This window comes from Algoriphagus litoralis, from assembly GCF_003259255.1.
Taxonomy (GTDB): Bacteria; Bacteroidota; Bacteroidia; order Cytophagales; family Cyclobacteriaceae; genus Algoriphagus; species Algoriphagus litoralis.
Genome location: NZ_QGOL01000007.1, coordinates 288,357 through 346,027, shown reverse-complemented (window position 1 = coordinate 346,027; position 57,671 = coordinate 288,357). Strand labels below are relative to the sequence as shown.

48 protein-coding genes and 1 other RNA gene (2 of these 49 cut by a window edge) are annotated in these 57,671 nt (G+C 43.9%); 16 read left to right on the top strand and 33 right to left on the bottom strand.

Annotation, left to right across the window (positions count from 1 at the left end; translation table 11 throughout):
- On the top strand, positions 1-309 hold the end of the coding sequence (locus DK188_RS09180; RefSeq protein ID WP_111670511.1) for a hypothetical protein. It extends 1,089 nt beyond the left edge of the window; only the last 309 of its 1,398 coding nucleotides appear in the window; its start codon lies beyond the left edge, outside the window; its stop codon occupies positions 307-309.
- Positions 310-463: 154 nt separating this feature from the next.
- Here the strand turns inward: DK188_RS09180 and DK188_RS09175 are convergent, their stop codons facing one another.
- The 16 genes from DK188_RS09175 to DK188_RS09100 form a co-directional block, all read right to left on the bottom strand.
- Positions 464-1,132, bottom strand: a complete 669-nt coding sequence (locus DK188_RS09175) for an energy transducer TonB (RefSeq protein ID WP_111670510.1) — start codon at positions 1,130-1,132, stop codon at positions 464-466.
- 130 nt (positions 1,133-1,262) lie between these two features.
- Positions 1,263-1,943 carry an energy transducer TonB gene (locus tag DK188_RS09170; RefSeq protein ID WP_111670509.1) on the bottom strand — a complete coding sequence of 227 codons (681 nt, stop codon included), beginning with the start codon at positions 1,941-1,943 and terminating at the stop codon, positions 1,263-1,265.
- 66 nt (positions 1,944-2,009) lie between these two features.
- A complete protein-coding gene (locus DK188_RS09165) occupies positions 2,010-2,381 on the bottom strand; it encodes a VanZ family protein (protein WP_157963202.1) in 372 nt (123 codons plus the stop codon).
- Positions 2,382-2,392: 11 nt separating this feature from the next.
- Entirely contained in the window at positions 2,393-2,770 is a 378-nt protein-coding gene (gene gcvH / locus DK188_RS09160) for a glycine cleavage system protein GcvH (protein ID WP_111670507.1), read from the bottom strand.
- 51 nt (positions 2,771-2,821) lie between these two features.
- A complete protein-coding gene (gene sov / locus DK188_RS09155; protein ID WP_449353839.1) occupies positions 2,822-9,955 on the bottom strand; it encodes a T9SS outer membrane translocon Sov/SprA in 7,134 nt (2,377 codons plus the stop codon).
- A 12-nt stretch (positions 9,956-9,967) separates the two neighbouring features.
- Positions 9,968-10,564 carry a Holliday junction branch migration protein RuvA gene (ruvA, locus tag DK188_RS09150; protein WP_111670506.1) on the bottom strand — a complete coding sequence of 199 codons (597 nt, stop codon included), beginning with the start codon at positions 10,562-10,564 and terminating at the stop codon, positions 9,968-9,970.
- Positions 10,561-12,834 carry an NADP-dependent malic enzyme gene (locus tag DK188_RS09145; protein WP_111670505.1) on the bottom strand — a complete coding sequence of 758 codons (2,274 nt, stop codon included), beginning with the start codon at positions 12,832-12,834 and terminating at the stop codon, positions 10,561-10,563. The genes ruvA and DK188_RS09145 overlap by 4 nt, the downstream gene beginning before the upstream one ends.
- A 20-nt stretch (positions 12,835-12,854) precedes the next feature.
- On the bottom strand, positions 12,855-13,952 hold the full coding sequence (locus tag DK188_RS09140) for a DUF4837 family protein (protein ID WP_111670625.1): 1,098 nt from the start codon (positions 13,950-13,952) through the stop codon (positions 12,855-12,857).
- A 109-nt stretch (positions 13,953-14,061) separates the two neighbouring features.
- Positions 14,062-15,450, bottom strand: coding sequence for a LysM peptidoglycan-binding domain-containing protein (locus DK188_RS09135; protein ID WP_111670504.1), 1,389 nt, complete (start codon positions 15,448-15,450; stop codon positions 14,062-14,064).
- Positions 15,451-15,461: 11 nt separating this feature from the next.
- Entirely contained in the window at positions 15,462-16,889 is a 1,428-nt protein-coding gene (gatA, locus tag DK188_RS09130) for an Asp-tRNA(Asn)/Glu-tRNA(Gln) amidotransferase subunit GatA (protein WP_111670503.1), read from the bottom strand.
- Between the two features lie 18 nt (positions 16,890-16,907).
- Positions 16,908-17,105, bottom strand: a complete 198-nt coding sequence (gene tatA / locus DK188_RS09125; protein ID WP_111670502.1) for a twin-arginine translocase TatA/TatE family subunit — start codon at positions 17,103-17,105, stop codon at positions 16,908-16,910.
- 114 nt (positions 17,106-17,219) lie between these two features.
- Positions 17,220-18,461: a murein hydrolase activator EnvC family protein gene (locus tag DK188_RS09120; protein ID WP_111670501.1), complete on the bottom strand. Its 1,242-nt coding sequence runs from the start codon at positions 18,459-18,461 to the stop codon at positions 17,220-17,222.
- A gap of 5 nt (positions 18,462-18,466) precedes the next feature.
- Positions 18,467-19,204, bottom strand: a complete 738-nt coding sequence (locus DK188_RS09115) for a DUF4292 domain-containing protein (RefSeq protein ID WP_111670500.1) — start codon at positions 19,202-19,204, stop codon at positions 18,467-18,469.
- Complete coding sequence (locus tag DK188_RS09110) at positions 19,197-20,945, bottom strand: tetratricopeptide repeat protein (RefSeq protein ID WP_111670499.1); 1,749 nt, start codon at positions 20,943-20,945, stop codon at positions 19,197-19,199. Before DK188_RS09110 ends, DK188_RS09115 begins: the two co-directional genes overlap by 8 nt.
- 74 nt (positions 20,946-21,019) lie before the next feature.
- Positions 21,020-22,525, bottom strand: a complete 1,506-nt coding sequence (locus DK188_RS09105; protein WP_111670498.1) for a polysaccharide biosynthesis C-terminal domain-containing protein — start codon at positions 22,523-22,525, stop codon at positions 21,020-21,022.
- 15 nt (positions 22,526-22,540) lie between these two features.
- Positions 22,541-23,326, bottom strand: coding sequence for an enoyl-CoA hydratase/isomerase family protein (locus tag DK188_RS09100; RefSeq protein WP_111670497.1), 786 nt, complete (start codon positions 23,324-23,326; stop codon positions 22,541-22,543).
- Positions 23,327-23,538: 212 nt separating this feature from the next.
- On the opposite strand from DK188_RS09100, the gene DK188_RS09095 reads away from it, so the two are divergent.
- The 4 genes from DK188_RS09095 to DK188_RS09080 all read left to right on the top strand — a co-directional run bounded on the left by DK188_RS09095 (position 23,539) and on the right by DK188_RS09080 (position 28,739).
- Positions 23,539-24,993 (top strand): NADP-dependent isocitrate dehydrogenase, encoded by a 1,455-nt coding sequence (locus tag DK188_RS09095; protein ID WP_111670496.1) that lies wholly within the window; start codon positions 23,539-23,541, stop codon positions 24,991-24,993.
- Between the two features lie 207 nt (positions 24,994-25,200).
- Positions 25,201-26,490 carry a glycosyltransferase family 4 protein gene (locus DK188_RS09090; RefSeq protein ID WP_111670495.1) on the top strand — a complete coding sequence of 430 codons (1,290 nt, stop codon included), beginning with the start codon at positions 25,201-25,203 and terminating at the stop codon, positions 26,488-26,490.
- A complete protein-coding gene (locus DK188_RS09085) occupies positions 26,471-27,562 on the top strand; it encodes a DegT/DnrJ/EryC1/StrS family aminotransferase (RefSeq protein WP_111670494.1) in 1,092 nt (363 codons plus the stop codon). The genes DK188_RS09090 and DK188_RS09085 overlap by 20 nt, the downstream gene beginning before the upstream one ends.
- Positions 27,563-27,605: 43 nt before the next feature.
- Positions 27,606-28,739 carry a DUF819 family protein gene (locus DK188_RS09080; RefSeq protein ID WP_111670624.1) on the top strand — a complete coding sequence of 378 codons (1,134 nt, stop codon included), beginning with the start codon at positions 27,606-27,608 and terminating at the stop codon, positions 28,737-28,739.
- Between the two features lie 38 nt (positions 28,740-28,777).
- Here DK188_RS09080 and DK188_RS09075 read toward each other — a convergent pair whose 3' ends face one another.
- From DK188_RS09075 to DK188_RS09060, 4 genes are read right to left on the bottom strand one after another with little or no spacing between them, the layout of a single operon-like run.
- Positions 28,778-29,479, bottom strand: a complete 702-nt coding sequence (locus DK188_RS09075) for a hypothetical protein (RefSeq protein WP_111670493.1) — start codon at positions 29,477-29,479, stop codon at positions 28,778-28,780.
- Positions 29,476-30,102 carry a hypothetical protein gene (locus DK188_RS09070; protein WP_111670492.1) on the bottom strand — a complete coding sequence of 209 codons (627 nt, stop codon included), beginning with the start codon at positions 30,100-30,102 and terminating at the stop codon, positions 29,476-29,478. Before DK188_RS09070 ends, DK188_RS09075 begins: the two co-directional genes overlap by 4 nt.
- Positions 30,099-30,785: a hypothetical protein gene (locus DK188_RS09065; protein WP_111670491.1), complete on the bottom strand. Its 687-nt coding sequence runs from the start codon at positions 30,783-30,785 to the stop codon at positions 30,099-30,101. The genes DK188_RS09070 and DK188_RS09065 overlap by 4 nt, the downstream gene beginning before the upstream one ends.
- Positions 30,786-30,795: 10 nt before the next feature.
- Positions 30,796-31,143 carry a PadR family transcriptional regulator gene (locus DK188_RS09060; RefSeq protein WP_092728425.1) on the bottom strand — a complete coding sequence of 116 codons (348 nt, stop codon included), beginning with the start codon at positions 31,141-31,143 and terminating at the stop codon, positions 30,796-30,798.
- A 94-nt stretch (positions 31,144-31,237) separates the two neighbouring features.
- On the opposite strand from DK188_RS09060, the gene DK188_RS09055 reads away from it, so the two are divergent.
- From DK188_RS09055 to DK188_RS09045, 3 genes are all read left to right on the top strand, one after another.
- Positions 31,238-31,837: a hypothetical protein gene (locus DK188_RS09055; protein WP_111670490.1), complete on the top strand. Its 600-nt coding sequence runs from the start codon at positions 31,238-31,240 to the stop codon at positions 31,835-31,837.
- Positions 31,834-32,364 (top strand): GNAT family N-acetyltransferase, encoded by a 531-nt coding sequence (locus DK188_RS09050; RefSeq protein ID WP_111670489.1) that lies wholly within the window; start codon positions 31,834-31,836, stop codon positions 32,362-32,364. Before DK188_RS09055 ends, DK188_RS09050 begins: the two co-directional genes overlap by 4 nt.
- Before the next feature lie 67 nt (positions 32,365-32,431).
- The gene (locus DK188_RS09045) at positions 32,432-34,807 is read left to right on the top strand and encodes a tetratricopeptide repeat protein (RefSeq protein WP_111670488.1); all 2,376 of its coding nucleotides are present in this window, start codon (positions 32,432-32,434) and stop codon (positions 34,805-34,807) included.
- On the opposite strand, the gene DK188_RS09040 is transcribed toward DK188_RS09045, so the two are convergent.
- A complete protein-coding gene (locus DK188_RS09040) occupies positions 34,808-36,553 on the bottom strand; it encodes a purple acid phosphatase family protein (protein ID WP_111670487.1) in 1,746 nt (581 codons plus the stop codon).
- Positions 36,554-36,723: 170 nt separating this feature from the next.
- The gene (locus tag DK188_RS09035) at positions 36,724-37,395 is read right to left on the bottom strand and encodes an OmpA family protein (RefSeq protein WP_111670486.1); all 672 of its coding nucleotides are present in this window, start codon (positions 37,393-37,395) and stop codon (positions 36,724-36,726) included.
- Positions 37,396-37,619: 224 nt separating this feature from the next.
- Here DK188_RS09035 and DK188_RS09030 point away from each other — a divergent pair, with 224 nt between their 5' ends.
- The 3 genes from DK188_RS09030 (at position 37,620) to DK188_RS09020 (ending at position 40,384) form a co-directional block, all read left to right on the top strand.
- Positions 37,620-38,861 carry an alkaline phosphatase family protein gene (locus DK188_RS09030; RefSeq protein ID WP_111670485.1) on the top strand — a complete coding sequence of 414 codons (1,242 nt, stop codon included), beginning with the start codon at positions 37,620-37,622 and terminating at the stop codon, positions 38,859-38,861.
- A 1-nt stretch (position 38,862) separates the two neighbouring features.
- A complete protein-coding gene (locus DK188_RS09025; RefSeq protein WP_111670484.1) occupies positions 38,863-39,261 on the top strand; it encodes a group III truncated hemoglobin in 399 nt (132 codons plus the stop codon).
- Positions 39,262-39,343: 82 nt separating this feature from the next.
- Positions 39,344-40,384 carry a hypothetical protein gene (locus DK188_RS09020; protein ID WP_111670483.1) on the top strand — a complete coding sequence of 347 codons (1,041 nt, stop codon included), beginning with the start codon at positions 39,344-39,346 and terminating at the stop codon, positions 40,382-40,384.
- 628 nt (positions 40,385-41,012) lie between these two features.
- On the opposite strand, the gene DK188_RS09015 is transcribed toward DK188_RS09020, so the two are convergent.
- The 5 genes from DK188_RS09015 to DK188_RS21450 all read right to left on the bottom strand — a co-directional run bounded on the left by DK188_RS09015 (position 41,013) and on the right by DK188_RS21450 (position 46,584).
- Positions 41,013-41,969, bottom strand: a complete 957-nt coding sequence (locus DK188_RS09015) for a DUF1295 domain-containing protein (RefSeq protein WP_198672991.1) — start codon at positions 41,967-41,969, stop codon at positions 41,013-41,015.
- Positions 41,970-42,106: 137 nt separating this feature from the next.
- A complete protein-coding gene (locus tag DK188_RS09010; RefSeq protein WP_111670482.1) occupies positions 42,107-42,562 on the bottom strand; it encodes an RES family NAD+ phosphorylase in 456 nt (151 codons plus the stop codon).
- Between the two features lie 5 nt (positions 42,563-42,567).
- A complete protein-coding gene (parS, locus tag DK188_RS09005; protein WP_111670481.1) occupies positions 42,568-43,029 on the bottom strand; it encodes a type II RES/Xre toxin-antitoxin system antitoxin in 462 nt (153 codons plus the stop codon).
- Between the two features lie 352 nt (positions 43,030-43,381).
- The gene (locus DK188_RS09000) at positions 43,382-46,345 is read right to left on the bottom strand and encodes a DNA polymerase III subunit alpha (protein WP_111670480.1); all 2,964 of its coding nucleotides are present in this window, start codon (positions 46,343-46,345) and stop codon (positions 43,382-43,384) included.
- Positions 46,282-46,584: a hypothetical protein gene (locus DK188_RS21450; protein WP_157963201.1), complete on the bottom strand. Its 303-nt coding sequence runs from the start codon at positions 46,582-46,584 to the stop codon at positions 46,282-46,284. The genes DK188_RS09000 and DK188_RS21450 overlap by 64 nt, the downstream gene beginning before the upstream one ends.
- Positions 46,585-46,805: 221 nt before the next feature.
- On the opposite strand from DK188_RS21450, the gene DK188_RS08990 reads away from it, so the two are divergent.
- The 4 genes from DK188_RS08990 (at position 46,806) to DK188_RS08975 (ending at position 51,026) form a co-directional block, all read left to right on the top strand.
- On the top strand, positions 46,806-47,300 hold the full coding sequence (locus DK188_RS08990) for a hypothetical protein (RefSeq protein WP_232825700.1): 495 nt from the start codon (positions 46,806-46,808) through the stop codon (positions 47,298-47,300).
- Complete coding sequence (locus tag DK188_RS08985) at positions 47,297-48,745, top strand: CCA tRNA nucleotidyltransferase (protein WP_111670477.1); 1,449 nt, start codon at positions 47,297-47,299, stop codon at positions 48,743-48,745. Before DK188_RS08990 ends, DK188_RS08985 begins: the two co-directional genes overlap by 4 nt.
- Before the next feature lie 2 nt (positions 48,746-48,747).
- Positions 48,748-49,455 (top strand): tetratricopeptide repeat protein, encoded by a 708-nt coding sequence (locus tag DK188_RS08980; protein ID WP_111670476.1) that lies wholly within the window; start codon positions 48,748-48,750, stop codon positions 49,453-49,455.
- Between the two features lie 179 nt (positions 49,456-49,634).
- Positions 49,635-51,026 carry a purple acid phosphatase family protein gene (locus DK188_RS08975; protein WP_111670475.1) on the top strand — a complete coding sequence of 464 codons (1,392 nt, stop codon included), beginning with the start codon at positions 49,635-49,637 and terminating at the stop codon, positions 51,024-51,026.
- A 353-nt stretch (positions 51,027-51,379) separates the two neighbouring features.
- Here DK188_RS08975 and DK188_RS08965 read toward each other — a convergent pair whose 3' ends face one another.
- From DK188_RS08965 to ffs, 6 genes are all read right to left on the bottom strand, one after another.
- A complete protein-coding gene (locus DK188_RS08965) occupies positions 51,380-52,588 on the bottom strand; it encodes a S8 family serine peptidase (RefSeq protein ID WP_198672990.1) in 1,209 nt (402 codons plus the stop codon).
- Between the two features lie 133 nt (positions 52,589-52,721).
- Positions 52,722-54,095 (bottom strand): S41 family peptidase, encoded by a 1,374-nt coding sequence (locus DK188_RS08960; RefSeq protein WP_111670473.1) that lies wholly within the window; start codon positions 54,093-54,095, stop codon positions 52,722-52,724.
- A 247-nt stretch (positions 54,096-54,342) separates the two neighbouring features.
- On the bottom strand, positions 54,343-55,053 hold the full coding sequence (locus DK188_RS08955; RefSeq protein WP_111670472.1) for a cell division ATP-binding protein FtsE: 711 nt from the start codon (positions 55,051-55,053) through the stop codon (positions 54,343-54,345).
- Positions 55,054-55,056: 3 nt separating this feature from the next.
- Positions 55,057-55,260, bottom strand: coding sequence for a fructose-6-phosphate aldolase (locus DK188_RS08950; protein ID WP_111670471.1), 204 nt, complete (start codon positions 55,258-55,260; stop codon positions 55,057-55,059).
- 54 nt (positions 55,261-55,314) lie between these two features.
- Positions 55,315-55,974, bottom strand: coding sequence for a fructose-6-phosphate aldolase (gene fsa / locus DK188_RS08945; RefSeq protein WP_111670470.1), 660 nt, complete (start codon positions 55,972-55,974; stop codon positions 55,315-55,317).
- A gap of 230 nt (positions 55,975-56,204) precedes the next feature.
- An RNA gene (gene ffs, locus DK188_RS08940) (signal recognition particle sRNA small type) lies at positions 56,205-56,291 on the bottom strand.
- A gap of 136 nt (positions 56,292-56,427) precedes the next feature.
- Here ffs and DK188_RS08935 point away from each other — a divergent pair.
- A protein-coding gene (locus tag DK188_RS08935; protein WP_111670469.1) for a M28 family metallopeptidase crosses the window boundary here: on the top strand, positions 56,428-57,671 show its 5' portion. Its footprint extends 397 nt past the window's final position; the window shows 1,244 of its 1,641 coding nt (coding positions 1-1,244); the start codon lies at positions 56,428-56,430; the stop codon falls past the right edge of the window.

Below are 57,671 nucleotides of genomic sequence, written 5' to 3'. Positions count from 1 at the left end.
GGACAATCTGTAAGAGGGGGCGTTGGAAATGTCGGAGGCAATACCTATAGCTTAACCTACACTCCGATAAATGAAAGTTCTCAGGGGAAAGTATTCTTTAATGCAGGAGTTTTTGCTGAGGTGTCAATTTTCAATTCAAGTATGTTGACCTTCAATTTCTCCAGAAATTTTGGCAGTCCTGAAGTTGGCAAAGTGAATGTCACGGGAACTATCAATGGTGAACCTGTCAACTACGTTACCTCTGGAAGCTTAGATGGGTGGATAATGGAAGTAGGGTATAAACTACCCTTGAACGTTCTGTTTAAATAAAATGCATTAGTGTCTGAAGAATTTGAAGGTGCTTTTTATTTCAGCTTCCATAATCTTGAAAGATTAGGTTATCAATTTAATTCAAATTCAACTCGAAGGAATAAAAAAAACCTGCATGACACCATGCAGGTTTTTTAGATTTTATGGTGTTGGTTTAGTTGAGTTTAAATTTTATTGGGATTGTCATTCTAGAGCGGACAGGCTTGCCATGATGCCGAGCTGATTTCCATTTTGGAGAGTTTTGGATCACCTCTACAGCAGCTTTGTCGAGGTAAGGATCTACCGAACGTACCACTTGTACATCCTGTATACTTCCGTCTGTATTAATGACAAATCTGAGAAATACAGTACCCTCTATGCCTAATCGTTGAGGCTGTTTTGGATAGGATAGGTTTGATTTCAAATAAGCATACCATCCATCCATCCCACCTTGGAATTCAGCCTGTACCTCAGTGAAATCAAGGATCTCATCTGCCTTTTCAATAACAGGTGCCGACTCGAGCTTGATTTCAGGTATTTCATCATTCACTGGATAGTTAATATCGATATTGGCGATATCATCTATTTTGACTGAGTTATCTATTACCTTGATTTCCGGAGCAATCAACGGGGGAGGGGCTTGAGGTGGTTCCTGGATCGTAATCGGAATGATATCAATATCCCAATTCGAATCACCATCGGGGATAGTTATAAGTGGTTTGTCTTCATATGCTTTCCATTCGAAAGCCACCAAAACTGTGCTGACTGATAGAATCAGTCCCAAATTGAAGATAGGACCATACCATCTACGGAGGTCCGATCCTGGGTTCTTTTTTAGTTCCATGGTTGTAGTTTTTGATTGTGTATAAAAAATTACAACTATTAGAATAAAAAAACTATTTCAATAACATTTATTAACTATTTAAAAAGTAATAATACGCAAAAAAAAGACCCGACTAATCGGGTCTTATATTTTAGCTTAGTTTGAATCGAATCGGAAGTCTCATTCGAGTACGAACCGGACGGCCTCTTTGCTTACCTGGTTCCCACTTAGGAGCTTCTTGTACTACTTTTACCGCTTCTTCGTCACAACCTCCTCCGATACCTCTGAGGACTTCCACATCTTGAATTGATCCGTCAGTGTTGATTACGAATACTACAATTACGGTACCTTCGATACCCATTCTTCTCGCTTGAGTAGGGTATTTCAGATTTTTGGAAAGGTACTGATTCCAGCCTGACATACCTCCAGGAGGATTTGGCTGAGTTTCCACTACGTCAAAAATCTGATCTGCTTTCTCTTCCACTGGAGCTTCAGCAATTACCACTTCTTTGATTTCAGTGGTTTCTTTCACATCCACGTCAAAGTTTACATCGATCTTTTCTTCGATTTCCACTTCATCTGGAATCTCCTCAATGATAGGCTGCTCCATTGGTGGTGGTGGCGGTGGCGGTGGTGGCTGTTCTGTGATAGGCACATCAAGCAACTCTTCGAAGTTGTCAGTCACTCCACCCAAGTCCTTAAGGCCTGAGTCATCAAATGACTTGTATTCGAAAGCAGCAAGAGTAAGCCCTACAGCTACTGCTAGACCAAGATTGGTAAACATACCTACCTTCTTGGTGATATCAGCGCTAGGAGACTTTTTTGCTTCCATGGTGAAATTGGTTTATACAGGTTAATCTTTTGAAATCTGAGTAACAAGTGTAAGAATTATTAGAGATTAATCCAAAATGTATTTAATGAACGGCCATTTTAAATATCCTACTAATCCTAAACATGCTCCCAGAGCATTGGTAATCATATCTACTAGATCAAACGATCGATATGGAATATATTGTTGAAGAAATTCAAATACAATACCACATCCGAGTCCAAAAAGGATAAAGTTTCGCCAGATAGTGGTGTTTTTGAGGGAAATTTCCCCCTTTTTTACTCCTACACCACTCCATAGATATCCTTGCAAGAAAAAACAGATGAGGTGGACTACTTTATCCTGGAAATTAAATAAATCGATATCCGGGAATTTGGTGCCTGGACTAAGCATGGCCAATGCCAATACGATCATCCAAGAAATAGCCAGTCCTACTCTCAATAATTTATGAATTAAGCTCCAACCAATTCAGCATATTCTGCTGAATCCAACAGGTCTAATGCCGAAGAATCAGATATTTTCACTTTGATCATCCAGCCGGACTCATATGGAGAATCGTTGACCAGTTCTGGGGAAGAATCCAATTCTTCATTGAATTCGATAATTTCCCCTGTGATAGGCATGAAAAGATCCGAAACCGTCTTCACAGCTTCCACAGATCCAAATACCTCACCAGCTTCGATCGTTTCGCCTACTGTCTCTACTTCTACGTATACGATATCTCCAAGTTCTTTCTGAGCAAATTCAGTGATGCCAATGGTAGCAATATCTCCTTCGATTTTTACCCACTCGTGGTCTTTGGTGTACTTTAATTCTTGCGGAAAATTCATGATTAGTTTTTTAGATTGTCAAAAATAAAAGGATTCGGACGAGATTGAAATCTATTGTGACAAATTAAATCGCAATTGTCCACCGAAGGCAGTGGAGGTTCTCCTAAATGCTGTAGTCACTCGAGGTTCATTAATCGTCCTTTCAAAGTAAATCGTCAAATTCAAGTTTTGATTGATGACATATCCTATAGTTGGTCTGATTTGAATATTCAGATTCCCGTTGGTGACCGTACTCCCTTCCTCAATTTTTCGCTGTACTTGCCTTACATCTACCACTTTTGTGTCCAGTCTCAGCTGGAGATCGTTTTTAAGGACTTTTTGTCCTCCCTGAATGTTGAACGGCACTTTTACTCCGGCCTTGGTATATGCTAAAGTCAATCCAAAGTCGCTGCTTTTTTGCTCCGTTATCTGGGAGTTGGAGAAGTTCAAACCCAGATTTCTTTCTCTATTGTAATTGATAGCTACATTCAATCTATCTTTAGTCAAGACATCTATTCCAATAAATGGTGCAAATCGTTCTGAAAGTACGACTTGATTCAGGACATATATTGGAATAAACTGTCCATCGTCATTAGTGATATCTGGGCGTTGGACATTCTGCAGCGTGTTGAATAATTCCAGTCCCTGCTGGTATTGAAGGGAGTTGGAGAAATTGCTCACGTCATAGGTGGATGAATACGCGTGAGTAATATTGATGCTGCTGAATTTATCACTCAATCCTTTCAGTCGGGACAATCCCCGATAATCTAGCCTCCAGTTCGGTAGTGGTGTTTTTGGAAAAGGGTTCAACTTTACCTCGTTTGGATCTTTACCGAGGTAAGCTGCCAAGAAAGACGGGATCAGGACATCCTGTCCATTTATTCCGTATTCTCCAGTTCCACCGGATTCTCCATCTAGTCTTGATTTGATCCTGGAGCGGTAGTTTTCAAAGTCGGTAAATAAAGGAGAATTATTTTCTGAGTCATCTTTTTTAAATGTCGTTCCGATCATAATGGTAGTGATCGAATAAGAGCCGAGTCGATTTGGGCTGATGCTTTGGTAATCGCCAGGATTATCCAAAGAATTGCGGAAAATCTCCTGATAATCTCCGATTTCCCGCTTTCTTGCTTCTAGTGTCACTCTGAAATCCTGAAAAGGCTCAAGAAGGCCGGTTAACCTCAGGTTCATCGCCCGGTTTTGTTTAAACGTTTGGGTTAATTCGGTACTCGGAGCGATTTGGCCATTTTCGGCTAGATCATATCGGATATTTGCATTTTGGCTTCCAAATAAGAATGCCCATCCTGGATTGTCCCATGCCCGATCCATTCCCAATAGTCCAGTATTTGGCATGTAGCCAGGTAAAAATGTGCCTTCGATCACACCATAATTGAAGGTAAATTCTTTGGCCATCATCAGGAACTTCAGAAGTCTATTGCTAAATGGTGTCCCAATCGTGTCCTCCGCAGCTACGGTATTCCTACCGGGTACACTTGGGCGTTTTGGTGCGTTCAAAGCAGCCAATTTCTTATTCTTATTGTAGAGCTTCAGCAGGTCAAGCTTTCCGGTAAGACTTTGGTCTCTGGTATTCTGAATGACGTTTCCAAGTGTATCTTTTTGACCTATGGCGCCAGTCTGCCAGGTGTAGGATGTGACATAGCGGTAGTCGGTTTGGATCCAGTCAGTGGCTGGTAGCTTATTCAGCGGAATGCTGTAATTCAAGGTTGCCGAATGATTGTAATTGGTTGTTCTGCCAAACCGCCAAGCATTGTATTTTACAGAATCCCGCTTGGCTTCCGTGTCCAAATCGCCTTCTGGTTCATCTACTACAGCACTGGCTCGGGATTGAAAATCCACACGAAGACTCTGCGAAAGATCCCAATTGATCGCAAAGGACCGATTCATGAAAAATGATTTCTGAAAAAGTGGATCAACACCGCTGGTGCTGAGTTGGTCATTTCGATATTGTGATCTTAAGAATCTCCGATCCACATCCAACCGAGCCAAAAGTGAAGTTGGGGAAAGGTTGAGGTTGAAATCTTTGATCAGCTTTAAGAAAGGAGAATTTAGCCCTTCAGAATTTCTAAACGGCTCAATTCTCCATTCCTTAGGTTGAAAACTGTAGGTCACATTGCCCCGGTTTGTTTTGAAATTATAGCTTTGGATTTGAGCATTGGTCTGGGTGACTGATCCCATAGCATAGGAAAATGCAAAATTGGAAAGGTCATAGATCCGGTTTGGCGAATCCTGATTTCGTTTGATTTTTCGGACGTTGTTGAAACTGATATTTCGCCGCTTAAGTTGATCAAGTGCAATGTCTCGATAGGCTTCCCGTTGTGCATCTGTTTCGAATTTCCCCAAAGCCACTTCAAAAGGAACATCCGGATTGAGAGGGTCATACTCTGGTCTAGAATTTGAATTTTCGATAGAAAAATACATCGGAATACTTACGCCAAGCGCTTCAGGCAGGAGTTTGTTTATTTCTACGTTGGTAGAGATATCGTATTGGGTGACTGCTTGTCTGGCCCGCTGGGAAAGCTTGGTTTCCAATCCTCCAAAGCCTATAGAATTATGCCTTACGGATGCCGAGACTACAGCAACATCCGCAATTTTTGCATTGAGAAATGCGTTGGCTGCCCAGCCATTGTTTTTGGTGAATCCTGTCACCCGGAGTTCATTTGCCCAAAAGCAGAAAGACTTGGAAGAGCCAATACCTGTACCTGGATTTCTTGCACCCAGCATCATCGCCTGTACTAAACTCAATTCCGGTCGACCTACTACGGTGACTTTGTATTGCCTGATATTCTGCGAAAATGGCAAATTTAGTGGTGCCTGGGCATTGTCCCTATCTACTTTTACGCCGACAATTTCTTGAATGGCGATATCAATCTCATTTTCCAATGGCCATACTGCCCGTGGGTCATTTGTCCCCAAAGGAGAAATCAATAGCGGAACTTCGATTTCATAGTAGTTATCAGTGTAATCCGTGCCCAGCCTGATGAAAGCTGTGATCTCTCCATCCCGAGCATCGTCACTATTGGCATGAAAAAACATCTTGATTCGCTCGTATTGTACAAGATCGATGGTGAGATTTTTAAATACAGCCCGGGCATCTTTTGGAGCGAGATCTTCTACACAGACGCGGAGTGACTGTTCGTTGAGCCGTCTCTCCACGGTAGAGGTATTATCCCGGTCACGATTGATTCCAGGAGGAAGGACGTATGGGCTTGATTTGTCGCTTCCCTGAGCATTTTGCTCGATATTCACGACATCCACGGTCACATTGGATACGTCTGGTTCCGGGATTTCAAAAAAGCCTTTTTCGAAGAGCGATTCCTGAAAAACCCGCCACTGGCTGCCAACCATTCTGAATTCCGCCATTCTCAAGACCACAGGCTGCTCAAAATCCGTCAGGTAGGTCCGCATCCAGCGGATGGATTTGAAGCCCACGATGTCGCCTTCGACCCGATCTGGCTGCCGAACAGGAATACGGAAAAGATACCAGTTGACCTCTTCTCCGGCTTCATTGTGGGTGACTTGGTCTACGATGTAGTTTTCACCGACAGTTAATTGTCCTGGTCTCAGGTCAATTTCGTACTCGTAATAGTTCTCCAGTTCATTGATGGTGTTGTCAGTATTGAGATCCTCATTATCCGGCGTGTTTCCTCCAGATTCCGTATAGGGAAGACTCGGGTCAGCTGACACAGGCGTATTACCCTCCATTCCATTAAACTTCTTGTACCGCTCCAGAATTTTAACGTTCTCCTGATCAAATCTATCATTGAGATAGTACTGGAACGCGTCTGCAGAAACGTCCTGTTCTATGGCATTTCTTGCCTCTTGCGATACATTGATCCTATCGAGAAATCTGCTTCTGAAGAATGCAGGCTCATCCTCATTTTTTAGCCCATCCAATCCTACATCCTGATTGACTCTCGAGCTTTCTGAATTGTCAAAAGCCGGGATCAAAAACTGTTCTCGTGTGATGCGTCCCCATTCGTTTTGGCCCGTTTCGCTTGGATCTCCATCGGCGGGCAGACCATTTTCAAAAGCATGACTTCCATCTTTCATCACATCTTCTGAGATATCCCCGAGATTGATGAACAGCTTCCCGCCTGTGGTGTTGTTTTCGTTGAAAATACCGTCTAGGACTTTCCCGTTTTCACCAGGAAGAAAGGGATCCATCAGCCAGAATTCGATGTATTCAATATTAGTCCGGTCAAAGTCAACTTCGGTAGTAATAGCCCGAGTCACTCCACCATAATTTAGTTTTGGATTAGGCAATAGTCCATTGATGTCCAGGTTCGGGTTGTAATTGAACATCCCACGCTCACTGGGGAAATAAGCCATTTCAAATAAAGGTTGCGGGACTACAATGACATCCCTGTCCTGATTTTTGAAAATTTCCTGTGGAATTACGCGACGTACATAATGATTTCGTCTGTCCTGTGGAGTCAGATTGGTAGGAACTCCTGGTCCACTTTCCCGATAGAAAATATTATCAATGTTGTACCAAGCCAATTTTGCACGGCGATAGGTATTGCCCAGATTGTCCTCGGTTTGGTTGCTGAGATCAAAGCGATTCGTTTGGGTTTTTGGCGTAGAGGCCAGTTTCCAGTTTTGATTGGCAGCTGCTCCGAGATAAAATGGAGTAACTGCCGCCTCAAAATCGTCGATATAAGATGCAGCATCCCCGTCTACTGTATTCGAAGTGCCTGGAATGAGGTGGGCAAATTCGGCATTGAATTGAACGAGGGATTTTTCTTTTGTATCTGTAAAAGGTAATGCATCAGCCAATTTGGTTAGCCAGCGGGATTCATCGTTGAAATTGACATCTAGGCCCCAGAGACTGTTTCGAAGTGTTTCATTGCCAGTGGCAATTCGGGTTACATTGGGTCTTTCGTTGAGGTACATGAATGTACCCCCAATATTTAGCTTTTGGCTTGCCAAATAGTCCAATCGTGTGCCGATGAGACTTCGGGTTTGGAAGGAAACCAGATCGGCTTTTTCGAAACTTACGTTGATTTGTTTGCCGGATTGCAAAATGGCGTCATTGATGATCACCAGTCGTCCTACGTTGTAATCAATCGTGAAATCAACCCCTTCAGTCAAGGGAATATTACCCGCCTGGACGATTACAGAACCGGGAGCGATATTTAACCCTGGCAGCTGGATTTCACTCGCCGAACCAGCCGTCAGTCTACCTTTGATGAAGTATTTGTTTAATCTGGTGACCAATTCGGCATCAGCTTGCGTGGTGCGATAGAGGGTATCGTAGACGTATTTGTCTTTGAGTACCAGTTCACCCGGGAGGAAGTTTTTCTCAAGATTGGATCCAAAAGGCTCCAAAACCGGGAAAATCAACAAGCCCCGATCTGAAATCATCGTAAGCCCCTCTACAAAGTCAAAGTTTCCATCTGGTGCAGGATCATTCTGTGGATTGAGATTGTCCAGTCCAGTCAACCGGATTAATGGCTTATCTTTGACATTTGCTCCTTCTAAAAGCGAGGGATTATCCAGACCGGTACGGTCATCCCTGTAGATAATCTGAAGCTGAAAGCCTTCCCGAGCGATCTGGCTAGCGTTTAAGCTGTAGACATTTTTCATCATCAAATCCCATGTAGGGACCCTGGGATTGATTCTTGCGGGTCGGAGAAGTTTAAGGAAAATCAGTTCATCCTCTTGTCTGGTTTGGTAATCTTCTGTTAGTTCTCCGACTTTGTAGACTTGCCCATTGTAGGTGTATTCAAAGGATACCCCCAGCACTTCATCATTTTGAAGCCTTCTAAAAAGAGAGAGATAGCCGAGTTGGGGATTAAAAAAGAATTCATTGGGGTCAAGTTTTCTTGCACCGTTGATTTGCTCAAAATCTACCCCTTTTCGAAGTCCCAAAGCTGACTCCATGGCTCTTGATCCGGTATCAAATGGCCGGAAGGAAGCATTATTTGAAATATTGGAATACAATAAATTAGCCCCGTTGCCAGCAGGAGCTCCAGGTGTGCCTGACCCTATTGCGGGATTGGACGGATTTAGCAGTACCTGGCCTTCACCCAAATCCATAAATGCAGCAAAATTCCGTAAGGTCTCCGTATTGGTAGCACGGTTCATGACATACACTTCGATTCGGGTTACATTCACCCCGGAGAGTACCTGAGGGAGTCCTCTCAACCATCGTTCGTAATTGTCCCGAAAAAAATGGGCAAGAAAAAAATGTCGGTTTTCATCATATTTTGAGGCTTGGATATCAAAAGAGCGTCCCTGACCATTGGCATCGATCACCAGATTATCCCGTCTTCCTCGCTGGGTAGAGGCCACAGCAGTGACATTGAGTTTCCCAAAACGCATCTGGGTTTTTACTCCGAATAGATTCTGAGCTCCTTGGATCAGGCGGTTTTGAATTGGCATGGAAACATTGCCTATCTCTACAGATTGAAGAATGTCTTCATCAAATCCGTCATATTCCAGCTTCAGTTGATTCTGAAAGTCAAAAGAATTGTTGGAGTCAAAATTCGCAGCGATTTTCATTTTTTCGCCTAAGGATCCATTGACTGCCATTTGGATTTGTTGCTGAAAATTGAATCCACCGTTCTGCTGCTGGCGGATAGGCAGTGTCGGATTGTCTATCCTTCGAAAAATCGCTCCAAAATCCAGATTGACGTACCCTGTAGGTGTGATGTTGATTTCACTTCCGCCAAAAATCCGGTCAAAACTCGGGCTGACGGTGAGCGGCGGTATCAGACTCCTACCTTCCACGGCACTTTCTCCGTCCATGCCTCTGGCTCTAGACCGCCAATATTCCTGTCTTACCCGGTACTGCTGAATCTCAGAGAATCGCTCAAAATCATATTCCTGCTCATTCCCAAACCGAGTAGTGTCCAGTTGATCGACAATATTGTACCGGAGGGTGGAATCCACGATGACTTCCACTTCCTGATTGAGAGGAGGGGTAGGGATAAATGGCGATCTGGGAAGCAGAAAAGGGTTCCGCTGTGGGTATAGCGGATTGGTCCTCATGTTTTGCCAAAGCAAAAATGAAGGTGACAATCGTCGGATGTTCAGGGAATCAATACGGGATTGGGTACTGTCTGCAGTGGCCTGTTGGGCTTTAAGCGGTGATATAGCTAAAACAAATCCCAATAGGATTAAGAAAACAGGCCCGTGACTTTTGATTTTCCCCCTGCAAAAAGTCAGTAACTCCTGAAAGTTCAATCCAGCTTCAAATTAAGGTGTCTTTAAAGATGCTTTAATTAAATCTTCTAAGGAAATTTCGCCTTCGGTTTTTTTAAGAACGAGCGCAATATTCTTCTCAGCGACAGCTTTTGGGAATCCCAAAGTGACTAAGGCTTGTAACGCCTCTTCGCGTACTTTATTGCTGGATTTCAAGAATCCGAGCGGCGTGGTAGAGTCAGTACTGCCAGACTTTCCTACTTTGTCTTTCAATTCCAAAATAATCCGTTGGGCAGTTTTGATTCCGATTCCTTTGACCGCCTGGATTTTGCCTACGTCGCCAGAAAGAATCGCCTGCTCGATTTCAATTGTATCCAAGGAAGAAAGAATCATCAAACCTGTATTTGGCCCTACTCCATTGATGGAGATCAAAAGGAGAAATAGCTTTTTTTCGGTTTCTTCCTTGAATCCATACAGGGTGTGGGCATCTTCTTTGATGTGAAGAAAAGTAAGCAAACGGATCTGTTCTTCATCCTTAATCTTACTGTAGGTTTGAAGCGAGATTTTCACATGGTATCCGATGCCGTTCACGTCAATGACGACAAAAGTTGGATCTTTGTAGACCAGTTTGCCACTCAGGTAAGCGATCATAGATTTCCTTCTGAAGATTGGGCATCTACCACTGCTATAGCTACCATATTTACGATTTCGCGGATAGAACTTCCGAGCTGAAGGATATGGACAGGTTTGGACATTCCCAAGAGAATTGGTCCGATTGCCTCGGCATTTCCTAGTTCGGCAAGCAATTTATAAGCAATGTTGCTGGAAGCAAGGTCAGGGAAAATCAGGGTATTCACTTGGTTGTCTGCAAGGGCAGAGAATGGATAGATTTCCCGCTGAAGCTCTTGATTGAACGCAACATTTGCCTGCATTTCACCTTCGATAATCAGTTCCGGATATTTTGCCTTTGCCAGCGCGGTGGCTTTGGCCATTTTCGCTGGAATTTCTCCCTGAGCCGAGCCAAAGTTGGAGTAGGAAAGCAATGCAATTCTAGGTTCCATGTTGAAGAATTTCACTGCATTTGCGGTGAGTCCGATGATTTCCACCAGTTCTTCTGCCGTAGGGTTTAGATTCACCGTGGCATCTGCAAAGAAATAAGGGCCTTTGGGCGTATTCATGATATACATCCCCGCTACCCGATTTACCCCTTTTTTCACCCCGATGGTCTGAAGTGAAGGTAGAATGGTCTTTGGATAATCTCTGGTCAAACCGGAGATAAAAGCGTCTGCCGATCCGGTCTCCACCATCATTGCACCGAAATAGTTCCGCTCGCGAACCAGACGGTTGGCATCAAAAAGCGTCATTCCTTTACGTTGTCTTTTTTTATAAAGGAATTCCCCGAATTTTTCGATCATTGCCGATTCCTCCAAAGGATCGACAATAGTCACATGGGCCAAATCCAAAGCATTGGTTTCAATCAATGCCAAGATTTTTTCCCTGTTTCCGAGTAGAATCGGGACAGCAATTTTTTCATCCCGTAGGATCTGGGCAGCTTTGAGGATTTTCAGATTGTCAGCCTCCCCAAAAACAACACGCTTCGGATCTTTTTTGGCTCTACCGATGACGATAGACATTAGCCTTTGGTCTATTCCGATCCGCTTTTGCAGCTCAAGTTCATAAGCCTCCCAGTCATGGATCATTTTTTTTGCCACACCTGATTCGATAGCAGCTTTGGCCACTGCAGGAGCAATGGTGGTGATCAGCCTTGGATCTACAGGTTTTGGAATCAGGTATAATCTTCCAAAAGCCATGTTTAAATCACCATAGGCCTTATTGACGATCTCTGGCACTGGTTCTTTTGCCAGTTTGGCGATGGCTTTTGCCGCTGCCATTTTCATTTCTTCGTTGATCACAGTCGCCCGGACGTCTAGTGCGCCGCGGAAGATGTAAGGGAAACCAAGTACATTATTCACTTGATTAGGATGATCAGATCTACCAGTCGCCATGATCACATCCTTTCTAGCGGCAATGGCTAAGTCATAGGAAATTTCTGGGTCGGGATTAGCCAGGGCAAAAACTATTGGATCTGGTGCCATAGACTTGATCATTTCCTGGGTGATAATATTTCCTGCGGAAAGTCCCAAAAACACATCAGCACCTGGCAATGCATCTTTGATATGATGAATGTCTAGATCAGTGGCAAAATCGGCATGGATATCTGTCAGTCCTGGTCGGTCTCGTCGGATGACTCCATCTTTATCACATACGATGATGTTTTCTTTCTTTACTCCCAAGCTTACATAGAAGCGAACGCATGAGATGGCTGCTGCTCCGGCTCCACTTACTACCAATTTTATTTCATCGATTTTCTTTTCGACGATTTCAAGTCCATTCATCAGAGCCGCTCCAGAAATAATCGCCGTGCCATGCTGATCATCGTGCATGACAGGAATATTCATTTGCTGCTTGAGGGTTTGCTCGATTTCAAAACACTCCGGTGCTTTGATGTCTTCCAGATTTATTCCACCAAAAGTAGGTTCCAGCGATTTGATGATTTGGATGAGTTTTTTCGGATCTTTTTCATCGATTTCCAGATCAAAGACATCGATTCCCGCAAACTTCTTAAAAAGTACTGCCTTGCCTTCCATGACGGGCTTTGATGCTTCCGGTCCGATGTCCCCCAATCCCAATACAGCAGTTCCATTGGAAATTACCGCTACCAGGTTCCCTTTTGCGGTATACTTGTAGATGTTTTCTCTATCTGCTTCAATTTCCTTGCAAGGCTCTGCCACACCGGGCGAGTAGGCAAGGGCTAGATCGATCTGACTGGATACAGGCTTGGTAGGAATGACTTCGATTTTTCCCGGGGAGCCTTGACTATGGTAATTGAGGGCGTCTTGTTTTCTTATTTTGATGGTCATAGATGGTGGTTTGACAAAAGTCAGGCACCTTGGTCTTTTTTACCAGAAATATCGGTGTTGAGCAGAACCGTCTGAATCTCACGAAGTGCGTCACGGTGGACTTCATTTGGATAATAAACGAATCCTTCCATGTAGTAAAGCTTGCCTTTTGCCTGATCTACCATCACATACCCAAGGTAGGTGCCTCCCATACTGATATTATTGGTCTTCCAGGTACCCCTGATTTCCACGGTAAAATTATCATTTATCACCATGTTTCTGAAAGCAGGTGGAATTTGTTTTTCACTGACCACATAAGAGGTGGGATCTTCCGGATCTCCGAAAATATGCTGTTTGGTAATCGAATCTCTGAGAGTCAGAATGTTTACTGGAAAAGTTTGCTCTTCAGAGGTATACTCCGTTTCGTAAAAAAATATGCTGATATCAGGACGTTTCTCCGTTGGGGAAGGTGATCTCATCCATAGAAAATCATCTGTTGATTTTGCGATTTGATAGGAGGCAGGGGCATTGATTTCGATTCCTAGGTTGGTTCTGGCTTCATGTTCTGCCGCTGAATTTTTTCTGGCAAAGAGTGGCTTTTCCAATCGGCCACGCTCTCTCACTTCAAATAGATTCTGCAATCGATCTCTGTTTTTTCGAAGGTTCGCTATTAACTCTTCCTCATTGTTGCCAAAGAGATAAAGTACCTCCTGACCTTTGGCATATTCATCTTCCATTCGAAGGGAATAGAGACTTGGATCTGCAAGTGCTTTTTCTTTTGATTCTTTAGAAAACTGTGCATTGATCACTTGGCTTCCGCCTTTTTTGTCATCAAAAGTCGTGACATAGATCAAATTGGTGTACATCTTGAGCATTTTGGTCATCGCTCGGGGATCTACACGATGGACTTTAAACATACTTTCGGATCTGATCATGCCGGGTAGGTCAGCTTCGAAGATTGCCCTCAATTCCTCACCTACAGGCCCTGCCCATTTGGTAGAATCTATTGCCAAAATGATTTCGCCAATTGATCCTTTAGCCTTCGGTTTTGCCCCGCCAAATGCGTCTTTTCCCTCCTGATCGCAGGAAAATAGAACTAGTGAACTAAACAGGAGAAAGATATACGATAATGCTTTCATGATTTTTCTTTTTGTCAATGGTCCCAATATAAGTACTTAAAACAATCCAAGCTTGTTTTAAATAATTAAAATTTGAGTTAAATTACTTTAAAAAAATAAGAACTAAAATCTATCCGATGATTAGGCGTTGTCCCGGCTTGATATTGTTAGAATTCAGATTATTGAGCCGCTTGATTTGTTCTACCGAAAGGGAATGTTTTTGGGAAATAATCCAAAGAGAATCTCCTGGCCTTACGGTGTAGGTTTTTTGTCCGGAATTATCTGCTAGGGACGTGGAAGTGGAGGAAGGAGGATTGTCGGAATAGATGTATAAGGTCTGGCCCACTCGGATTAGATTGGAGTTTAGGTTATTCCAGCTTTTCACCTGAGTGACACTGACACCATGGCGGGAAGCGATGGTACCCAAGACATCACCTGATCGTACTTTGTAGGCTATTCTTCCAGAGGAAGATTCGACTGCTTTTTCTACAGGAACTATCGCCCCAGGCGTAGAAGAGGCTAGTAAAACTGTAGGCTGATTGCCCAATGAATCCTTTATCCAAGCCAGATTTTCTTTAAGAAATGATGCCCTTGATTTTGGGATTTTCACTTCCATGGTTCGATTGCTGAGGGGAATTGTGCCTTTTTTTACAGATGGATTGATCTCTTCCAGATCTTTCAGACAGATGTTAGTGAGCTCAGATAGTTTTTGGAGCGAAAGCGCCTGATCGAATCTGAATTTTTCATATTCGATGGGGTAGGTAGGTTCCTCGAGGCTGAAGTTGTGCTCTTCGAGGTGATTGAGAATGTAAAGAAACGCTTGTACCTGGGGTACATAGCTTCGGGTTTCCCTTGGTAGGTAGTTGTAAATTCCCCAAAAAGTAGTTTTACCTCCTGATCTTCTTATTGCTTTTCTGACATTTCCCGGACCGCAATTGTAAGCAGCCATGGCTACTTCCCAATTTCCAAACATCCGGTAAAGTGACTTGAGGTACTTTGCTGCCGCATCGGTAGACATTTCCGGATCCATGCGGTCATCTACATCGTTATTGACGAGCATGCCGTACATTTTGCCCGTAGCTGGCATAAATTGCCAAAGACCCATAGCCCCAACTCTACTTCTGATCTGGGGATCCAATCCTGACTCGACGATTGCCAAGTACTGGATTTCGGTGGGCATTTCATGTTTTAGTAGCGTTTCTTCGAAAAGCGGAAAAAATTTCTCCTTTCGGGCCAAGACCATTTTGGTGTAATCTCTATTCCTTACCGTAAAATATTGAATGAATGAAAATATCCGATCATTCAACTCAAAAGGCATGTCTGATTTCATGGCCTTGATTCGCTCTTCTACTTGTTCATAGGTGAAATCAGGGATGTATTCGTAATGATAATTGGGCTGAATCTCCTCGTTCAAGAGTGCCAATTCATCCTGTGGAAATTCCTGTGAAAAACCTTTCGTCAGCGTGATCATGGAAGTAAAAAGTACTAGAATGAGCGATCTGAAGGAGGTCTTTTTCATGGATTTATTTATTATGAGTTTAATTCAGTCAGGTAATTGCTGAATGCATACAATTCAGCTTCTTTGAAGGAGTTGGCAATGACCTGAAGTCCAATAGGCATGCCAGATTTATCTTTTCCGTTGGGAATCGAAATAGCCGGAACTCCTGATACTGAAGCCTGTACGGTAAATAGATCCTCGAGATACATGGCTACAGGATCACCGCTATGCTCACCAAACTTAAACGCTGTAGTTGGTGTAGTCGGCATAATAATATAGTCAAAATCATTCAAAAGATTTTCAGTAAAGTCTTTTATTAATCTTCTGACCTTTTGAGCCTTAGTGAAATACGCGTCATAATAGCTTGCTGAGAGGACAAAAGTGCCCAGCATGATTCGTCGTTTTACCTCTTCGCTGAATCCCTCACTACGCGTGAGTTTATACATGCTCTCTAGATTGTGTGCATTAGGGGAACGGTAGCCATATTTTACTCCATCGAATCGTGAAAGATTGGAGCTTGCCTCCGCAGTAGTCAGGATGTAATAGGTCGGAAGGAGGTATTTCAAGAGCGGAAATTCTACCTCTTGGACTTCATGACCTTCTGATTTTAATTTCTCTAAAACTGAAAGGGTATTTTCTTTGATCTCGAGCTGCAGCGATGGAGACTCAAGGGTCTCTTTGAGGTAAGCGATCTTCGCTTTTTTATCAAAATGCAACAGCTCACTGTAATGGAGTACCGGTTTGCGGGAGGATGTGCTGTCATATTCATCATGACCGGCCATAATCTCCATGACCAAGGCGTTGTCTTTGATAGTTTTGGAGAAAACTCCTATCGAATCAAAAGACGAGGCATAAGCAATCAATCCCCAGCGGGAAACCCGGGAATAGGTAGGCTTCATACCGATCACTCCTGTAAATGCAGCGGGCTGGCGCACAGATCCACCTGTGTCAGTTCCCAAAGAAACAGTACAAAGATTGGCCTGAACAGCAACTGCAGAACCTCCGGATGAACCACCTGGTACTCGTGTGGGATCGGCAGCATTGAGAACTTTTCCATGACAGGAGTTTTCATTGGAGCTGCCCATTCCAAATTCATCACAGTTTAATCGGCCGATAATGATCGCATCTTCGTCGATCAGCCGTTGGATAGCAGTGGTGGTGAATTGGGATTGAAACCCTTTCAGGATACGGGAAGAGGCGTTGGATTCGTGATCGGCATAGCATAAGACGTCTTTGATTCCGATGACCATACCGGCAAGTTTGCCGGCTTTACCTTTGGCTATTTTCTCATCGATGAGATCTGCCTGATCCAATGCGGATTGGGTATAAACTTCAACGAAGGCGTTGAGGTGCGCCTTCGTTGTAATGTTTTGTAAGTAATGGGTGACTATTGTACGGCAATCAGTCTCCTTCTTTTCAAGCGCTTTTTTAATTTCGCCGAATGAACTAAATTTTTCCAAGGGTATTGGCTTAAAGGATTACTTCTTTTTGTCTTTCAGCCCTTCTTCGAGATCGTTCTGAATTTCTTTAGTGGCGTCTTTGAATTCTCTGATGCCACGGCCAAGTCCTCGAGCCAATTCAGGGATCCTTTTAGCACCAAACAGCAGAAGGATAACAACGATGATCAGTACGATCGAACCTCCGCCCATGTTTTGAATAAAACCTAATGTAGTCATGATGGTGTATTTGTTTAAGGATATATAGGATTACAAAGATACAATTGTCACTCGCTTAGGCAAAGTAATGCAGCAAGACAATGGTTCTTTTTTATGAACATACGATATTAATTTCTATTTGGACGTAATCCATGTTGCAGGGTCCATAATCTGTAGACCTTTCCAAGTTTGGAAGTGAACCTCGGACTGCCCGTCGGCATTTGCTGCTACTTGTCCGATGGTTTCTTTGGCCTTCACTGTCTGTCCCACTTTGACAGAAATATTTTTTAATCGGCTATACATGGTGAAGTATTCGCCATGCTTGATAATCACCGTGAGACCATAACCTGGGATAGTAGAAATCTTACTTACCGTGCCATCAAAGACTGACCGCACTGCTGCATTGGGCTGGGTGCGAATTTCCAGACCGTCACTGTCCAGTACGATCCCTTTTAGGGTAGGATGGGGATACGTTCCGTAGCCTTGTGAAACAAATCCCGCTTCCACAGGCCAAGGCAGTTTTCCTTTGTTTCCGGCAAAAGAGCTTGATAGCGCTGCAGCTTCGGGTGTCATCGGCATACTCGTTCCGGCTTTTTTGGTCGTTGTCGAGTTTGCTTTGTTAGCTTCAGCTTCAGCTCTGCGGATTTCATCCTCGATCACTTGCTTGATCATTCGGTTCAATTGCTCCTGCTGCTTTTTGGTTGCAGTTATTTGGCGTTGGATATCTTTTTCCTTCTTGGATAGTGTGTTGACTACACCTTGTTGGCTTTTGCGAAGCCGCTCTAGTTCTGCACGTTCTTTTTGTTCCTCGGAAAGCACAGCTATTTTATCGGCTTTTTTCTGATCGAGTTGGGCGCGCTGATCCACCAGCTCTAGCGATAGTTTTTCGATCTGTTCCGCTTGTTGCTTTCGACTGTCACTGTATTGCTTCAGGTATTTCAGTCGCATGTAGAGTTGATTGAAATTGCCAGAACTAAAGACAAATGCTACTATAGACAAGCCTCTGTTTAACTTGGAGGAATTGTAGATCATTCTGGAGTATTCTGCCTTTAAGTCTTTGAGCTGATTTTCTAAGCTTTCGATTTTATTTTCAGTCTCGGATATTTCCTGATTAATCAGACGTACTTCCCGATCCAGTGTGTTGACCAGCCTGTTTTGGGTCTGAAATTGTCGTGTCAATGCGTTGAGCTCACCTAATGATGTTTTTTTGGTCGCTGTGGTTTGCTTGAGAATAGCATCAAATTCTCTGAGTCGGGCTTGAACCTCCGCTTTTTCTCGCTCGAGTTCTTCTCTCGTTTTTTTTGTTTGGGAAAAAGAGTCGACACTCCCTAGGAAAAGGAAAAAAATCAGAAAAGGAATTAATCTATAAATCAGCATGGTAATTAGAATCTGAAAGGAAAGCTCAAAGATTCAGCATTGGGATTAACGGAAGTCCATTCGAGATGAATAATCGTGTTTTGGCCTCCCTCTGGTAGTTGATAGGCTAGTTTGAACAATACCTCTGCCGGAAAGGGTTGGGAGTCTGCATCCTGGAATTTGGGGAAACTTGCCAAAACTGATCCTCTGTCATCGAGAGAATTGCTGACTAGTTCAGATACTTTGCCATGGCTTGTTTCCACTTTGGAAAAGTAGCGCACATTGTTTCGGACTTGGGTCAGCTCAAATTTTTTGCCCACCCGGAGGAGTCTGTCCTGGTAGTCAAAATCAAATGGGATATTGGCCCATAGGACATTTTGAAAAAGCTCAAGTGAAAGCTTTAATCCATAAAACTGCTCAAACTCGGCATAGGTGAGATTGATGTCTTCATTGCCTATCCGGTCGCGAATTTGAATTTTCTCCTGGGTAAAGAAGCCACGAATCGCTTCCATACCCATTCCGGGTGACATGGTAAACCAGAGTACACTGTCTTTTTTGGCACGTAGACTTAGTGTCCCCCGGGTGATTTTTCCGGATTCCTCTTCGATCACAATTTTGGCTTTTGCCTCCAAGTAGTCATATTGAGCCTCTACCGGCTGGAATTCCTCCATTTGACCATCACCCTCATAGAGAATTACTTTTTTGGCACATCCTGCGAGTGCGATAAGGGAGCATGTCACTAAAACAACAAGTAGTCTATTCATGGTATTTCCCGTCTTTGATCTTTTGAGAGAGTTTTTCTGAGCCTTCCGGGCTATTTGCTGCTTTTTTCCACCAGGAAATTGCCTCGGATTTTTTGCCTAAATGGTAAAGAATATCTCCATAGTGCTCCAGCATCACCCCGCTAGGTTCCGGGTCATTTTTGATCGCCTCATCCATGGTTTGGAAGGCCTCCTCATAGCTTCCCAACTGGAAAAGTACCCATGCATAGGTGTCGAGGTAAGTGGCATTTTTTGGATATTTTTTGACCACTTTCTCAGCCATAGTTCGAGCCTTTTCCAAGTTCTTTTTTTCCAACGATAGAAAATAAGCGTAATTGTTCAGTACTTGATCATCTGAGGGATTCAGTTCCAGCGCTTTGTCAAAATATACAAATGCAGAATCCTTTTCGCCTAGATTGTAGAGTGAATTGGCCAATGAACCAAAGGCGACTTGGTCGAGCTGAGGATTTTTGTCCGAATTCAATTCGATCGCTTTTCTAAGCGACATCACGGCTACCGAATCTTTCTTTCTTGCAGACTTTACCACTCCGTCATAAAACCAAAACTCAGGCGCTTCGGGGAATTCATCTACCCCCATGATCGTGTAGGTTTCAACTTCAGCAAAATCCGGATTATCTCCGAAAGAATTTAAAATCACCTGTTCGAGAAGTGCTGGGTTTTTGGCCTGGATTTGAAGGGCTTTTTTGTAGAAATCCATGGCAGCGTCCATTTTTCCTGCCATTTTTTTTCGGTCTCCGATGACTTCCAGCACCAGTGCATCGCTGGTATTCAGCTCCAGCATCAAGGCTTCCATCTGGTCCAACAGCGCATCACGCTGTGCTGTTTGCATTTCCGTGAGCATTGATTTGAAGGTCTTTGCTTTCACTTCTCCATCCAGATCGGGACTTTCAAAAGCTGAAATCAAATACGCATTTGCCTTGTCCAATTCGCCCTTTTCTTTGAGTAGGGTGTAGGCAGCCATTTGGAGTTCGGGCTGATTGGGGTATTTTTCGATCTCTCCTGATACCAAGGTCAAGGCCTCGTTTAGCCGGGCGTTGTTGTAGAGGATTTCAACAAGATTGAGCACATAGTTCGGATTGCCGGGAAAAGCTTCAATCAACTTATTTCCCTCTCGGATCGCATTGGGCAAATCATTTTTGCGCAGGTAAATCCGCTGCTTCTGTACGGTGAAAGGCTCTCTGATTCCAAAATACTCCTCTGCTCGATCCAAGACCACCAAGGCCTTGTCAAATTCTGAAGCATTCAGGTAAATCGAGGCCAGATCCAGATTGTATTGCTGATTGTTTTCCCCGTCTGAGGTCAAGCGGTCCAGAATCTCGGCAGCTTTGAGCGGCTGATTGAGGTTGGTGTAGATCTCTGCTACCATCAGCGCATAATATTTATTTTCCGGATCTGCCAAAGTGGCTTTTTCCGCATACGGAAGGGCTTTTTGGGCCTGCTCAGACCGGACCAGTACTTCTGCAATTTTATAGTTGATGGCAGGCTCTTCTGGCGAAAACTCAAGGGAACGCTGGAGGTAGAAAAAAGCTTTTTCCAAATCCCCTAGCACGAGCGCCTTTTCTCCTTCGATGAAATAGCGGCTGGTTTTGGTCTTGTTTTCCTGGATTTTTGATTCTTTTTTAGAAAGGGTCTGCTGCGCAAAACCTGCATGGCTCAAGAATAAAAGTGCGGCAAATAGGAAAAGAGAGTGGGTAATTTTCACAGTAACTTGGTAAAGCAGCATCAGTTTACAAACATAATGCCTTTTAAGTAAAATGGTTGGAAAATTCGAGGATAGACAGAAAGAGATACGATGATTTAGCGAAGCGGTTTTCTTTTAAGAAATCCTGAAATCTGATCTTTCTCGAGGAAAAAGACAAGGGAAATGAAAAGAAGTACAAGGCTGTTTTTCGCCAGAAAACTCAGAATCTGAGAATCAAGTTCCAAGTAAAATCCAGCGTAGCTAAGGCCGAATGCAAAAAGCAGATACAAAACCCCTTTGCCTGTCTGATAGGGAATAGGATAATATTTTTGACCAAAATAATAACATAAACCCGACATAAGTAAGTAACAAATTAAGGTGCTCAACGCTCCCCCGAGATAGCCCATAACTGGTACAAGTGAAAAAACCACTATCAAACTTGCAATCGCGCCAATAAGGGTTATCCAAAAGCTGTATCTGGTTTGATCAGTTATTTTAAACCAGATAGAAAGGTTGAAGTAAATCCCTAAAAGTAAATAGCCCATAAGCAGGGTAGGAACTATAAAAAATGCAGTTTCATACCCATCCTTTTTTGGGAAAAGATAAGCCACCAAGTCAAGATTGACTGAAATGACAATCATCAATGTAGAACAAAAAATAATAAAGGCGTGCATCACCATCGCATAAAGCTGAGGAGAATTTTTGTCGGCAGCCTTTCCAAAAAAAAACGGCTCAGCTGCATACTTAAATGCTTGTATGACCAAATTCATCAGAATCGCCAATTTGATACTTGTTCCAAAGATCCCGGCCGCTTCACGAGTATTAAGTCCTGGATAGAAATCTTCAGGAAGTAAGTATTCGAAAGAAAGTCTGGATACAAGTTCGTTGGTGACTCCAGCTAAACCCATAAACAACAAAGGGATAGCATATTTCCACATTGGTTGAAGGATTTCTTTATCCAGAGAAAAGCTAAAAAACCCAGCCTTCCACCACACGTACGGAATGATCAAGCCGTTGGCAATCAGGTTGGCTAAAAGAATGTACTCAACGCCCCAATCCAATTGGTAGCCGAGGAAATAATCAGGAAGAATGCCTTTTCCGATCATCACCGGAATCCAGACGATAAGAAGGAGGTTGAAAAAAACGTTGAGTAGAACATTGATTATTTTTGCTCCCGCAAAGGCAAAGGCACGATTGGTCAGTCTAAGCTTGGCAAATGGGATCGCTAAAATTGCATCAAAAGATAAAATCAAAGCCGTCCATCTAAACAAGTAGGATTTGCCTGGATAATCCAAAATCTCAGCTAGCCATGGAGCAGCAAGAAATACACATGTTCCTAGAATCACTGTTGTTGTGATTAGAAGGGATTGTGTATTGTTGTAAACTTTTTCTGGATCAAGATTTTTTCCAGTGGAAAATCGGAAAAACGAAGTTTCCATTCCATAGGTAAATATGATGTTTAAAAATCCTATCAATGCATATATACCAGTAAATGAACCTACCACTTCCTTGTTCAGGAAGGAGGTATATACGAAAATCATTAAAAAATTAATCGACCTACCGAGAATGCTGCTCAGCCCGTAAATGGCTGTCTGACCGGCTAGTTTTTTGAGGTTACTCATGCGAGAGCAGGGAGCTTACTCTCCTTTGAAAACGGGTTTTCTTTTTTCCAGAAAAGCCGAAGTGCCTTCTTTGTAATCTCCGGATTTGACACAGCGGGCAAAGCTGTTAGCCTCAGTTTGGAAGCCATTTTCGTCAGGAAGAAAAGCTGCATTGACGCAGTCTACAATCATACCGATGGCAAGCGGAGCTTTGCTCATGATCTTGGAAATGACTTCCTCAGCTTTTTCCATCGCCTCTGCCTTAGTTGGCAAAACATGGTTGACCAGTCCGAGGGATTTGGCCTCTTCAGCACCGATCATGTCTCCAGTCATCATCAGTTCATTGGCTTTGCCTCTTCCGATGAGCAGGGTAAGCCGTTGTGTTCCTCCATAGCCAGGGATGATTCCAAGGTTGACTTCAGGTTGCCCAAACTTCGCATTTGCCGTAGCTATACGCATGTGACAGGCCATTGCCAATTCGCAGCCGCCACCTAGCGTGAAGCCATTGGTTACGGCGATGACAGGCTTGTGGCAATTCTCGATCATCGCAAAAATCTCCTGCCCATTTTCTGCAAACTTTCTGGCGTTAACCTCATTGAGAGAGGCAATTTCGCTAATATCTGCACCGGCAACGAAAGCCTTTTCCCCTGAACCGGTTATGATGACCGCTTTGATCGCTTTGTTGTCTACTACTTCCTCAAAAATCTCCTTCAATTCTTCCAAGGTAGCATAGTTGAGGGCGTTCATTTTGTCCTCCCGATTGATCGTAAGGTAGAGGAGGCCATTCTTTTCTTCGGTCAGGATATTCAGACTTTCTGCCATAGGGTAGGTTGGATGTCGAAAAACAAATATACGCCTAGGGGTGTCAAAGGCAAATTAGCAGGCTTAGAAAAATCCAAGGATGAATTCAGTTTTGAATTTTCCAAAGAAATTTTAATCCATATCCCAAGGTAAAATATGGGGGATAGCGGTCGGGATCAGGCATTTTTGATTACTTTTGCAGCATCAAAATTTCAACTAAATCCGCTATAAATATGTCTTCAAAAAGAAAAATCACAGTAGCCTATGGTGACGGAATCGGTCCGGAAATCATGAAAGCTACCATCAATATATTGGATGCAGCAGGAGCTCAACTCGAGTATAATGTGGTCGAAATCGGGGAGCAAGTCTACCTGAAGGGGATCAGTTCGGGAATGGAGCCTAGCACATTTGAGTCGCTCCGCGAGACCAAGGTTTTTCTTAAGTCGCCTATTACCACCCCACAGGGTGGAGGATTTAAGTCACTCAATGTGACCACGCGAAAGTCCTTTGGTCTGTATGCAAACGTCAGACCTTGTAAAGCTTTTTCACCTTTTGTCAAAACCCACTTTCCGAAAACCGATCTGGTAATTATCCGAGAAAATGAGGAAGATCTCTATGCAGGTATCGAGCACAGACAAACCGACGAAGTGTATCAGTGTCTCAAAATTATTTCTCAGCCTGGATCGGAGAAGATCATTCGTTATGCCTTCGAATACGCCAAAAAATATGGCCGAAAGAAGGTAACCTGTATGACCAAGGATAACATCATGAAGTTGGCGGATGGACTTTTTCACAAGACTTTTGATGAGATAGCCAAAGAATATCCTAACATCCAAACTGATCATAAAATCATTGACATCGGGACGGCGTTGATCGCTGATCGCCCTGAAGTTTTTGACGTGATTGTGACCTTGAATCTCTATGGAGACATTATTTCCGACGTGGCAGCTCAGGTGACGGGCTCGGTAGGACTAGGTGGCTCTGCCAATGTGGGTGAGGAAGTGGCCATGTTTGAGGCCATTCACGGTTCGGCGCCGGATATCGCAGGGATGGACATCGCCAATCCTTCAGGATTGCTGAATGGTGCCATAATGATGTTGGTGCATATCGGACAGCCGGAGATTGCAGAGAAAATCTCCAATGCTTGGATGAAAACCCTCGAGGATGGAATTCACACAGGAGATATTTATCAGGAAGGGCTTTCTTCCAAAAAAGTAGGAACACAGGAATTTGCTCAGGCGGTGATCGAGCGATTAGGTCAACTGCCTGCTACGATGATCCCTGCAAGCTTTGACAAAGACGAGGTTACACCAATGGATGTGAAGCTGCGTCCTCGTACCAAAGCCAAAAAAGAACTGACCGGAATTGATGTCTTCATCGATTGGGATCAGGATGGAAGAGATCCAAATGTAATCGGAGAGAGACTTCGCCAAGCCAACGCCAAAGGACTTCAGCTGCATCTGATCACCAACCGTGGTGTAAAGGTGTTTCCGGAAGGCATGCGAGAGACCTTCTGTACCGATCACTGGAGATGCCGATTCAAGACCGATGACGGCAGCACTGTGACTCATTCTCAGGTTCTCGATTTGCTTCAGCAGATTGAAGGATTGGGCTTCGATTTTATCAAAACTGAGCATCTCTACACGTTTGACGGTGTGAGAGGCTATTCGCTAGCACAAGGAGAATAAGGGGATTTACGATTTTTGATTTACGAATTACGAGGCTTGATAGAACCTTTGATGTTTTCAAATCTTCTGAGGTTTAATGAATATCGAATTCTGAACATCGAAAAATGAATATTGAATTAAAGGGGAGAGGAAACTTTCCCCTTTCTTTTTGGTCTGTTTCCCCTAATTTCAAATCTCAAATTTCAAATCTCAAATTTCAAATCATCCATGTCTCGACGTGTCCTTATCATCACTTACTACTGGCCACCAAGTGGAGGTTCGGGCGTGCAGCGTTGGTTGAAGTTTGCCAAGTATTTGCCGGAGGCAGGTTGGGAACCGGTTATTTTTACTCCAGAAAACCCCGATTTTGATCTCCAGGATGAGAGCTTGGTAAAAGAAATTCCTTCGACTTTGGAAGTGTTGAAGTTTCCGATTTGGGAGCCGTATCAGCTTTTTTCCAAGGTAAAAGGTAAAAGCAAATCGCATCCAGGAAGGCTAATGGAGCAGAAGGAACGAGGGATTTTGGAGAAGCTAGCGATCTGGATGCGAGCAAATCTGATCGTGCCTGATCCCCGGGTTTTTTGGGTTAAACCTTCGGTGAAATTTTTGACTGATCTGGTGAAAAGCGGGCAATTTCAGGCGGTGATTACTACGGGACCACCACACAGCATGCACCTGATCGGGCGAGATCTGAAGCGCCAAACCGGAATTACCTGGATTGCTGATTTCCGTGATCCTTGGTCCCAATGGGAGTTTTTGGATACCCTTCCGATGACTTCCTTTATTCGAAAAAAGCATCAAGAACTCGAGCAAAGTGTGCTCAAGGAAGCAAATGCAGTCATGACCATTTCCCCGACTTTTCAGCAGGATCTGGAAAAGCTCGCGAAGCGAAAAATCAAGCTTTTGACAAACGGTTACGATCCGGCAGATATCCCTTTGGGCTTTTCCCCAAAGAAAAAAGAGTCTGGAAAACTCCATCTGGTCTATTCGGGAATCATCGACGCAATCCGAAATCCGATTCCGCTGATGGAGGCCATGAAGGCCGAATTCGAAGCGTCAGCCGATCAAATCGAATGGACTTTCGTAGGGAAAGTCAGTGAGCAAGTTCAAAACTACGTCAAGGTAGATTCTTGGTTGAGCGCTAGAATTCACTTTGCAGGATACGTTTCCCATCAGGAGGTTTTTGGATTTTATAAAAAGGCCGATGCCTTGGTTTTGATTTTGACTGATACAAAAAATGCGCAGGGAAATATCCCCGGGAAGCTTTTTGAATACCTGGCAACTGGCATTCCGGTTTTGGCTTTGGGTGATCCCAAAGGCGATTCTGCGCAAATTTTGGCTGATTCTGCTGCAGGAGAGGTGATCGCTCATACCGATTCTCAGGGGATCCGGAGGCGGCTTGCCAACTTGATGAATACGTCCTCAGGAGAGACAAAATCCGCTGATCTGGAGAAATATTCCCGCAAATCACTTAGTTTTCAATTGGCCAAAATTCTCGATGAACATACCCTTTCTTGATCTGGGCCGACTGGAAGAAAACCTGAAGGAACGATTGAAAAATCGCTTTTCGGAGGTTTTGGAGGCTGGTGTTTTTTCCGGAGGAAAAGAAGTGGTGCAATTCGAAAGATCAGTTTCTAGCTTTCTCAATTCTTCATTTTCCATTCCTTGTGCCAATGGGACGGATGCCTTAGAATTAGCTTTGCGGGCTTTGAAAATTGGTCCGGGGGATGAAGTGATCGTTCCTGCGATGACTTGGGTTTCTACAGCAGAGGTGGTGGTTTTGGTCGGTGCCAAACCGATTTTTTGGGATACCGATGAAGAAGGATTATTGCGAAGTGACTGGGAAAAAGCTGTCACCGCAAAGACTAAAGTGGTCATGCCCGTTCACCTTTATGGAAAAATGGTTGACATGGAGAATTTGACCAAGAAAGCCGAGTCATTGGGACTTTTTGTGATCGAAGATGCGGCACAGGCTTTTGGGGCTTTTCAAGATGGAAAAGCCGCGGGAACTTGGAGTGATGTCGGTTGCCTGAGCTTTTATCCTACAAAAAATCTTGGTGCTCTCGGTGAGGCCGGGATGTGCTTAACTCAGAATTCTCAACTTTCAACCCAGATTCGCATGTTGCTCAATCACGGTCAGCCTGTCCGTGATCAACATGAATTGGTTGGGCGAAATAGTCGCATTGACACGATACAAGCTGCTTTTTTGAATGTGATCCTAGAAGATTTTGAGACAAATCAACAGAAGAGAAAAGCGATTGCAGCGCAGTATTTGGATTCTTTTTCCGGAATTGAAGGCTTGAGATTGCCTACCGGAATTTTGGACTCAGATCATAATGCCCATCTTTTCGTGATCCAAAACGAAAGGCGAGATGAGCTCAAAGCTTTCCTTGCGGAAAAAAGCATCGGAACTGCCATTCACTATCCGATGATTTTACCGGACATGCTGCCTTTTCGTTCAGTCGGTGATTTTGAAAATGCCAGAAAATTGGCTGAGACAGGTCTCTCTTTGCCTTTGAATCCTTATTTGAAAACGGAGGAACTAGACTTTATCTGCAAGTCGGTTTTGGAGTTTTTTGGCAGGGGTTAAATTTCAAGACTTCTTTATCCTGACTTTTTCCTTATTTTCCCTGATGAATTTCACCCAAGAGCCAATTTTTATTGCGGCGACACTCTGTATTTCTGTTTTTTTCGCAAATTGGCTGGCACGGTTTCCTTGGGGTAAAACGATCGGAACCCCGATTTTGGTCATCGTGCTTTGTGCGATTTTCTCCAATATCGGGGTAATCCCCAGCGCGATGGATGGAAGTCCGGTTTATGATGGTGTTTTCATTTATTTGGCTCCTTTGGGAATTTTTATTGCCTTGCTGGAAGTCGATTTGAAAAGCGTGAAAAAGGCGGGTTTGCCGCTTCTTTTGATGTTTTTTCTGGGAAGTATTGGGACGGTAGTTGGAGTTTTGGTGGCGTGGTTTGTGGTAAATCCTGCCGTGGAAATCGGCGATCTGGCACCGGCAGTGGCGGGTATGTTTACCGGGACTTACATCGGCGGCTCGATTAATTTCAATGCTGTGGCCCTGCATTACAAAGTCAACGAAGCAGGAAACCTGTTTGCCGCTACGACTGTCGTGGATAATCTGATCGGAACTCCGTGGATCATTGCTACCCTGATTTTGCCCAAGTATTTGCAAAAATGGTTTCCAAGAAAAAAGCTTGCTTCTGCTGCTACTGCGGTGAAAAATGACGGAATTGAGTCGATCTCGATCAGTTCTTTGGCGTCAATTTTAGCTTTGGGACTACTGGGAATGACCGTGAGCAAGGTATTGGTTTCCTATTTCCCGGAGGTTCCAGAGATTATCTTTCTGACGACCCTAGCTTTGATTTTGGCACAATTTCCATCCGTTCAGCAGCTGTATGGCAAGCATACCTTGGGCTTTTTCTTTATTCTGATTTTTTTGGCAGTGATTGGGACTTTGTGTGATTTCAGAGCGTTGTCAGGCGTTGGAAGTTTGGCAGGGACGCTGATTCTGTTTGTAGGATTGCTGGTGTTGATCCATGGCTTGGTGATTTTTGGAGTTGGGGCTTTGTTCAAGATGGATTGGGATGTAATTGCCGTGGCTTCACAGGCCAATGTGGGCGGAAATACGACGGCGATTGCGGCGGCAGAAAGTTTGAATCGACCTGATTTACTGATTCCAGGTGTCTTGGTGGGGAGCTTGGGAAATGCGCTGGGAACGTATGTGGGGTTTGCAGTTGCTGGACTGCTTTGATAGATAATTTAGCCAAGTTCAGAATAAGCTTTTCCAGTTTAGGTGCCTTCGTAGATCGCTTTGAGCTTCTCTGTTTCCTCCGCAGCTTCTTTGATGATTTTGGGTAAAAGAAAAATGGAAACCCAACAGATTGACATGGCTATAATGGTTATCCAAGCCATTATTCCCTGAAAGTTCAATTCCATAGGAATTTCTGGGCCCATTAAAAATCGCATTCCCTGAATCGAAATATGAATGATTAACTGAAATCCGCCAAAGAAGCTTAATCCATGTTTGAAAGACGCGTAGTTTTTATAGTTTTTCCCCACTCGATGAAAGTAAATAAGAAAAAATACCACTGAGATCATCAACCCAATCACTGCCCATCCGGGTGCTGTCAAACGCTCGCCAAAAAAAGTAAAATTTTGACTGATAAAATTAAAAGTCCAGCCCAAAAGGAAAAAATAAACTACCCGATAGGATGTCAACAAATTTCTCAAACTGGTCCAATACCGCCTCCAGAACTTTTTTCGGATACTTTCCCGATAGGAATCTGCCAAATCAGAAAATCCAAATATCCCAAACTCGGAATGTGTTTTCCGGAAAGCTTCCTCCAAAGTTAGCTTGGGATTTTCTTCCATCAGCACTTCGATCCGACAGGCGACGTGATCGAGGATCTCGTACTGCACGTCGATCTCTTCATAGCCCTTGAAGGAAATCAGTTTTTTGACCGTGTTGATTTGGTCGGGGGAGAGTTTCATCGCCATTGAAGGTTTTGGAATTTCCTAAAAAGGTTGGCATAACCGGAGCAAAGGACGAAAGAGAAGCAAGCCGTCATGAAAAACAACAGTTGTTGATTATTCGCCTCAGTCCATGAAAGCCTCTCCAATCGGAGGAAAAATTGGGAGAGTGAAGCGATAAGGAATAAGACATTTGCTGAAGTCAGCACTTGGGAATTGCTGAGAAACTTGTTTTTCCAAAGTCCCACCAGAAAACCGCTGTAGGAAGCAATCAAAAAGGCTGTCTTTAGCGCTGTTTCAGCAAATTCGGGCGTGTTTTTGGAAAAGAGGTTGATGAAAGAACCAATCACAAAAGTCATCGCAATGGTTTTTACCATGATTCTTAGATTCCCAAAGTTGCCCAGAAACTCCTTCAAAGAATTTAAATGAGCTTGAATCAAGAGACTTTGTTGAAATTTCTTTGGATTGACCTCGGCCAAAGACTTTTGAAGCAACCTTTCGAACTCATTTTCATCCCTGAGTTCAGCCTCAATTTTGCTGGCAATATGGTCGATCAGTTCAGCCCGGATGTCGGTGTAAAAGACTTGGCTGGAGCTGATTTTTTTGCTGATTTGGGCGATTTCTTGAGTGGTAAGGGTTCTCATAGCAAAGCAGTTTTGGATTTGATTTTCCAGGCTTCGTAGGCCGAAATGCAATGAAGATAAATGATAAAGCAAAACGTGATAGACAAGTAATTTAATAGATACTCAGGAATTAGTTTGTCCATTCCGAATATCCTCGGGACGTTTAAAAAGAAATTATAGAAATGTAAGGGCAATGATATAAAAACGATAAACTGATTGCTGAAAATTGAACTGATTTTTAACTCAGTATCCTGAAAGGTTTTTTTTATGGGTTTAATCTTTTTATGAGTTCTGAATAAAACAAAGACAAGGAAAGCGGTCAGATAAACTATCGGCAAACCAAACAAAATCATGAGTTGCATTTTATGGGTTATTAGATTGACCAAGAGCGTAATTCCTCCGATAAAAATGAGTGTAAATACCATTTTTGGCCAGGAAAAATAACTTTTGATCAGTCCCCACTGTGTCTTTCTTACCGACTTATTGATGTTTTTTGAAAGATCATGCTGCAGCTTTTTACAATAGCTATAGGTCCATTTTTCGTTTAGAGCATTTAATTGTTCTTCAAAATGCTCTTCCGGAAATCCCTCTAAATGAATGATATAGTGGTCATAAACCTCCATTAAAAGCTCGGCAGCCGTTATTTCCCGCTGAGCGATTGCTTTCTGTACCGACTTAAGTTCTCTTTCCGATAACTTTCTCATCTCTCAAAAATTAAAATCCCAACTCCGGCTTCAATCCCGGATTGATGATCCGTTGCATATTCTCGACAAAAGCCTGAAGCTCGGCCAACTTGGAACTGACTTCCTTTTGACCATCCTTGGTCAGGCTGTAGTATTTCCGCACCCGGTTGTCCACTTGCTGGATTTCGGTGGTCAGGAGTCCTTCGGCTTCCAGCTTGTGGAGAGCAGGGTAGAGGGCACCCTCGGTGATTTTGATCTCGCCTGCGGTGAGCTCTTTCACTTTTTGGGTGATTTCGTAGCCGTACATCTTTTCATTTTCCTCGAGCAGTTTTAGGATAATGGTCTGAAGGCTTCCTTTGATCAGATTACTGTTGGACATGGTGTGTTAAATCTTGCTTCGAATATATCAATTCCTTTTATACATAAGAAACTGATGTATTATTTTTTTCAAAAAATGCCTCAATTTTGAAATAATGAAAATCACCCTTCCATTCTTTTTCTTTCTATCTTTTCTTGCGGCATTTCCCGGTTTTGGACAGACCTATTACAATGAATCGGGTAAGCGGATCACCTTAGAAGATTATGAAGACAAAATTCTCAATGGACCTTACTTTGGAGTGCCAGGCGAGGAAGAAGGCGTGATGAAATTGGTTCACAGGATGCCTGCTGGACTGGTCGATGCAAAGCTTATTTATCAGAAATTGGGTTTGGAAGAGGAATTCCGAACAGGCAAACCGCTGATCGTGATTTATTATCCCGGCAAGGATGAGTGTAATTCCACAGGTTTCAATGACCCCGCTTACCTCAGAAACAAGCACAAGACCTTACTTAAGTATGCGGAGAAGCATGATGCTGTCCCTCCTTTTTATTTTTACAAAAATCCGCATGGATTGGAGAAATATCAGGGAATTCAAGAGTGGAAAGCAGATCCGGATGGACTTTTTGAAAAACAGTTTTTCCCTTTTCACTATCCTTGTGGAAGCTTTGTGGTGATCAGTCCCAAAGGAAATTATCGGGGAATTTTGGGAGAATACCCCATTTCACAAATCGATGTGGCACTTAAAAAACTATGATTTTGGACGATTCCAAACTGACCATCAGAACGGCCGCAAGTGAAGATCTTGCAAACTTGCTCCATCTGGCTCGCACCGCTTTTCTTCAGGCATTTTCCGCAGGTAACAAACCCGAAAACGTCCAAGCCTATCTCAACGAGGCGTTTACCTTGGAGCAATTCGAGAAAGAGATGCTTGAAACTGCTTCGAAGTTTTTTGTGGCAGAAAAGTCCGGTAAACTCATCGGCTACACCAAAGTCAACCAGGTACCGGTACAGACGGATGTCCATGATTCGGAGAGCTTGGAAATTGCCCGATTGTATGTCTTGGAGGATCATTTGGGAAGTGGTGTAGGTAAAAATCTCCTGGATACTGCCATTGACTTTGCGAAGCAAAATCACAAGAAATATCTCTGGCTTGGCGTCTGGGAAATGAATGCAAGAGCCATCCGATTCTATGAGAAAAATGGTCTCCGAATCTTTGGGAGTCATCCGTTTCCATTTGGAGACGAAGTTCAGACGGATTACTTGATGCGGATCGACTTCTAAAAAATCCCAGCTATACTTTTCTATCGAAAGAAGCAGAGTATATTTAGCTTGTTTTCAAATCCACACTATGAAAATCAAGACTTGGACTTGGGTACTGACGATTGCTCTTTTTGGAACCCTGATTTATCTTCCCTCTTTACACTTTCAGTATACGCTTGACGACGGGATTTACTCTCATTTCAATCGAGTAACTGTGAAAGGACTGGAGGAATGGCAAGAGGTTTTTAAATATGGCTCGATGAATTTCATCGAAATCAGCCCTACCAATACCGGGATTTACCGCCCTTTTACGCTGCTGACTTTTGCTTTGGAAAATGAACTCGTTGGCAAATTCGATCCGGGCGTCAGTCATGGGGTTAACCTTGTGCTATACTTTATTTTGTTGGTAATTCTCGGTTTCTTTTTTCAGGAGTTGTTGAGCAAAAAGAAGTTTCCCTGGTGGTTTGCCGCGCTGATTCTCTTGCTTTACGCCGTTCATCCGCTGCATGTGGAGGTCGTGGCCTCGGCCAAAAGCCGGGATACCTTGCTTTCTGCCGTATTCGCATTTGGTGCGATTTGGATCTGGTGGAGGAGGGAGGGCAATCTGAAACCTCTTCAGTGGGTTTTAGTGCTTGGGTTGTATTTTCTTTCGTTGATTTCCAAGGAAGAGAGCATCCCGCTGATCGCTTTGGTGGGATTGATTGCCTATTTTTTTCTAGGGAAAAAGCCGCTTCAGGCTGCACTTTCAGCGCTTCCCTTTGCAGGTACAGCAGCTTTGTATCTGCTTATTCGAGGGATGATACTGGACAAAGCCGCAACAGTCTATGACTCCTACATCAACAGCATCATGTATCTAGCTGACGGTTCGGAGCGGATTGCAACCAATTTCTATATCTACCTTCAATACGTCAAACTCCTGTTTTTTCCACACCCGCTCTCTTGGGATTATTCCTTCAGCCAACTGAATGTACAGCAGTTTTCCAGCCCAGTCGTCTGGTTTAGTATTGCTTTTTTTGGCGTTTTGATTTACTTGGCGATCCGAGGATTCAAGAAGCGAAGTCTGTTGAGTTTTGGACTTATCCTGTACTTCGCTACGTTTTCAATATTCGCCAACTTGGTTCCTGCATTCACGATCGGGTCAAACCTGGGAGAGCGATTCATGTTTGTTCCATCACTTGCATTTGCCTTCTTGATCGTGTATTTGCTTTATCTTTTGGGAAAAAAATTCCTCCCCAAGCAGACTTACCTCATACCCTTGATTATCCTTATACCTGTGCTGCTTGGGTTTACCTGGAAGACGATAGATCGGACCAAAGTCTGGGAAAGTAACTTGACGATCACTCGGGCGGATGTCATCTCCGCTCCAAAAAGCTGGAGGACACATACCTTTTATGCAGAGGAACTCCGGAGGATAGCCGGTGAGTTGAAAAAAGAAAACCCTGATTCTGCTCGGGTGCTATTCACAGAAGCCCGTAGAGAGTATGAGTCGATGATTGGGATCTTGGGAAAAGACCTTCCGGTATCTCAGTATTTGGGAACCTACGCCGAAGTTCTGATTAATCTGGGAGACAGTGCTCAAGCGATAGCTGTGTTGGAAGAAAACATCAAGAAAAACCCAAAAGCCTTTTATCCGCTTTTCCAGATGGGAAGATTCGCTTTTGAGCGAAATGATTTTGAGGAGGCAGAATCCTATTACCTCCAAGCTCTGCAATCTACTTCGCCAAATATGGGGCCCCTTTACCGAAATCTTGGCTTGACGTACAGCAGACAAAGTAAGCGGGAGCAGGCTGTGCTTGCTTTGGAGAAATCGCTGGAATACTGGGACGATCCAAGTATCAGAAATGCGCTGGGATTCCTTTATTCTGAACTGGGTCAGCCAGAAAAAGCGGCGCAGTACCTCAACACAGAAGGTACAAACAGCCCTGAGGAGGTCTTGTTTGTTCAAGCTGTCTTGAAAGGAAATGAAGCGCTGGGCAAAAGTGATTTCAGAACTGCCCGATCAGAATACCAAAAAATAGAACCGATCTACGATCAGGTAGAAGGACAAACCAAGTTTCCAACATTCTACGCGGCCTATGGCAAGTCCCTGATGGAGACGGGAGATACCACAGCCGCTAAGACCAATTTCCTTCGCGCGGCAAATGATATGAAATCCACTGATCCTGTTGTTTTTACCAATTTGGGTACGATTGCCTTCATGAAAGACAAAAACTTCAGTCAGGCAGAGGAGTATTACCAAAAAGCGATTGACCTAGGACATACTGACAAGTTTAGCGCATACTCCAATCTGGGTATGAGCCAAATCGTCCAGCGGAAAGAAGCACAGGCAGCCGCCAGTTTTGAGAAAGCTTTAGAATACGGTACCAGCAGACCAGTTTTGGGTAACCTGTATTTGCTTTATCAATCCCTAGGCAATCCGGAGAAGGCTAATTTTTACCGACAAAAACTCGCAGTGTCAAATTGATTACTTGGATACTTCAAGCCAGTCAATCAGTGCTCCATCTGCTCGGTAGACAGACAGTTTGAGTTTTTCCTGAGTCAAAGAGACTGTACCATAGTGAAAACCACGGAAGGTTTTCTCCGCAAACCAAGCCCGGTTGGGGGCAAAATCTTCCAAGTTTCCTCCCATCCCCCCGACTTGGATGAAGTGGATTCCTTTTTCCAAATCGATCTGATCTTCCCTAAGTGGAAAAGTTCGCATATAGGTATGCAAGTGACCAAAGAACACCACGTCCACATTAAATTCCTCCAAAAGACGAATCAATGGCTGGAATTCTCTGTCACCATAGGTGCTTGAGGACTTCCAAGTATTTCCATAATCGTCCTCATCCGAGGAATAGGGCGCATGATGCATGTAGATAAATTTCCAGGTAGCGATACTTTTTGCCAATTCGTTTTTGAGCCATTCGTACTGTTCACCACCGGGTTGTAGCTGATCTTTTCGATTGCTGTTGAGTACAATAAAATCGCCCGCACCATAGGTATAACCGAAATAGCCACCCGGTTCGGCTTGAGGATGGTAGGCATTGTACCAAAAGAGATCACCTTCCCCGTTGCCGGCAGTAGGGATCATTGGGATGCGGGTCGTCAGAGCGGCACTTCCGGGAAAGTATTCCTGCGTCCACTGCCATTTGTCTTTTTCTTTGCCACCGTCAGTCACATCTCCCATGTGAATGATGAAATCCGGACGCTCATCCCAGAGTTGTAAACCGATTTGCTCATTGATTTGTGGCCTCGCTTCGGTGTCAGAGACCACTCCAAAAACAATTGGCACCTCTCCTTTTGGTTTGGTTTTAAAAGTAAGAATCCCCGAATCCAGCATATTCCCCATTTCATCTTTAGCCACTACCTGATAGAAATAGGGAGTACCGGGATCCAAGTTTGGGATAGTCTGGCTAAAAATGTTCCCTGATATGAAGCTGACTTCGATCTCAGTTTGGAATGGGAGTTCTTTACCATACCGAATCGTCGCATTGGCTTTTCGATCTGTCTCAAATGTAATCCTCATCCCATCATCTGAGGGGAAAAGGTAGGGTTCTGCCAGAAAATGAAAGGTATCTGGATATCGTAAACCACTGTCCCGCATGTGCTCGTGTGCCGAGAATTTTTCTTGGATTTGCTCGGGACTGAGTACATCGGAGTAGATAGCCAGATGTTTAACCCAGTGATCCAACTTCATGTAAGGTTCCTCCTCAAGATAGCTTTGGATAAAAATAGCATCGGATTCACCAGTAAAATCCCAGGTTCTTATTTCGGTGCCATTTTCAAAAAAGCTGACCTTTCCATTTTTGAAAATCAGCACCAGATGAGACCAGTAGCTCCTCCAAGGCTTCATGGGGAGTGTTTCTTGCTCGATTTGAAAAGATTTGTCCCAGATTCCAACCAAGGATTTTGTGCCTAAAAACACCTCCAAACCTATGGCTTGATTGACATGATTGAGCAGCCAAAGCTCCAGTGAAAATTCCCCACTTGCTTCCAAGTCAAAATGGTACTGGCCACTGAGTGGTTGATTGATTTGATTCATCAGCAGCTTTGGCTGGTGGACTTGGAATGGCCTGAGACTGAGACTATCCTGAAATAATGGGTTGGCTGCATTTCGAGGAAGTCCCGGATTGGGGAAGAGCCAAATATTTTGAATGGGATTAATATCCTGAGAAAAGGAAAAAAATGGAATCATGAACAATAGAAACGAAAGGATATTTTTTGCCATAACTCAGTGCAGTGTTTAGCAATTCTAAACAGAACGGAGTGAAAAAGCTTTAACAGAAGTTTATGGAATCATGAATCTATTTTGTGAGACATGAACACACGAACACATTTTTAAATAAAAAAAGGCGACCCAAGTGGTCGCCTAAAAAATGAATAAAAATCAATTAGGAATTAATCCTCGCCTTCAGCCTTTTTGGCTTCTTCCTGCATTTTTTCATTTGCGAGAATTCCGATTTCTACTCTTCTATTTTCACTTCTACCAGATTCGGTGGAATTGTCAGACTTTGGAACGGATTCTCCTAGTCCTCTTGTAGCAATTCTTGAAGCATTTACTCCTTTGTCAATGAGGTAATTTTGCACCGAGGTGGCTCTTTCCATGGATAAGTTCAAATTGTATTTTTCCGATCCTGTGTCATCAGTGTGACCATCGATGACGATATTGGTTTCAGGATATTTGTTTAAAGTTTTGGCAAGGCTATCTAGGTTTGATTTAGAGGATGCACTTAGTTTTGATTGATCAAAGCCGAATAACAATCCTGAATCAAAAGTCACTTTGATTCCTTCACCTACACGCTCTACCTCGGCCTGTTCCAGATCTCTTTCCAATTCTTCGGCCTGCTTATCCATCTCACGGCCGATGATTGCTCCTGCAGAACCTCCGATTGCTGCACCTACTATGACACCGGTAGCGGTATTGTTTTTGGATAAAAGTCCTCCTAATATTCCACCTGCCGCGCCACCGATTGCTCCACCTTTGAGTGAGCTACTCGTTTTACAGCCAATTGTGGCTATGGACATTGCAGAAATCAGAAGTAGGCTTAAAATTGTTTTGTTTGTTTTCATAGGTAAGGTGTCTTGTTGGATTGAGTTTTATTGGAAGACACCTTACCTTAACCAATTGGCGTACCAGCACAATCTGGCTCAATGAGGCATGATTTTAAGTTGTATCTTGGGGAAAATCGCCCCGATTTTGTGCAAATTCCCCACATTGATTGCCCCTTTTTTCCAAATTCAAGAGAATGGTTTGATTGATGATTTGACGGGGGTATTTTTAAAGAAAAAAAACCATGAGTCGTTTCATCTTAAGTTTACTTGTTGCACTAGGCAGTTCGTTCCAGATTTTTGCTCAGGAGAAAGAGCCGATTGTCATTTTGATTTCTTTGGATGGATTTCGATACGATTACGTGGAGCGATTTCAACCAGAAAATCTCCTTCGATTTATCGCTGAAGGCACCTCCGCGGAGGCTTTGATACCTTCTTTCCCCACCAAAACTTTTCCCAATCACTACACCATCGCTACCGGAATGCTGCCGGAGCATCATGGGTTGGTCGATAATTCCTTCTATGAGCCTTTTAAGGATCAGGTTTATACCATGGGAAATCGCGATATCGTGCAAGATGGCTATTGGTATGGAGGAACACCGATCTGGGTGCTAGCGGAAGAAAATGGGATCAAAGCAGCCAGCTATTTCTTTGTCGGATCTGAGGCGCCGGTCAAAGGCATCAGGCCGAGTGAATACTATGATTATGACGGTGACGTGCCCAATTTGACTCGAATTTCAAAAGTTTTTGGATGGCTGCAGCTGCCTGATACCGAGCGACCGAGAATGATCACGCTGTACTTTTCAGACATGGATAATGTGGGCCATGCCTATGGGCCATCCAATGATGAGAAAATCAAGCAGCAGCTTTATACACTTGATCGAGAACTTGGTGCGCTCTTCGAAGGGATCAAAAGCTTTGACCTGCCGATCTCTGTAATTCTAGTATCAGATCATGGAATGGCTGATGTGGAGAAAACTAAATTGATCAACTTAGACCAACTCACCGAAGGGATCGATGCCCGGGTGGTCAACAATGGTGCCTTGGCACATATTCACCTGAAGAACCCAGAAGATAAGCCAAAAGCAATCGAGTTGATCCAGTCGAGGAGTCCGCAGGTGTCGATCGATGATTTTTCTCAAAATTCTAACTATACCGATACCTCTAAGTATCCGCAGCGCTTTGGGGATTTTATCATTATACCAGAGTTTGGGTATTATCTGGCGGATAATCGTGGGATGATGCGCTATCAGAACAATTCGGCCAGGCTAAAGACAGAGGTTTTTGGAGAGCATGGCTTTAGTCCCAAAAATCATGAAATGCATGGGATCTTTTATGCAAAAGGTCCCCGGATCAAAGCAGGTGAGCAGATCAAACCGTTTCAGAACATACACATTTATCCTTTGCTCTGCGAACTCCTAGGATTGGATATTCCTGCAGAAATTGACGGGCGAAAAGAGGTTCTTGCTCCGATTTTGAAAGATTGAGATGGATAAATTACCGATAAGCAGTAGAAGGGAGGTTGATTTTTTGGTTCGTAGATTCTATGAACGAATTCGAACTCATGCTGACTTGGGCCCAATTTTCAACGAAGTAGTTACAGATTGGGAAACTCATCTGGTACACCTTTCTGATTTTTGGGAAATGATCTTATTACAAACAGGACCAGGAGCCGGGAAATTTAATCCGGTAAAAGTCCATCGGGAAGTGGATAAATCTGTAGATCACTCCATCGAGCAAGCACATTTTGGCAATTGGCTGGAGTTATGGTATTCGACTTTGGATCAATACTTTGAAGGGGGAGTAGCCGAATTTGCCAAAGAACATGCGCGAAGGATGGCTCACTTTCTATTTATGAGAATTTGGGAGGCAAGAAGTCAAGTTTGAAGTAGAATACTATTTTAATAGCTTGGAATAGAGGGCTCAAAAAAAAGCTGTAATTTGAAACAGCTATTTCAATCCAAATGCTATGAAAAAGACCTTTTTGCTGTCGCTACTGTTTTATCTTTTTTCTGCGATTTCTTCTTTTGGTTTTCAAAATGGAAAGTTATTTAAGACCGATGATCCATTGCCTGTAAAAATGGCGTTTTCGGTAAAAGAGCTAAAGAAAACCACCAATGATTCCACTTTCATGGATTCCTTTATCTTAATCGAGTCAAGTCCTGGAAAATGGGATTCGATTCCTATGGAAATGAGAACAAGAGGGAATTTCCGATTGGACAATTGCTTCTATCCTCCCATACGGCTGAAGTTCAAGAAAAAGGGAATAGACGGAACTGTCTTTGAAAAAAACAAAAGCCTTAAGCTGGTGATGCCTTGTCAAAAAACTAAAGGGAATGATTCCTTTATCGGAAAAGAGTTTTTGGCTTATCAGCTGCTGGAGGACATCACCCAGTATAATTTTGAAACCCGCCTCGTGAAAATTAAATTCATCAATCTGGATGATAAAAAAGCAGAGGAAATCGAGCTTCTGGGTTTTTTTATCCAAGATGATGATGAAGTCGCTGATCGATTTGATGGGAAGATTCTTGAAGGAAGAAAGATCCCGCCCTCATTCATGCAGGATTCTGCAACGGTACGTCAGGATTTTTTCCAATTTATGATCGGCAACACGGATTTTTCCACACTATTCCTACATAACCAAAAGGTGCTTCAGCTGCCTGATGAGACGGTAATTCCACTGGCCTACGACTTTGATATGAGTGGATTAGTCAATCCTCCTTATGCCCAAGTCAATACTCAACTGGGAATAAAATCGATTACAGATCGATTGTACCGGGGTTTTTGCAGGGATGAGGCGTTTTTGGAAATGATCAGGCAGGAGTTCTTGGCCAAGGAAAATCAATTCTGGAGTACAGTCGATCGCAATCAAGCATACATTTCAGAGGTTGATCTTAAAGCCACAAAGAGTTTTCTTTCTGGATTTTTTGATGTGCTAAAAAATGACCGACTCTTCAAGGAAAAAATTCTTCAATCCTGCCGGTCTAGTGACGGCTCTGTCCAAAACTAATAAGCTTGTTTTTATTGCTTTTGGCAGAAATTACTAATCGATTGACGCGATGAGTTGTGATTCTCGTTTTTTGCAATTTCCGCATAATTGACTCTTCATCTGGCGTATTTTTCACTAATTAAATCAAGGACGCTAGTCCTATTTTTTATACTGCTAGAGGTATTTCTGAGTAATTTTCAATATCAATTTCGAGGAAAAAGCAATTTTAAGATAAGGGTATTTTTTGAGACTGACTTTTAGGACTAATCGAGAAGATAAGGAGTCGACTCCTTTTCAATTAAATTTTTCTCTACATTTTTTTATTTTCCTTTTCTCTCCATCCGTCAGGTGACCTCAGGGCGTAGCTTCAAAGACAATCCATCTAATAGTGAAAAATAGTTTTGGTAAATCACGAATCATGGTTACTGTTTTCAGTAATTTGGGATACGGATTAGAGGATCCAAAAACAAAAAGCTGTTATTTTCTTAAATTCCTGTTGAAAAATTGCCTGTAGAGGGAATCCTGTTTGAACTAGAATCAAGACTTGGAGCGCTGCTGGAAGAAGCTGGAAATGAGCAAATCCAATCTCCGTTAGATGTTATCCATTTATTCGAAGGTAAAATTCTAGTTTAATTCGTTGCTTCCTAATTTAGGAAGTAGGAGCTGGGCTTTTCGCAGGTTCAGTTTTGGTGCCGGGTATAAAACGAGGGACGCGATTTTGATAATTTTTGTATTCAGGATACTTGGACGCACTGATCTCTTCACTAAAATTGGAACTACCCTGAAACAGGATTAAAAGCAGCATTGCCCCTACCACAGACCAGTTGAGCAATTGTCCCGATACGATAACAGAAAAAAAGTAAAAACAAACCCAAATGCCCTGTTCGCCTAGGTAATTGGGATGGCGGGAGATGGCCCAAAGTCCCTTATCCAGAAATCCTTTGGCAAAGTCTCCATGAAGTAATTTGCCTTCACGGATCAGTTTCCATTTTTCACTTTGAAACTTCCAATGCTGCTCATCCGCCACGCTCTCCAAGGCTAAAAAGAACATCACCCCGGCTGCCACAAACATGTCCCAAATTCCCAATGGTATTCCATCAAACTGAAGTGTGACCAACATAGGCAACGTAAATAATAGGATCAGAATATTTTGGTATCCAGAAATGAAAAAGAGGTTGAATAAGGTCCATTTCCATCGAGGCTGGAATTCCGGCTTTTTTCTCAGGATTTCCCAGCGATAGTCTTCCTCACCTTCCCAAAATTTCCACCGATAGGCCCCTTTCCGCGCAAAATTGTATGTGAGTCTTGCACCCCAAGCTGTCACTAATGTGGCCATTAATACCATCCTCGGACTGAAATCCCCCTGGTAAGCCATCACCCAAGCATAGATTATTGGTAAGATGCTCCAGTATTTATCTACTTGACTGTTGTTATTGGTGAGTTCCCCGACGATGAAACAGTAGGCAATGGAAAAGCCGCAGATTTTCATCAGCAGACTAAGCGTTTCCCATTCTTTTTCTCCTAAAGGAATCCCAAAAAAATAACTGAAAACCGGTACAACCAATAAGGTGAAAATCAGGATTAGTGCAGTCTGGAGAATTTTCATGTGCGGTTGGATTTGGACTCAAAATAAGTGAAAACTGAAAATTAACAAATCCCTAAACTCCATTCATTGATCGTTTTCAGACCAAATGGGTTATTAAAAAATATGCTTTTCAGTTTTTTTGAAGCGCGTATTCCAACTTAGCGCAAGATCTGCTTATCCAGTTCAAGAGGATAAACTTTAAATTGAAGCAAGTTGAAGTTTTCAGAAAGTGGATTGATGACATAATTCAAGGAACTCGGATCCACCACAGAAGGAACAGCAAAGCAAAGAACACCTGACTTCAATAACCCATTTCCAAATTCCATTGAGGCGCGTACTGCAGGGATTTGATTCCAATCCAAAGGTAGTTCCGCCATTTTGGGAATAATAAGAAACTGGTCGGGAATGGTGATTTCCATAACTGAATACCGGATATATCTTTCTGAGGAAAGCAATTCAGGATCAATAGTCAAGCGCTCAAGTAATGAAGCAGAGACGCTCGACCCCGCATAGATTGCCGGAGTTCCCGGGAGATTCCATCTACCTCCGTAGATTTTGGCGCCTTCGCCACTTGCGTCACAGAATTCGGTCAGTGCAAGTCGGTAGACTTTCATTAGGGTCAAATTGCAATCCCGTGCTGTAGTCGCATAATCTCCGCCTTGAGGAGGTCGATGCCAGCCGAAACATCGATCAGATCAAGCGGGGTGCGATTACCGAGTGAAAAAAGCGGCCGCTCCATCCATTTTCGGAAACCTTCACGACCAAAATAATTAACTCCAATCGCATATAGCTCGGCCAACTCATATAGTCGCTCTGACTGACCGGTGTCAAAGACATCTTTGCGCTGCAGGGTCTTGGCAGATACTCCCAAGGCGTCGGCCAAGGTATTGTAATCCAAACCCGAAAGCTCCTTAAAGCTCTCAAAGGAACTTTTGTCAAGGCCATTGCGAAAGGTATCTACCCGACTGAGGGGCTCATTCAACCCATCAAAATCCACTCTCAAAATGTCCTGAACAGACAAATGGGCCTTTTGATAAACTGCTAGGGCAGGCTCGCTGACTTTGGAGATTTTCTTTGCCATGATTCGATTCGGTAAATTGTCTCTTAAGATAACGTAATTTGTCCTGATTTGATTGATTTTTCTAAATATTTTTTGCAGTGCTTAAGAAGGGTCAGATTTTTCCTAGGCGAGAAGGGTTCTGAGAAGTTTCTTTTAGAGGATATTGGTAAATACAGATGTGAGATAGAAGGGCAGTATTCGGTATTCAATATTTCCGGTTTGCGATGGTCTTTTCTTAAGCTTAATAACCAATATCGGATTAACTATTTCTCAATAGCTATTTTTAGCGTCTTCCTTCCTTCGCGACTAATAATCTTTTCTCCCCGCAGCCTGGCCCTTAGCTAAAAAGCTCCACTGGAGCTTTTCTTGACGCTCAGTCCTCCCCCGCATTCCAATACGCCATTCGCTCCAATAGATTCACTTCGATCGAGTAGAAGCCGAATTCTTCTACGACCTTTCCCTCGATCCGGTAGATTGCGCGGCCTTTGAAGGGGTATTTTTTCACCACAGGAGGGAAGTGCACCGTGTCGATCCAGTCGCCGTCCCGATCGAGGAATGTTCCGAAGTTCATCACCTCGCCTTTGACAGTTCGAGTGTATTTCACTGTGACGAGATAGCCGAGGATCATGACCATTTTTCCCAGATGACTTTGCAGGTCTTTTGCCTTGATACCTTGAATGCTCTGATCTTTGACGAGGTGAAAAGGGGAGTCCAGTGGAAACTCGAGGATATCGATCTGATCGAGAATTTCTTGCCGGACATCCGTATCCTCCAAGACTGGGATTTCTGGTTGGCGATTACCAAAAGATAGTCCTCCGGAGCGAAAAAGCTCATTGGTGGAGGGAATAGCCTTCTTTTTATTCAGAATAAAGTGAGCCTCCCAGAGGAGTTCCTGCTTGGTTTTTCCTGTAAATCGAAAGCAAGTGATGCGGATCAGGATCAGGAGCTGTTCCAGACTGATCGCCACCCGTGCCACAAAATCCGCCAAACCCAAAAAAGGTCCATTTTCCCGACGCTCCACGAGAATCTTTTCTACCGTCGCTTTTTCCAGAAATTTCATGTGGATCAGGCCCAGATAGACGGTCTTTCCTGTGATGCGGGTCAGGTATTCGCTTTCGTTGATGTGTGGGGCCTGAATGTCCGCACCGTTCATTCGCAGCTCATGAATGTAGAACTCCGTGTGGTAAAATCCCCCGAAGTTATTCACTACACCAACCATGAACTCCAGCGGGAAGTAAGCTTTGAGGTACAGACTCTGATAGCTCTCCACTGCAAAGGAAGCCGAGTGGCCCTTGGCAAAGGAATACCCGGCAAAGCTCTCGATCTGATACCAGACTTCGGCGGCGACTTTGTCTTCCCGACCCATCTCCTTACAGTTGCTGAAAAACTTCTCCCGAATGCGCTGAAACTCGTCTTTGGATCGGGACTTTCCGCTCATTCCTCTTCGCAGCACATCTGCTTCACCCAGACTCAGCCCGGCAAAGTAGTGGGCCACTTTGATCACGTCTTCCTGATAAACCATGATTCCGTAGGTCTCGGGCATGATCTCGGCCATCACGGGATGCGCTTGCTTTCGCCTCTCCTCATCGATATGTCGCAGGATATATTCCCGCATCATCCCAGATCGCGCTACTCCAGGTCGGATGATCGAACTGGCAGCCACGAGTTCTAGGTATTCGTCTGCTTTCATCTTGGCCAAGAGCATCCGCATGGCTGGAGACTCGACGTAGAAGGCACCGATCGTGTGACCTGTTCGGAGCATTTCCTTGATTTTCGGATCTTTTTTGAATTTGTCCACTTCCCGGATATCCACTTTCACGCCTTGATTTTGGTAGATCGTCTCGATGGCCGACTTGATGTGGCCAAGTCCCCGCTGACTCAGAATGTCAAACTTGTGCAGGCCGATATCCTCAGCGATATGCATGTCGATGTGAGCGAGAGGGAAGCCCTTCGGCGGCATGTCAGTTGCTGTATAATAGTGTATGGGCTTGTGGGAAATCAGGATCCCGCAGGCATGAATCGTCAGATGCGAAGGCATGTCGTGCAGCACCTGACTGTACTTGATGATCAGTTTGCCAAATTGATCGGGTTCATAGTCTTCCTTACTGGCAAAATGGATCAAAGACTCAATGTCTGATTTGGGTAGTCCGAAGACTTTTCCTAGCTCGCGAAAGACAGAGTTGTACTGAAAAGTGCTGTAGGAGCCCAACAGCGCCACATGTTCTTCTTTTCCCCGATTGTATTTTTCAAAAATATAATCCGTGACCTCATCCCGATCCGTCCAGCTGAAGTCGATGTCGAAGTCGGGGGGATTTTCACGATAGAGATTGATAAATCGCTCGAAGTACAAGTCCAGCTCGATCGGATCCACATCGGTGATCCCGAGGCAATAGGCCACGATGCTATTGGCGCCGGAGCCTCGACCCACGTGATAGAAGTTGCGGTGCTGCGCAAAAGTGACAATGTCGTAATTGATCAGGAAGTAGGAGACAAAGCCCTTTTGCTGGATGAGTTCGAGTTCTTTGTCGATTCGTGAGCTGACTTCCGGCTGGAGATCGGGATAGCGATGGAGTGCGCCTTTGAAAGTTTCCTGTCGGAGAAAGTCGAAGTCTTCCCAGTCCGAACCCAAGATGTCGCGACGGTTTTTGACCGCCTGAAAGTAGAACGAAAACTGACACTGCTCCAGGAGTTTTTGAGCGTTGACGAGGAGATAGCTGTGGCTTTCGCAGCGGGAGACCAAGTCGGCATAGGTGTATAATTGGTCTGTGGCGTCGCCCTGAGCTTCTTTTGGAAGCTTGCTCAGGAGTGTGTTTAGATCGATGCTGCGCAAAAGGCGATGCGCGCTAAACTGGACTTTGGACGAAAAAGTCGCCGGTTGGAGTAGGACCAGCTTCTCTTTTTTTCGAAACCAAGGGGAAGAAATCAGTCGATTGAGCTGCCCGGGATGTACGCCGATGAATTCATTTTCCCGCAGGGGAATCAGCTTGGGGGGTAGGGGATAGATGACAAAACTGTTTTCAAAGGCGGGCGCTTTGGTCCCGAATTCCTTTTTGTGGACGAGGTGATCGGAGAGGTGGCGATTTAGCTCGTAGAATCCTTCCTGATTGCGGGCCAGGCCGATGTACTGCTGTTGGGTTCCGTTGCGGAAGTCGATGCCGATCACGGGATGGATGCCGCCCTTTTGCGCAGCACGGATAAAGGGAAAAATCCCCGCCGTGCAGTTGATGTCGGTGAGTGCGAGCGCATCGAGTTTTTTACCTTTCGCCTCAGCGATCAGCGCTTCCACAGACATCGTCCCGTATTTGAAGCTGAAGTGAGAATGGCAGTTGAGGAACATTTACGATTTACGATTTTTGAATTACGAGGCTTATGAAAACCTTTGAGGTTTTTCATGCCTCGAAGGTTTTGAATTTTAAATACCGAAAGCGGAAATGCGCTTCGCGAAATATGCGTTGTGAAATAGGCTTCCTGCGGAAGCGAGATACTTCCTGTGTTGTCCCGCTTCTCCAGAAGCTGGACAAATCGTTTTGGATTGCCTGCCTTCCAGAGGGGCAGGCAAATCCCGAGGAGCTTCATCTTATAAATGTTAATTATATTAACATTTATTTGTTTATAAATTAGACAAAAGGATTGAAATCATGTCAAGCGCTTGACTGATTTTTGGAGGAAAATGTCGGGGAAGGGAGGATTACCTTTTGATTAATCCATCATGCAAAAGCGATAAAATTCATCAAAAATGCGCTTGATCACTCTGTGTTTTAGAATTTACCCGCTCAGGCCGGATAATCTGATTATTTTTGCATCAAATTATAGAAACTTTGGATCAGCAAGCTATCGTCAAGACCTTCCGAGAAACCGGCCAAGTGACCATCCGCGAAGGAAACGGAAAGAACCTCACACTCCTGAAGACGGAGAATTGGAAACCTGAAATGGGCTATGACTGGACGTTTCTCTTGTTTGATACCTTTCAGATTCGCACAGTGTGCGAGCCATTTTCCGAAGTATCGCTCGACGTGGTCGAGTTTGCCTCCAAGCCGACGATCTACCACAGTCCTGTGAGCAAAGTGCTGAAAAATGCACCGACTGAGGAGGGTAATATCCGGTTTTCCTTGATCCGAGAACCAAATTGGAACAAGCTGCTTTTCCAGATTTCGCAGCCAGTATTATCTAAAATCGACTACGTCACCGATCAGGCAGATGCCCAGACCGAACTTTATTTTCCACTTCTGAGTCAAAGTACCAAAGAAATGTTTCTGGGTCCGGAGGGGGATGTCAAAATTTTTACCCGATGAATTTCAAAACCAAGCTCGACGAGCTCGAACTATTTGGAAAAGTCGCTAATGCCAGTGCTGCACTGGGTATCAAAACCTATGTGGTCGGAGGCTATGTCCGCGACCTGATACTAAGCCGGCCAAGTAAAGACATCGATTTCACTTGTGTAGGAAGCGGAATTAGTCTTGCTCAGGAAGTAGCCAAGTCTTTTGACCAGCATGTGCCGCTCTCTGTCTTCAAGAACTTCGGTACCGCCATGCTCAAACTTGACGATTGGGAACTGGAGTTTGTAGGGGCGAGAAAGGAGTCTTATCGCCTGGAATCCCGAAAGCCAATCGTCGAAGACGGAACCCTCGAGGAAGATCTGGAGCGCCGAGATTTCACGATCAATGCGATGGCCATTTCACTCAATCCGGAGGATTATGGAGATCTCATTGATCCATTCGATGGATTGGCAGATATCAAGCGAAAGACAATCAAGACACCATTGGAGCCAGGAATAACCTTTTCCGATGATCCGCTACGGATGATGCGCGCAGTACGTTTTGCCTCACAGTTAAACTTTGACATCGAGGCGGACACGTTCTATGCCCTGACTGAGAATGCGTCGCGACTTCAGATCATTTCTGCAGAGCGGATAATTGATGAACTGAATAAAATCGTCGCCACTCCGAAGCCCTCCTATGGATTCAAGTTGCTATTTGCTTCGAAGCTACTGCATGAGTTTTTCCCCGAAATGGTCGAGCTGCAAGGTGTGGATTCAGTGGATGACAAGTCACATAAAGACAATTTCTATCATACGCTTCAGGTCTTGGACAATGTCTGTCAGATGACGGATAATCTTTGGCTGCGATGGGCAGCGATCATGCATGACATTGCCAAACCGGCGACCAAGCGCTTTAATCCAAAAGTCGGATGGACATTCCATGGACATGAAGATCGCGGAGCACGAATGACCCCCAACATCTTCAGACGCTTGAAACTCCCGATGGATGAGCGGATGAAATACGTGCAGAAGCTTGTCCGTCTACACCTGAGGCCAATTGCTCTGGTCAAGGATGAAGTGACAGATTCTGCCATGCGGAGATTGCTCTTTGATGCTGGAGATGATATTGAGGATCTGATGACGCTTTGCCGTGCAGACATCACTTCCAAAAACAATAAAAAAGTCCAACGCTACCTCGAGAACTTTGACAAAGTCGAAGAAAAGATGAAGGAAGTGGAGGAAAAAGATCAGGTCAGAAATTTCCAGCCGCCAGTCAGCGGCGAAGAAATCATGGAAACTTTTGGGCTTTCTCCCTCTAAAATCATCGGAGAAATCAAGGAGGAGATAAAAGAAGCTATATTGGAGGGCAAAATTCAAAACAATCCGGAAGAAGCCCGAAAACTCATGTTCGATATTGCCCGTAGCAAAGGCCTAACTCCAAAGGATAATACAACAAATCACCATTCAAAAATTGATTGAAAATGAAGCGCACTATTCTACTGCTGCTCCTGGCCCTTTGTGCCGGAAATCTTGCTGCCCAGACAGCCAATGATTCTATCCCAAGATTGGATCCCAAGACAAAAGCTGCGCTCAATGCAGCTGATCAGGCTGCCTACCAGGTGGCGATGAGATACAGTGATCTCGGAATGGCAAAGGCCAAACTCTATGATCTGATGATCCGCAACCCGGAAAATATCCGCTACATGGAGGCTTTAGCAAATATTTATTTTGACAACAGTCAGTTCCCGTCGGCAGCATTAGTTGCTTTGGATTTGCTGCAGCTTAACGATAAGAATGTGGGTGCATTGGAGATAGCGGCCTATTCCCTGGAGCAGCTTGGCGCACTCGATCGGGCCCTACCTCATTTTGAGAGTCTCTATTTATTGACTGGAGACAATTTCAGTCTTTACAAATCCGCTTTTATCCAATATAATCTGAAGCGGTATGAGGAAGCAATGAATTCTGTCAATATGCTGGTGAAAAACGCCAAAGCAGACGAAAAGATAGGATTCCCTAAATCTCAGACTGAAACCCAAGAAGTCAGCATGAAAGCGGCAGCCCTTAATCTGAAAGGTCTGATCTACTTGGATCAAAATTCTAAAGCAGAAGCAAAAACTGCCTTCAATGAAGCGATTTCTTTGGATGCAGGTTTTGAGCAAGCGAAAGAAAACCTCCAGAAGACCAATTAATACCATTCCCTTGAAACTAGAAAGCCGGCCTTGAGTCGGCTTTTTTTATGTGAAGTTCAGATCACTGGTGGATTAGCATATCATTATTTTCCATCAACAGGATGGCAAAAGCACATAATTTGGATAGATTGTCGGGTTAAGTTTAGCTCAACATCAGTTTTACCCAGATCCTAATCTTCATGGTGTCTTCTCGAATTACTTTCTTTCTTTCGCTTTTTCTTTTCAGCTCAGCTCCACTTTTCAGTCAAGAGACAAAAGTATACCAAGAGCCCAAATTCCATTTTGACTGGTCAAAGCCATCGGAATATCCCGACCGGATTATCCTGAACTTTGGCCAAAATCCAGCCTCAGAAGTCAATGTGACTTGGCGGACCACTACTGAAATTTCGACGGCTTTCGCAGAAATTGCCATTGCTACGGCAGCTCCGAAGTTTTGGAAAAACGGAAAGACCTTACCAGCAAAAACGGAAGTTTTGGATGCTGATTCTGTAAAAACCGCTGAGGTGAAGGCACACTACCATTCTGTTGAATTCCGCGATCTGCTTCCGGATACTACTTATGCCTATCGGGTAGGGGATGGGGAGCGCTGGAGCGAATGGTTTCAGTTTAGTACAGCTTCTGATCAGGCCGAAGAGAAGTTTTCTTTTCTCTATGTGGGAGATGCACAGAACTACGTACTGGAGCTTTGGTCCCGACTGATCCGAGAGGGATTCAGAAAGGCGCCCGATGCCAAATTTATTGTCCATGCAGGTGATTTGATCAATACTGCACATCGGGAACAGGAATGGCACGAATGGTTTACAGCAGGCGGTTTTATTCACAGCATGATCCCTGCGATGCCCGTACCCGGTAACCACGAATACCGCGCAAAAAACCAGGAAGAGACCACTCAAAAAGTCAGAAGTCTCTCTGTGCAGTGGAAGCCTCAATTCACGCTTCCATTGAATGGCCCCAAAGGCTTGGAAGAAACTGCCTACTACATGGACTATCAGGATGTCCGATTTATCTTTTTGGATTCCAACAGAGAGCATGAGCTCCAAGCTGCTTGGCTTGAGGAAATTTTAGCTAATAATCCTAAAAGTTGGACCATCGTGAGCTATCACCATCCACTATTTTCAGCCTCCAATGGTCGGGATAATGAGGCACTAAGGAATCTTTGGAAGCCGATTTTTGACAAATACCGAGTGGATATTGCCCTGCAGGGTCATGACCATGCCTATGCCAGAGGAAGGGTAGCACCGGGAGAAAACGTCATGAACGGGCTGAACATGAAAGATGTGACGGGTACAGTGTATGTCGTATCCGTATCTGGGGGTAAAATGTATGATATCGGAGACGACTGGACTGCCAAAGGTGGTCAGCGTGATCGCACCGCTGAAAACACCCAGCTTTTTCAAGTAATCACTATGGAAGGGAATCGGCTGAAATTTGAATCTTTTACGGCTATTGGGGAATTATACGATGCCTTTGAACTGGTGAAGGGTGAAAATGACCTGAATCAATTCATCGAACTCCGGGTCAATGCAGTTCCTGAAAAAACACATGCCAATACGGTTCCCTACAAAGATTAAGCAAGCGGAAAAATCATGTAGGCGATCGTTGTTGTGATCAAAGACAACAAAAAACTCAAAGCCAAAATCTTGAAATGGTTTGATTCGATGTGCTTACTTCCTCCCGTAGAATTTTGAACCATTCGCCTCATCGGCCTGACTGCTAGCTGTACTATTGCTAAACAGCCCAGAAAATAGAACAAAAACAAAATGAGAAAAGATGCTATTGCTTCCATGAAGGCAAGGTAATTCGGCTGATTTTCAGGAAAAATGACTTTTGACAGGTTTAACAATTTCTTAATCTATAAAAAAAGGAAGTCGGCTGACTTTAGCCGACTTCCATTTTCTATTCGATTTATTCTTTTAAAATCAGATTACCTTACCGCAATTGGATCTGGAGTCGAATCCTTATCCCCTGAAATTGTTCCGTCCGTACCTACTGGACCAAGCAATAGAATCCCTGCCACGTGCGGTGCAGCCATCGAAGTGCCACTAAGTGAAGCGTAGCCTCCTCCTTTATAGGTAGACTGGATTCCTACTCCAGGAGCAGCAAAATCTACCGGAGGATTACCATAATTGGAAAATGACGACAATGCACCTGTGCTCGTCATGGCAGATATGGTGAAAATGTTTGTGCCATTGACTCGGGCGGGGGAACTGTCGTTGGCATCTGCACTTTCATTGCCAGCAGCTAGTACAAATTTCACTTTGGAAGAAGCCGCGAGAATAGCCGCATCAAGAGCTTCAGAGATAGGACCTCCAAGACTCATGTTTGCCACGTCCCCTTGATTGCCATTTGCACCGACATAGTTCACACCTGCAATCACTCCAGAATAAGATCCTGATCCTCGGGCTCCCAATACTTTTACCGGAACAACTAATGCGCCGGCTGCTACACCTACCACACCTACTGTATTATTTTTTGCTGCTACCGTACCGGCTACGTGAGTTCCATGTCCATTGCCATCATCTAATCCGGCATCTTTACCACTTGTAAATGCACTGAATCCATAAGAAGCCACATTCAAATCCGGATGATCCAAGTCTATACCTGAGTCTAAGATGTATGCTTTTCCGGTCCCTGTGTAGTTAACTGGGCCGCCCACTCTTGTGATTCCCCATGGAGTAGTCTGTCCTACAGTTCCTCCTCCTCCTCCAGGCTTACCTTTTTGAGCAATTGACATAATGCGGTCAGGTTCGATGGATTTTATCGCGGGATCAGCAGCAAGTAGTGCATATTGCTCGTCAGACAGGCTTGCCGAAAACCCTTCAATAGTACTGCCATACACGTGCTCAATACTTGCCTCTGCGATTCTGTATTTAGCTAAAATCGCAGTGCTCGATTTTCTCATAGAGGCCTGTACGGCTTCATAGGTCAGGTCTTTTCTCAAGTTGAGTCCAGAGGACTTCAGCGTGACGATATACTTTCCCGGAATGATGTCTCCTGTTTGGTATTTGATGATTTCCAATGCTTGAGAATCGGGAGTCAGTGGGCTTTCTTCAGGCTGACAGGCAACGAATGTTGTCCCAAGTGTGACTGCAAGAGCCATTGTCTTCCAAGCGAAGTAGTTTGTCTTTTTCATAGAATAAGATTTGGACTGGTGGTTGATTTAAAAACTTCTGTAACAATAAGATTAGATTACGCAAAATTTTAAATAAAAAAAAGCAAACACAATTATCTGTGTTTGCCTTAGTATTTTAAGATTGATTTCTTTTTTACCAAATGGATTTTTCAATCATGGTTTCGGCCCTATTTTTCCTATCCAAGGTACTTCCTATATCCTGTCGATCCAGCTGTTGGAATCTTGCTCCAGTTGGAATCCCGGTGATTTTGATCAATGCTGTTCTCAACAATAATTCGTTCACATCTCCTAATGGACGAAGCCGCTCTTGAGATTCTTTGACGGTGATATTGGGGGTGAATCCTGTGGTGTAATCTGATTGATCCAGACTGTTGAAGCTTTGAGATATAATGGGTAGGATTCCGTAGCTATTTTCAGCATTTTCTTCATCCTCAAAGGGTACTGACCCCACGTTTTTACCAGTGGTCTTGTCTCCGATGATGTAGACATCCATGTAGGGTCTGAGACCATTGATGATCAATTCTGATGCGGATGCTGTTCGAGCAGAGGTCAGGATATAGACTCTGTTACCTTTGAGTGTATTGCCCAGATTTTGCGCTTTAGCACGGAAAGTGGTTTGGACGTTTCGCAGTTGCTCGAAATTATCCATGAGATAGGTGTTGTATTTTGTTTTTGAAAAAACACTCGTTGATCCAACACCCGGGGCAATCAAGCTAGCTAAGTTGACCGCGGAGGAGACAAATCCACCTCCATTGTATCGGAAATCTACAATAAGGTGGTCAATGTTTTCAGCCTTTAATCTCCCAAAAATTTCATCCATTTCAAGGTCATAGACGGGGTCCTGACCTGGACCTGGCGCGAAAAAGTGATAGACCACGTAGCTGATTTTCTCATTGTTGATCGTGTAGATCGTATCAAGAAAATTTGGGTTTTCAGCCAATTGGACTGCAGTCAGAGTGACTTCTGGCATCAGCACTGACCCCTGGGACTCTTCATCATATCGCCTGAAAGTAAGCGTGTGCGATTCGTCAATTTTCCCCAGTAATTCCTGGTAATTTTCCAGAGTCATCTGGGAACCATTGATTTTGGTGATCACATCGCCTCTTCTTAAGTCTACATTTGAGGCGGGACTGTTTTTCTTAATGTAAGAGATTTCTGCAATAACATTAGTGGAACTCTGACTTTCCCTATACAGGATAAATTCATAGCCAGCATCCAGAGTCACACCATTTAGTGAATTGATCAGTTCCTGATAATCAGGGTAGATTACTGAAAAACGATCCGTAGGTCTAAAAAGAAGGGATTCAAAGTAATCTTCAGGGTCTGAATTCTCTGCGATGGGAGTGCCTAAATCATCCAGCCAAAGGTAGACCTCATCCATGACATTTAGGATCCAACGGTTTACAGCTTGATTTGAATCTGGACTTACTGCAGGTGGTTCATCTTCTTTGCATGAAAATGCGATCACCACAAGGGACAACAAAAGGAGTGATTTGGCGAGCTTCATATGGTTATATTTTTTTTTGCAGATCTATGGAATCTCGCCCTGATCATCATGCCAGGATGCGTCATTCACGGCGTGCTCGATTTCATGTGTTTATAATTAGTTACTCATTGGTCGCATGCAATACCTCGGGGTAATTTGCTTCTGTTTGTGAAGCCATCTCTCGTGGTTATTTCATCGGTGATTCATAAGTTCATTCAAAACGCTAGTCTTCAGGGTGTTGTTTTGCTCTAATCTTAATTTTTCAAATTCAAAAAGAGGAACCAAAGGAAATGTCGTGGAGCTGACTGTCCAGAAGTTTTCCTTTTTCACATTTCAAAACCCTATATGGAAACTTACGGAGCAACTCATGATTGTGCGTTGCCATCAGGATCGCAGTTCCTTTTTTATTGATTTCCTGAAAAAGCTTGAAAATCCCGTCTGCAACATCGGGATCAAGATTTCCGGTAGGTTCATCGGCCAGAAGAATTGAGGGTTCATTGAGCAAAGCACGGGCAATCACTACACGTTGCTGTTCCCCTCCGGAAAGTTGATGTGGCATTTTTTGCAAGGCATCCGTGAGGCCAACCTGAATCAACACTTCTCCGATTCGCTCTTTGATTTTGTTTGGATCAGTCCAGCCGGTAGCTTTCAGGACAAAGGATAAATTTTCACGAATTGTGCGATCACTGAACAGCTGGAAATCCTGAAAGATGATCCCTATTTTTCTTCTTAGAAAAGGGACTTCGCTGTTTTTGATTTTGGTCAGCGAATAGCCAACGATCTCAGCCAGACCAGATTGGAGTCGGAGATCTGCATACAGGGTCTTGAGGAGAGAGCTTTTACCGCTTCCGGTCCGACCGATCAGAAATACGAACTCGTGCTGCTCTACTGAAAAGTTGACATCGGAGAGCACTGGAGTCTCTCCTTGAAAAATAGTGGCCTGCGTCACTTGGAGAACAGGTTTGGTACTGAAATCCATAGGTTAAAGGTCTAGTTTTTGAAGTTTTCCAAAAGGGAGATTCTTGATGATTTCTTCGAGTTGAAGCTCCTTGCCCTCCAAACCGAATTTTTCAATGTTTTTTAGCGGCCTGTCTGATCTGAAATAGGCCACCAAAACGAAATTTTCATCTCGAATCTGGATGTAATCCGGGATTTTTGCTTTCCCTTTTACTTTGATGATATACATAAGGGTAGATTGAAAAAGAGGCTGGTTCTGGGTAGAATCAGCCTCTGAGAAGTTTTATTTTCCGGCTGCTTTGGCATGATCCGCCAGAAACTGTGCCAGACCTGAGTCAGTAAGTGGGTGCTTGAGCAATCCGGTGATTACTTTAAGCGGGCAAGTAACCACATCTGCGCCAAGTTCGGCACATTTGATCAAGTGCATTGTATGTCTGACAGAGGCAGCAAGGATCTCAGTCTCAAAGTCATAATTCTGGTAGATGTGTGCAATCTGTCCGATCAGTTCCAATCCATCATAGGAGATGTCATCCAATCTTCCAATGAATGGAGAAAGGTAAGAAGCACCGGCCTTGGCAGCCAGAATCGCCTGACCTGCTGAGAACACCAAGGTGCAGTTGGTCCGGATTCCTTCACTGTGGAAATATTTGATCGCCTTGATTCCGTCTCTAATCATCGGGATTTTGACGACGATTTTATCATCGATTTTTGCAAGCTCTTTGCCTTCGCTGATCATTCCGGCGTAGTCAGTAGCGATCACTTCAGCAGAGACTTTGTCATCTACTATGTCGCAGATTGCCTTGTAATGGGCTCGTACTTTTTCATCTCCGGTGATGCCTTCTTTAGCCATCAGTGAAGGATTGGTAGTCACACCATCCAGTACTCCGAGATCATAAGCTTCGCGGATTTCGTCCAGATTGGCTGTATCAATAAAGAATTTCATAAGATATTTATTTGGTTTAAAAGGTCTTATGAAATCTTGCATGGATTTTATTTTCCCTCTGTTAGTGTCATAGGGTCATGCTCGATTTCATGAAATAGGTTTTTTGGTGAATACTTAAGTAACGTACTTAAGCGAAAGATTGATTTACTTTTGGCTTGTGAGCAAAGTTAGAAGATAAATCAGGATTAGGAATTCCAAAAAGTAGATCTGTCGGAAAATTTAAGGCAAAAAAAGAAGCGGCATCGCACCGCTACAACCGCTTACCCTTGCTTCCTTCCGGACCTGGGGGATTCAGCAGGAGCTGGTCGTGCCGCTAGGCCACAAAGGTAAGGCAAATTTTACTTGAAGCAATGCGCCATTTCTAAAATGACGCTATACTACAGGAAATCAACTGGTAAAAGTTTTAACTTGGGTCACAAAACTGATTTATCCCCACCATCTTCTCTTTATAGTATGAAAAAGTCAATTGTATTTGCTTTTATCGTTGCCATAGGAATCTCTGCCTGCCAAGCTCCCAAAAAGCCAACTTACCAATTTCAAGTTTCGGACCTGGAAGCTAACCTGATCACACTTTCTTCCGATGAGTTTATGGGAAGGATGCCTTTCACCGAAGGGGAAAAAATCACCACTTCTTTTTTAGAATCAGAATTCAAAGCATTGGGTCTGGAGCCTGGAAATGGAGATTCCTACTTTCAGGATGTTCCGATGGTCTCGATTGTGAGCAAACCTGTTGGGAATATGGAATTGAAAAAATCCGGCCAAGGAATATCTCTCGAAGGGTTTAAGGATTTTGTCATCTGGACGCAGAAGACAGATTCCCTTGTGGAAATCAAAGATGCAGAAGTTGTATTTGCCGGATTTGGCATTGTGGCTCCTGAGTATGGATGGAATGACTACGCTGGATTGGATGTCAAAGACAAAATCGTCGTGGTCTTAGTCAATGACCCCGGATTCGGAACAGAGGACTCTACATTTTTCAAAGGAAATACCATGACCTATTACGGTCGATGGACTTACAAATACGAGGAAGCAGCACGACAGGGCGCTTTGGGTTGCCTGATTGTTCACAATACCATCCCGGCTGGATATGGCTTTAATGTGGTGCAGGGCAAACACAATCAGCCGATTCTATATCTGGACGATCGGGGAAATGAAGTCTACAAAACAGGATTTGAAGGTTGGATCACCCTTCCTTCAGCCAAGAAACTATTTGAATTTGCTGGGCAGAATGATGCTGAGCTTTTGGCGAAAGCCAGAAAACCCGGCTTTCAGGGAATTCCGCTGGGAGTAAGTTTGAGCACTACGATCGAGGTGGAAGCAGAATATAATGTTTCCCAAAATGTGGTGGCCAAAGTCACCGGCAAAACCAAACCCGATGAATACCTAATCTACACCGCGCATTGGGATCACTTTGGCATCGGCAAACCCGATGAAACGGGAGACAGCATCTACAATGGTGCATTAGATAATGCTTCGGGAACTGCAGCGCTTTTGGCTTTGGCCAAAGCTTTCAAAACCGATGCACAGCCAGACCGCACTGTTATTTTTCTCGCAGTCACTGCTGAGGAGCAAGGGCTTTGGGGTTCGGCATACTACGCTCAAAACCCGATTTATCCCAAAGAAAAGACTGTAGCTAATATCAATATGGACGGAATCAATCCGTACGGGAAAATGAAAGACGTCTCCATCATCGGCGC

Bases quoted from the DNA above. Each gene is read 5' to 3' on its own strand.
- DK188_RS09175 (WP_111670510.1), bottom strand. From the start codon at position 1,132: ATGGAACTAAAAAAGAACCCAGGATCGGACCTCCGTAGATGGTATGGT.
- DK188_RS09170 (WP_111670509.1), bottom strand. From the start codon at position 1,943: ATGGAAGCAAAAAAGTCTCCTAGCGCTGATATCACCAAGAAGGTAGGT.
- gcvH (WP_111670507.1), bottom strand. From the start codon at position 2,770: ATGAATTTTCCGCAAGAATTAAAGTACACCAAAGACCACGAGTGGGTA.
- ruvA (WP_111670506.1), bottom strand. From the start codon at position 10,564: ATGATCGCTTACCTGAGTGGCAAACTGGTCTACAAAGATCCAACTTTT.
- DK188_RS09145 (WP_111670505.1), bottom strand. From the start codon at position 12,834: ATGACCATCAAAATAAGAAAACAAGACGCCCTCAATTACCATAGTCAA.
- DK188_RS09140 (WP_111670625.1), bottom strand. From the start codon at position 13,952: ATGAAAGCATTATCGTATATCTTTCTCCTGTTTAGTTCACTAGTTCTA.
- DK188_RS09135 (WP_111670504.1), bottom strand. From the start codon at position 15,450: ATGAAAAAGACCTCCTTCAGATCGCTCATTCTAGTACTTTTTACTTCC.
- tatA (WP_111670502.1), bottom strand. From the start codon at position 17,105: ATGACTACATTAGGTTTTATTCAAAACATGGGCGGAGGTTCGATCGTA.
- DK188_RS09120 (WP_111670501.1), bottom strand. From the start codon at position 18,461: ATGCTGATTTATAGATTAATTCCTTTTCTGATTTTTTTCCTTTTCCTA.
- DK188_RS09115 (WP_111670500.1), bottom strand. From the start codon at position 19,204: ATGAATAGACTACTTGTTGTTTTAGTGACATGCTCCCTTATCGCACTC.
- DK188_RS09110 (WP_111670499.1), bottom strand. From the start codon at position 20,945: ATGCTGCTTTACCAAGTTACTGTGAAAATTACCCACTCTCTTTTCCTA.
- DK188_RS09105 (WP_111670498.1), bottom strand. From the start codon at position 22,525: ATGAGTAACCTCAAAAAACTAGCCGGTCAGACAGCCATTTACGGGCTG.
- DK188_RS09100 (WP_111670497.1), bottom strand. From the start codon at position 23,326: ATGGCAGAAAGTCTGAATATCCTGACCGAAGAAAAGAATGGCCTCCTC.
- DK188_RS09095 (WP_111670496.1), top strand. From the start codon at position 23,539: ATGTCTTCAAAAAGAAAAATCACAGTAGCCTATGGTGACGGAATCGGT.
- DK188_RS09090 (WP_111670495.1), top strand. From the start codon at position 25,201: ATGTCTCGACGTGTCCTTATCATCACTTACTACTGGCCACCAAGTGGA.
- DK188_RS09085 (WP_111670494.1), top strand. From the start codon at position 26,471: ATGAACATACCCTTTCTTGATCTGGGCCGACTGGAAGAAAACCTGAAG.
- DK188_RS09080 (WP_111670624.1), top strand. From the start codon at position 27,606: ATGAATTTCACCCAAGAGCCAATTTTTATTGCGGCGACACTCTGTATT.
- DK188_RS09075 (WP_111670493.1), bottom strand. From the start codon at position 29,479: ATGAAACTCTCCCCCGACCAAATCAACACGGTCAAAAAACTGATTTCC.
- DK188_RS09070 (WP_111670492.1), bottom strand. From the start codon at position 30,102: ATGAGAACCCTTACCACTCAAGAAATCGCCCAAATCAGCAAAAAAATC.
- DK188_RS09065 (WP_111670491.1), bottom strand. From the start codon at position 30,785: ATGAGAAAGTTATCGGAAAGAGAACTTAAGTCGGTACAGAAAGCAATC.
- DK188_RS09060 (WP_092728425.1), bottom strand. From the start codon at position 31,143: ATGTCCAACAGTAATCTGATCAAAGGAAGCCTTCAGACCATTATCCTA.
- DK188_RS09055 (WP_111670490.1), top strand. From the start codon at position 31,238: ATGAAAATCACCCTTCCATTCTTTTTCTTTCTATCTTTTCTTGCGGCA.
- DK188_RS09050 (WP_111670489.1), top strand. From the start codon at position 31,834: ATGATTTTGGACGATTCCAAACTGACCATCAGAACGGCCGCAAGTGAA.
- DK188_RS09045 (WP_111670488.1), top strand. From the start codon at position 32,432: ATGAAAATCAAGACTTGGACTTGGGTACTGACGATTGCTCTTTTTGGA.
- DK188_RS09040 (WP_111670487.1), bottom strand. From the start codon at position 36,553: ATGGCAAAAAATATCCTTTCGTTTCTATTGTTCATGATTCCATTTTTT.
- DK188_RS09035 (WP_111670486.1), bottom strand. From the start codon at position 37,395: ATGAAAACAAACAAAACAATTTTAAGCCTACTTCTGATTTCTGCAATG.
- DK188_RS09030 (WP_111670485.1), top strand. From the start codon at position 37,620: ATGAGTCGTTTCATCTTAAGTTTACTTGTTGCACTAGGCAGTTCGTTC.
- DK188_RS09025 (WP_111670484.1), top strand. From the start codon at position 38,863: ATGGATAAATTACCGATAAGCAGTAGAAGGGAGGTTGATTTTTTGGTT.
- DK188_RS09020 (WP_111670483.1), top strand. From the start codon at position 39,344: ATGAAAAAGACCTTTTTGCTGTCGCTACTGTTTTATCTTTTTTCTGCG.
- DK188_RS09015 (WP_198672991.1), bottom strand. From the start codon at position 41,969: ATGAAAATTCTCCAGACTGCACTAATCCTGATTTTCACCTTATTGGTT.
- DK188_RS09010 (WP_111670482.1), bottom strand. From the start codon at position 42,562: ATGAAAGTCTACCGACTTGCACTGACCGAATTCTGTGACGCAAGTGGC.
- parS (WP_111670481.1), bottom strand. From the start codon at position 43,029: ATGGCAAAGAAAATCTCCAAAGTCAGCGAGCCTGCCCTAGCAGTTTAT.
- DK188_RS09000 (WP_111670480.1), bottom strand. From the start codon at position 46,345: ATGTTCCTCAACTGCCATTCTCACTTCAGCTTCAAATACGGGACGATG.
- DK188_RS21450 (WP_157963201.1), bottom strand. From the start codon at position 46,584: ATGAAGCTCCTCGGGATTTGCCTGCCCCTCTGGAAGGCAGGCAATCCA.
- DK188_RS08985 (WP_111670477.1), top strand. From the start codon at position 47,297: ATGAATTTCAAAACCAAGCTCGACGAGCTCGAACTATTTGGAAAAGTC.
- DK188_RS08980 (WP_111670476.1), top strand. From the start codon at position 48,748: ATGAAGCGCACTATTCTACTGCTGCTCCTGGCCCTTTGTGCCGGAAAT.
- DK188_RS08975 (WP_111670475.1), top strand. From the start codon at position 49,635: ATGGTGTCTTCTCGAATTACTTTCTTTCTTTCGCTTTTTCTTTTCAGC.
- DK188_RS08965 (WP_198672990.1), bottom strand. From the start codon at position 52,588: ATGAAAAAGACAAACTACTTCGCTTGGAAGACAATGGCTCTTGCAGTC.
- DK188_RS08960 (WP_111670473.1), bottom strand. From the start codon at position 54,095: ATGAAGCTCGCCAAATCACTCCTTTTGTTGTCCCTTGTGGTGATCGCA.
- DK188_RS08955 (WP_111670472.1), bottom strand. From the start codon at position 55,053: ATGGATTTCAGTACCAAACCTGTTCTCCAAGTGACGCAGGCCACTATT.
- DK188_RS08950 (WP_111670471.1), bottom strand. From the start codon at position 55,260: ATGTATATCATCAAAGTAAAAGGGAAAGCAAAAATCCCGGATTACATC.
- fsa (WP_111670470.1), bottom strand. From the start codon at position 55,974: ATGAAATTCTTTATTGATACAGCCAATCTGGACGAAATCCGCGAAGCT.